The organism is Fervidicola ferrireducens (assembly GCF_001562425.1).
In the GTDB taxonomy this organism is placed as follows: Bacteria; Bacillota; Thermosediminibacteria; order Thermosediminibacterales; family Thermosediminibacteraceae; genus Fervidicola; species Fervidicola ferrireducens.
Map to the genome: position 1 here is coordinate 1 of NZ_LOED01000017.1, position 50,425 is coordinate 50,425.

The 50,425-nt window shown below is 48.2% G+C and carries 47 protein-coding genes, 6 tRNA genes, 1 other RNA gene and 3 pseudogenes; 8 read left to right on the plus strand and 49 right to left on the minus strand.

Annotation, left to right across the window (positions count from 1 at the left end; all coding sequences use genetic code 11):
• Window positions 1–136: 136 nt before the first annotated feature.
• The 4 genes from AN618_RS07160 to AN618_RS07175 all read right to left on the minus strand — a co-directional run bounded on the left by AN618_RS07160 (window position 137) and on the right by AN618_RS07175 (window position 4,526).
• Window positions 137–367, minus strand: a complete 231-nt coding sequence (locus AN618_RS07160) for a hypothetical protein (RefSeq protein WP_066353519.1) — start codon at window positions 365–367, stop codon at window positions 137–139.
• 84 nt (window positions 368–451) lie between these two features.
• Window positions 452–2,533 (minus strand): elongation factor G, encoded by a 2,082-nt coding sequence (fusA, locus tag AN618_RS07165; protein ID WP_066353520.1) that lies wholly within the window; start codon window positions 2,531–2,533, stop codon window positions 452–454.
• A gap of 168 nt (window positions 2,534–2,701) precedes the next feature.
• Complete coding sequence (gene guaB / locus AN618_RS07170; protein ID WP_066353521.1) at window positions 2,702–4,162, minus strand: IMP dehydrogenase; 1,461 nt, start codon at window positions 4,160–4,162, stop codon at window positions 2,702–2,704.
• Between the two features lie 76 nt (window positions 4,163–4,238).
• Entirely contained in the window at window positions 4,239–4,526 is a 288-nt protein-coding gene (locus AN618_RS07175; RefSeq protein WP_066353522.1) for a DUF503 domain-containing protein, read from the minus strand.
• Between the two features lie 268 nt (window positions 4,527–4,794).
• On the opposite strand from AN618_RS07175, the gene AN618_RS07180 reads away from it, so the two are divergent.
• Window positions 4,795–5,097, plus strand: coding sequence for a TMEM165/GDT1 family protein (locus AN618_RS07180; protein WP_066353523.1), 303 nt, complete (start codon window positions 4,795–4,797; stop codon window positions 5,095–5,097).
• Window positions 5,098–5,136: 39 nt separating this feature from the next.
• On the opposite strand, the gene AN618_RS12680 is transcribed toward AN618_RS07180, so the two are convergent.
• From AN618_RS12680 to AN618_RS07245, 12 genes are all read right to left on the minus strand, one after another.
• A complete protein-coding gene (locus AN618_RS12680) occupies window positions 5,137–9,612 on the minus strand; it encodes an LAGLIDADG family homing endonuclease (RefSeq protein ID WP_083515116.1) in 4,476 nt (1,491 codons plus the stop codon).
• Window positions 9,613–9,739: 127 nt separating this feature from the next.
• Window positions 9,740–10,153: a Fur family transcriptional regulator gene (locus AN618_RS07195; protein WP_066353526.1), complete on the minus strand. Its 414-nt coding sequence runs from the start codon at window positions 10,151–10,153 to the stop codon at window positions 9,740–9,742.
• 6 nt (window positions 10,154–10,159) lie between these two features.
• Window positions 10,160–10,285 carry an RCKP-type rubredoxin-like domain-containing protein gene (locus tag AN618_RS07200; RefSeq protein ID WP_066353528.1) on the minus strand — a complete coding sequence of 42 codons (126 nt, stop codon included), beginning with the start codon at window positions 10,283–10,285 and terminating at the stop codon, window positions 10,160–10,162.
• 335 nt (window positions 10,286–10,620) lie between these two features.
• The gene (locus AN618_RS07205; RefSeq protein WP_066353529.1) at window positions 10,621–11,520 is read right to left on the minus strand and encodes a patatin-like phospholipase family protein; all 900 of its coding nucleotides are present in this window, start codon (window positions 11,518–11,520) and stop codon (window positions 10,621–10,623) included.
• A gap of 94 nt (window positions 11,521–11,614) precedes the next feature.
• Window positions 11,615–12,562, minus strand: a complete 948-nt coding sequence (locus AN618_RS07210; RefSeq protein WP_187694898.1) for a thiamine pyrophosphate-dependent enzyme — start codon at window positions 12,560–12,562, stop codon at window positions 11,615–11,617.
• A gap of 8 nt (window positions 12,563–12,570) precedes the next feature.
• Complete coding sequence (porA, locus tag AN618_RS07215) at window positions 12,571–13,752, minus strand: pyruvate ferredoxin oxidoreductase (protein ID WP_066353531.1); 1,182 nt, start codon at window positions 13,750–13,752, stop codon at window positions 12,571–12,573.
• Window positions 13,742–14,119, minus strand: coding sequence for a 4Fe-4S binding protein (locus AN618_RS07220; protein ID WP_083515109.1), 378 nt, complete (start codon window positions 14,117–14,119; stop codon window positions 13,742–13,744). The genes porA and AN618_RS07220 overlap by 11 nt, the downstream gene beginning before the upstream one ends.
• The gene (locus AN618_RS07225) at window positions 14,116–14,694 is read right to left on the minus strand and encodes a 2-oxoacid:acceptor oxidoreductase subunit gamma family protein (protein WP_066353532.1); all 579 of its coding nucleotides are present in this window, start codon (window positions 14,692–14,694) and stop codon (window positions 14,116–14,118) included. Before AN618_RS07225 ends, AN618_RS07220 begins: the two co-directional genes overlap by 4 nt.
• Window positions 14,695–14,898: 204 nt before the next feature.
• Window positions 14,899–16,242 carry an acetyl-CoA carboxylase biotin carboxylase subunit gene (accC, locus tag AN618_RS07230; RefSeq protein WP_066353534.1) on the minus strand — a complete coding sequence of 448 codons (1,344 nt, stop codon included), beginning with the start codon at window positions 16,240–16,242 and terminating at the stop codon, window positions 14,899–14,901.
• Window positions 16,243–16,248: 6 nt separating this feature from the next.
• Entirely contained in the window at window positions 16,249–18,075 is a 1,827-nt protein-coding gene (gene accB / locus AN618_RS07235; RefSeq protein WP_066353535.1) for an acetyl-CoA carboxylase biotin carboxyl carrier protein, read from the minus strand.
• A gap of 173 nt (window positions 18,076–18,248) precedes the next feature.
• Entirely contained in the window at window positions 18,249–18,527 is a 279-nt protein-coding gene (locus AN618_RS07240; RefSeq protein WP_245628444.1) for a pro-sigmaK processing inhibitor BofA family protein, read from the minus strand.
• Between the two features lie 27 nt (window positions 18,528–18,554).
• Window positions 18,555–18,935 (minus strand): DUF2508 family protein, encoded by a 381-nt coding sequence (locus tag AN618_RS07245; RefSeq protein ID WP_187694899.1) that lies wholly within the window; start codon window positions 18,933–18,935, stop codon window positions 18,555–18,557.
• Between the two features lie 81 nt (window positions 18,936–19,016).
• Here AN618_RS07245 and AN618_RS07250 point away from each other — a divergent pair, with 81 nt between their 5' ends.
• The 3 genes from AN618_RS07250 to AN618_RS07260 all read left to right on the plus strand — a co-directional run bounded on the left by AN618_RS07250 (window position 19,017) and on the right by AN618_RS07260 (window position 21,390).
• A complete protein-coding gene (locus AN618_RS07250) occupies window positions 19,017–19,604 on the plus strand; it encodes a LysE family transporter (protein WP_066353540.1) in 588 nt (195 codons plus the stop codon).
• A gap of 133 nt (window positions 19,605–19,737) precedes the next feature.
• Window positions 19,738–20,157 carry an IS200/IS605 family transposase gene (gene tnpA, locus AN618_RS07255; RefSeq protein WP_066353542.1) on the plus strand — a complete coding sequence of 140 codons (420 nt, stop codon included), beginning with the start codon at window positions 19,738–19,740 and terminating at the stop codon, window positions 20,155–20,157.
• Entirely contained in the window at window positions 20,158–21,390 is a 1,233-nt protein-coding gene (locus AN618_RS07260) for an RNA-guided endonuclease InsQ/TnpB family protein (protein ID WP_066353544.1), read from the plus strand.
• A gap of 57 nt (window positions 21,391–21,447) precedes the next feature.
• Here the strand turns inward: AN618_RS07260 and recR are convergent, their stop codons facing one another.
• From recR to AN618_RS07365, 22 genes and pseudogenes are all read right to left on the minus strand, one after another.
• The gene (gene recR / locus AN618_RS07265) at window positions 21,448–22,044 is read right to left on the minus strand and encodes a recombination mediator RecR (protein WP_066353546.1); all 597 of its coding nucleotides are present in this window, start codon (window positions 22,042–22,044) and stop codon (window positions 21,448–21,450) included.
• Between the two features lie 12 nt (window positions 22,045–22,056).
• Window positions 22,057–22,386 (minus strand): YbaB/EbfC family nucleoid-associated protein, encoded by a 330-nt coding sequence (locus AN618_RS07270; protein WP_083515111.1) that lies wholly within the window; start codon window positions 22,384–22,386, stop codon window positions 22,057–22,059.
• 20 nt (window positions 22,387–22,406) lie between these two features.
• Window positions 22,407–24,224 carry a DNA polymerase III subunit gamma/tau gene (gene dnaX, locus AN618_RS07275; RefSeq protein ID WP_066353547.1) on the minus strand — a complete coding sequence of 606 codons (1,818 nt, stop codon included), beginning with the start codon at window positions 24,222–24,224 and terminating at the stop codon, window positions 22,407–22,409.
• Window positions 24,225–24,299: 75 nt separating this feature from the next.
• Window positions 24,300–24,564, minus strand: an RNA gene (ffs, locus tag AN618_RS07280) — signal recognition particle sRNA large type.
• Between the two features lie 133 nt (window positions 24,565–24,697).
• Window positions 24,698–25,108: an arsenate reductase ArsC gene (locus tag AN618_RS07285; RefSeq protein WP_066353548.1), complete on the minus strand. Its 411-nt coding sequence runs from the start codon at window positions 25,106–25,108 to the stop codon at window positions 24,698–24,700.
• 31 nt (window positions 25,109–25,139) lie between these two features.
• Window positions 25,140–25,718: a Uma2 family endonuclease gene (locus tag AN618_RS07290; RefSeq protein WP_066353549.1), complete on the minus strand. Its 579-nt coding sequence runs from the start codon at window positions 25,716–25,718 to the stop codon at window positions 25,140–25,142.
• 127 nt (window positions 25,719–25,845) lie between these two features.
• Window positions 25,846–26,172, minus strand: a complete 327-nt coding sequence (locus AN618_RS07295) for a PTS lactose/cellobiose transporter subunit IIA (RefSeq protein WP_066353582.1) — start codon at window positions 26,170–26,172, stop codon at window positions 25,846–25,848.
• Window positions 26,173–26,252: 80 nt separating this feature from the next.
• Window positions 26,253–27,656 carry a glycoside hydrolase family 1 protein gene (locus tag AN618_RS07300; RefSeq protein WP_066353552.1) on the minus strand — a complete coding sequence of 468 codons (1,404 nt, stop codon included), beginning with the start codon at window positions 27,654–27,656 and terminating at the stop codon, window positions 26,253–26,255.
• A gap of 16 nt (window positions 27,657–27,672) precedes the next feature.
• Window positions 27,673–28,965 carry a PTS sugar transporter subunit IIC gene (locus tag AN618_RS07305; protein WP_066353553.1) on the minus strand — a complete coding sequence of 431 codons (1,293 nt, stop codon included), beginning with the start codon at window positions 28,963–28,965 and terminating at the stop codon, window positions 27,673–27,675.
• Window positions 28,966–28,997: 32 nt separating this feature from the next.
• Window positions 28,998–29,306, minus strand: coding sequence for a PTS sugar transporter subunit IIB (locus AN618_RS07310; protein WP_066353583.1), 309 nt, complete (start codon window positions 29,304–29,306; stop codon window positions 28,998–29,000).
• A 166-nt stretch (window positions 29,307–29,472) separates the two neighbouring features.
• A pseudogene (locus AN618_RS13995) lies at window positions 29,473–32,177 on the minus strand (sigma-54-dependent transcriptional regulator).
• A 123-nt stretch (window positions 32,178–32,300) separates the two neighbouring features.
• A pseudogene (locus AN618_RS14000) lies at window positions 32,301–32,411 on the minus strand (Uma2 family endonuclease); the annotation flags it as partial.
• Complete coding sequence (locus AN618_RS07320; RefSeq protein ID WP_066353555.1) at window positions 32,395–32,727, minus strand: cupin domain-containing protein; 333 nt, start codon at window positions 32,725–32,727, stop codon at window positions 32,395–32,397. The gene AN618_RS07320 and the pseudogene AN618_RS14000, both read right to left, overlap by 17 nt.
• 175 nt (window positions 32,728–32,902) lie before the next feature.
• The gene (locus AN618_RS07325; RefSeq protein ID WP_066353584.1) at window positions 32,903–33,331 is read right to left on the minus strand and encodes an NUDIX domain-containing protein; all 429 of its coding nucleotides are present in this window, start codon (window positions 33,329–33,331) and stop codon (window positions 32,903–32,905) included.
• 119 nt (window positions 33,332–33,450) lie between these two features.
• A complete protein-coding gene (locus AN618_RS07330; protein ID WP_066353557.1) occupies window positions 33,451–34,053 on the minus strand; it encodes a DedA family protein in 603 nt (200 codons plus the stop codon).
• A 165-nt stretch (window positions 34,054–34,218) separates the two neighbouring features.
• Window positions 34,219–34,313 (minus strand) — tRNA-Ser (locus AN618_RS07335).
• A gap of 42 nt (window positions 34,314–34,355) precedes the next feature.
• Window positions 34,356–34,446 (minus strand) — tRNA-Ser (locus AN618_RS07340).
• Window positions 34,447–34,452: 6 nt separating this feature from the next.
• Window positions 34,453–34,911 (minus strand): tRNA adenosine(34) deaminase TadA, encoded by a 459-nt coding sequence (gene tadA / locus AN618_RS07345; protein WP_083515112.1) that lies wholly within the window; start codon window positions 34,909–34,911, stop codon window positions 34,453–34,455.
• A gap of 23 nt (window positions 34,912–34,934) precedes the next feature.
• Window positions 34,935–35,011: transfer RNA gene (locus AN618_RS07350), tRNA-Arg, on the minus strand.
• Between the two features lie 17 nt (window positions 35,012–35,028).
• Window positions 35,029–35,105: transfer RNA gene (locus AN618_RS07355), tRNA-Arg, on the minus strand.
• A gap of 5 nt (window positions 35,106–35,110) precedes the next feature.
• Window positions 35,111–35,206, minus strand: a tRNA-Ser gene (locus AN618_RS07360).
• Between the two features lie 10 nt (window positions 35,207–35,216).
• Window positions 35,217–35,303, minus strand: a tRNA-Ser gene (locus tag AN618_RS07365).
• 99 nt (window positions 35,304–35,402) lie between these two features.
• On the opposite strand from AN618_RS07365, the gene AN618_RS07370 reads away from it, so the two are divergent.
• Both AN618_RS07370 and AN618_RS07375 read left to right on the plus strand, forming a co-directional pair.
• The gene (locus AN618_RS07370; protein ID WP_066353559.1) at window positions 35,403–36,050 is read left to right on the plus strand and encodes an MFS transporter; all 648 of its coding nucleotides are present in this window, start codon (window positions 35,403–35,405) and stop codon (window positions 36,048–36,050) included.
• 5 nt (window positions 36,051–36,055) lie between these two features.
• Complete coding sequence (locus AN618_RS07375; protein WP_187694900.1) at window positions 36,056–36,595, plus strand: MFS transporter; 540 nt, start codon at window positions 36,056–36,058, stop codon at window positions 36,593–36,595.
• A gap of 3 nt (window positions 36,596–36,598) precedes the next feature.
• Here the strand turns inward: AN618_RS07375 and AN618_RS07380 are convergent, their stop codons facing one another.
• The 11 genes from AN618_RS07380 to AN618_RS07430 form a co-directional block, all read right to left on the minus strand.
• Window positions 36,599–37,024, minus strand: a complete 426-nt coding sequence (locus AN618_RS07380) for a hypothetical protein (RefSeq protein WP_066353561.1) — start codon at window positions 37,022–37,024, stop codon at window positions 36,599–36,601.
• Window positions 37,025–37,056: 32 nt separating this feature from the next.
• Window positions 37,057–38,298: a glycerol-3-phosphate acyltransferase gene (locus AN618_RS07385; RefSeq protein ID WP_066353562.1), complete on the minus strand. Its 1,242-nt coding sequence runs from the start codon at window positions 38,296–38,298 to the stop codon at window positions 37,057–37,059.
• 64 nt (window positions 38,299–38,362) lie between these two features.
• On the minus strand, window positions 38,363–39,640 hold the full coding sequence (locus tag AN618_RS07390) for an ABC transporter permease (protein WP_157081665.1): 1,278 nt from the start codon (window positions 39,638–39,640) through the stop codon (window positions 38,363–38,365).
• Window positions 39,641–39,709: 69 nt separating this feature from the next.
• Window positions 39,710–41,434, minus strand: coding sequence for an efflux RND transporter periplasmic adaptor subunit (locus AN618_RS07395; protein WP_066353563.1), 1,725 nt, complete (start codon window positions 41,432–41,434; stop codon window positions 39,710–39,712).
• Window positions 41,435–41,459: 25 nt separating this feature from the next.
• Window positions 41,460–42,146 (minus strand): ABC transporter ATP-binding protein, encoded by a 687-nt coding sequence (locus AN618_RS07400; protein WP_066353565.1) that lies wholly within the window; start codon window positions 42,144–42,146, stop codon window positions 41,460–41,462.
• 115 nt (window positions 42,147–42,261) lie between these two features.
• Complete coding sequence (locus AN618_RS07405; protein ID WP_066353566.1) at window positions 42,262–42,879, minus strand: TetR/AcrR family transcriptional regulator; 618 nt, start codon at window positions 42,877–42,879, stop codon at window positions 42,262–42,264.
• 19 nt (window positions 42,880–42,898) lie between these two features.
• A complete protein-coding gene (locus tag AN618_RS07410) occupies window positions 42,899–44,149 on the minus strand; it encodes a TolC family protein (protein WP_245628449.1) in 1,251 nt (416 codons plus the stop codon).
• Between the two features lie 27 nt (window positions 44,150–44,176).
• The gene (locus tag AN618_RS07415; protein WP_066353568.1) at window positions 44,177–47,266 is read right to left on the minus strand and encodes an efflux RND transporter permease subunit; all 3,090 of its coding nucleotides are present in this window, start codon (window positions 47,264–47,266) and stop codon (window positions 44,177–44,179) included.
• Window positions 47,263–48,513: an efflux RND transporter periplasmic adaptor subunit gene (locus AN618_RS07420; RefSeq protein ID WP_066353569.1), complete on the minus strand. Its 1,251-nt coding sequence runs from the start codon at window positions 48,511–48,513 to the stop codon at window positions 47,263–47,265. Before AN618_RS07420 ends, AN618_RS07415 begins: the two co-directional genes overlap by 4 nt.
• A 138-nt stretch (window positions 48,514–48,651) precedes the next feature.
• Window positions 48,652–48,945: a HEPN domain-containing protein gene (locus AN618_RS07425; RefSeq protein ID WP_083515115.1), complete on the minus strand. Its 294-nt coding sequence runs from the start codon at window positions 48,943–48,945 to the stop codon at window positions 48,652–48,654.
• Window positions 48,942–49,397 (minus strand): nucleotidyltransferase domain-containing protein, encoded by a 456-nt coding sequence (locus AN618_RS07430; protein WP_066353571.1) that lies wholly within the window; start codon window positions 49,395–49,397, stop codon window positions 48,942–48,944. Before AN618_RS07430 ends, AN618_RS07425 begins: the two co-directional genes overlap by 4 nt.
• Before the next feature lie 224 nt (window positions 49,398–49,621).
• Here AN618_RS07430 and AN618_RS07435 point away from each other — a divergent pair, with 224 nt between their 5' ends.
• Both AN618_RS07435 and AN618_RS13565 read left to right on the plus strand, forming a co-directional pair.
• On the plus strand, window positions 49,622–50,269 hold the full coding sequence (locus AN618_RS07435) for an IS607 family transposase (RefSeq protein WP_066353573.1): 648 nt from the start codon (window positions 49,622–49,624) through the stop codon (window positions 50,267–50,269).
• Window positions 50,238–50,425: pseudogene (locus AN618_RS13565) on the plus strand (IS200/IS605 family accessory protein TnpB-related protein); the annotation flags it as partial. The gene AN618_RS07435 and the pseudogene AN618_RS13565, both read left to right, overlap by 32 nt.

Here is a 50,425-nt window from a genome sequence, read left to right on the forward strand (position 1 = left end):
AGCCCCCATATTTTTGATTCTTTAAGGTGACATTTTCATACGATATTTAACCGCATTTTTGCCCATTTTTAGGTGACATTTTTAAAAGATATTGACAGAGATAAAATCGGAGGGATAAACTCCCTCCTTATAAATTTTATTCCTTTTTTCTCTTTTTTTTGCTAAGTTCCTCAGAAATTTCAAGCAGCGTATTCATCCGCTCCTCCTGCTCTTCAGACGAAGTCCATCCCATGAGGCTGGGAATTATCTCGCCGTACATCGTGTCATCCGCCAGCTCATCTTCGATGATGTCATCGGTTTTCTTTCTGTACAAGGCGTCTAATCTTCCCTCCGTATGGCCAAGACGCTTATTCGGTTTTTTTTCCACTTCGGCCCCTCCTTTTTGCTGTTTATTTTAAGTTTTCCCCGCCAGCTTTTTAAAATTCAACCAAGGAAGGGGCCTTGCTTTTAATCACTCTTCTTCCGCATGCTTTTTACCCGATTCGGCAATGACCTTTTCGGCTATCGGCCCTGGCACTTCTTCATAGTGGCTAAAAACGGCCGAGAACCATCCCCTGCCCTGGGTCATGGACCTCAAATCCGTGGCGTAGCGGAATATCTCGGCAAGCGGCACCTGCGCTTTTATATGCTGCATGCCATCCTTCAGCTCCATGCCCATTATACGCCCCCGGCGTTTGTTGAGGTCTCCAATTATATCGCCCATGTAATGTTCGGGCACCACCACTTCCATCTCGTAGATGGGTTCTAGGAGCACCGGCTTTGCCTGAGTTATCCCCTTTTTGAACGCCATGGAGGCGGCTATCTTGAAGGCGAGTTCCGATGAATCCACCGGATGGAAAGACCCGTCGTACAGCACCGCCTTAAAGCCCACCACCGGGTAACCGGCTAAAACGCCTTCTTTCATGGCTTCCCTTATCCCCTTTTCAACGGCGGGGATATACTGTTTGGGAACGGCACCGCCGAAAATCTTTTCTTCAAACTCGAACCCGTCTTCGGAATTTATAGGCGAAAATTCTATCCAAACATGGCCGTACTGGCCTCTGCCGCCCGTCTGCTTTTTGTACTTGCCTTCTACCTTGGCTGTGCCCCTTATCGTCTCCCTGTAGGGGACTTTTGGCACGCTTAGCACTACTTCCGAGCCGAATTTGCTGGAAAGCTTTGCCGCCAGCACCTCCAGGTGGATTTCTCCCATGCCTGAGACGAGAAGCTGCCCGGTTTCGTTGTTCTTTTCTACCTTAAAGGTCAAATCCTCTTCGGTCAGCCTTGCCAGGCCCGAAGAAATCCTTTCTTCGTCCCCCTTCGACTTCGGTTCTACTGCAAAGGATATTACTGGCTTCGGAAAATCTATTCCTTTAAGGAGGATCGGGTGGTCTTTATCGCACAAAGTGTCGTTGGTGCAGGTGCTTTGCAATTTTGCCACGGCCACTATGTCGCCCGCCACCGCGATTTGGACGTTTTCCTGCTTTTTTCCCTTCATAAAGTATAAGTGGCCGATTTTTTCGGCGACGCCCCGGTTCGCATTGTAAACCACAGTATCGGGCTTTATCGTGCCCGAACACACTTTAAAAAGGCTGAGCCTTCCCACGAACGGGTCAGCCATGGTCTTAAAAACAATCGCGCTGAAAGGCTCATCGCTAGAGCATCCTCGCTTCTCTTCTTCCCCGCTTTTCGGATTTTTGCCTATCTCCGGCATTCCCTCCGCCGCCGAAGGCAGGTAATCGCATATTGCATCCAACAAGAAATTTATTCCCTTATTTGTAAGCGAAGAACCGCAAAGGATCGGATATATATGGCCCGCCTTTGCACCCGCCTTCAGCCCGCGCTCTATTTCCTCATCGGTCAATTCTTCTCCATCTAAGTACTTGGCAAGCAGGTCGTCATCAGATTCCGCGGCGGCTTCCACTATCATCAGACGGTAGTTTTCCACATCGTCCTTCAGCTCCTCGGGCACTGGAATTTCTTTCGCACCTTTTCCGTCAAATTCATAGGCTTTTTTGCGGATTACATCCACCAGTCCCCTGAAACTCGCCTCCTGTCCTATGGGCAATTGGATGGGCACGGCTTTCTGCCCGAATGTCTCCTGAATTTTTTCAACCACTTTGTAAAAATTGGCGTTTTCACGGTCTATCTTGTTTACGAAAAACATCCGGGGCAAGCCCCGTTCATCGATGAGCTTAAACATCTGCTCGGTGCCGACTTCCACTCCCGATACTGCGCATACGACCAAAACTGCTCCATCCACCACCCTGAGGGCGCTCTTAACCTCTCCCACAAAGTCAAAATAACCCGGAGTGTCCAAGATATTTATCTTGAAACCCTTCCACTCCAGCGGGGCTAAAGCCAGCGAAATGGAAATCTTCCTTTTTATTTCTTCCGGATCATAATCCAATGTGGTATTGCCGTCATCTATTTTACCGAGGCGGTCTATGGCTCCCGCAGTAAACAGCATTGCTTCAGCAAGCGAGGTCTTTCCTGCACCGCTGTGCGAGAAAAGGCCTATGTTTTTTATTCTGTCGCTGCTATAATTTTTCAACCCGATCTCCTCCTTTTTCGACTTGCACAAATAATTTTATTATTTACTATTGTTATTCTACCTTAATTTACTTTTTTCCTGCTAAATTTCATATTTTCTTTTCTTTGTCTTATGATAAAATATTTTGAAATGTGCCGATTAAAAAAAAGAACCGGTTTTGACCGGTTCTTAGAACTGGGTATAATTCGGAGCTTCTTTTGTAATGTAAACATCGTGGGGATGGCTTTCCCTGAGGCCTGCAGAGGTGATCTTTATGAACTTCGCCTTCTTTAGCTCTTCGATGTTTCTCGCGCCGCAGTAACCCATCCCAGCTCTCAGGCCCCCGACCAGCTGGAAGACAATCTCCGAAAGCGGCCCACGGTAAGGCACGCGTCCTTCCACTCCTTCCGGCACGAGTTTTTTTGCATCTTCCTGGAAGTATCGGTCTTTGCTTCCCTCTTCCATAGCGCCGAGGGAACCCATTCCCCTGTAAACTTTAAAGCTGCGCCCTTTGTATATCTCGATCTCACCGGGGCTTTCTTCCGTACCGGCGAAAAGTCCGCCGATCATCACCGAGTCCGCGCCGGCCGCGATGGCCTTTACGATGTCACCCGAATACTTGATGCCGCCATCGGCTATTATCGGCACGCCGTACTTCTGTGCTTCCCTTGCACAGTCGTAGATGGCGGTAATCTGCGGTACACCTGTTCCCGCCACGACCCTTGTAGTGCATATAGATCCTGGCCCCATACCGACCTTGACCGCATCTGCTCCGGCTTTAATAAGGTCGCGCGTGCCTTCGGCTGTAGCTACATTTCCCGCAATAACGTCTAGGTCAGGGAACTTCTCCTTTATGGCTTGCACAGCTTTAATCACATTCTCTGAATGGCCATGGGCCGTATCCACCACCACCACGTCAACTTTCGCTTCGACCAAAGCCTTAACCCTGTCCATCATATCCTTGCCGACTCCCACCGCGGCACCTACCAGCAGCCTGCCGTTTTTGTCCTTTGCAGCGTTTGGATATTTTATTGCTTTTTCGATGTCTTTTATAGTAATCAGACCCTTTAAATTAAAATGTTCGTCGACCAGGGGCAATTTCTCTATCTTGTGCTTTTTCAAAATCAACTTTGCCTCTTCGAGGGTGGTGCCCACCGGAGCCGTGACGAGATTTTCTTTGGTCATTACGTCCCTTATCTTTTTCGTCATGTCGTCCTCGAAGCGAATATCCCTGTTGGTGATTATGCCCACCAGTTTTCCGTTCTCCGTAATGGGAACGCCCGATATGCGGTATCTGGCCATGAGTTCCATGGCTTCTCCGATGGTGTTGTCCGGCGAAAGATAAAACGGATCTACTATGACGCCGTGCTCGGACCTCTTCACCTTGTCCACTTCGAGGGCTTGCTTTTCTATGGGCATATTTTTATGAATTATCCCTATGCCGCCTTCTCTGGCGAGGGCAATGGCAAGCCTCGCCTCCGTAACCGTATCCATTGCGGCGCTTACGATGGGGATATTTAACCTTATGTTGTTAGTAAGCCGCGTACTTACATCTACATCTTTAGGCAGCACCGAAGACTTAGCAGGAAGCACAAGAACGTCGTCAAAACTAAGGCCTTCCTTTTCGAACTTATCCTCTAATTTATCCAAAAAACCGCCCCCTGTACTTGTTTATTTTTATGTGAAAGTTTATCAAAATTCGCCACAGGTGTCAACAGTTCGGTTTTTAAAAGTGCTGCACTTCCCTTTCTATCTCCTCCACTGAAAACCTCCCGTCGCCGTTCATAAAGTTTAGGATATGGTCCATCTGGCTTTCTACGTGCTCTGTGCTATTTGAAACGCAAGCCATGCCTATTACAGCCCACTGAAGGTCGTTTTGCTTCCCCACCTCCGCTACCGACACGTTGAACCTGTTTTTCAATCTCTCTATAACGCTCTTTACGACCTGCCTCTTTTCTTTCAAACTGAAAGCATCTCCGAGAAAAATTTCCACCGTCATAATCCCCACTACCATTTCGCACCCCTCCTACTTATCCACATTATTCACATCATTTTTCCACAGTTTGTGGAAAACGTGTTGTCTTTCTTAAACCTTTTTGCTATAATTTTATTGGCAAATAAAGGGGAGTAGTTCGGGCATCCAAGCCTTCGAAAGCTCAACATGCTGGCGTAAACCGCCTGGGCTTTCGCCGTTTTCGGGAACGAGACCTTTATTCCGTCATTTTGCGGAATAGAGGTCTTAATTTTTTGGAATATATAAAAAGCCGGGAGGTAATCTAGATATGGACCTGAAACTTTTCTTCATGGCCTTTTGGCTGCTTTTTTTAGCGGAGCTCGGTGATAAAACCCAGCTTACCGTGTTCACCCTTGTGACCCAGTATAACAAACCCATACCGATATTTCTAGGGGCATCTTTGGCGCTGGTCGTGGTGACCTTTCTTGGTGCGGTGTTCGGCCATGCGGTCACCAGGTATGTACCTGCAGTATACATGAAAGTCATAGCCGGGGTGCTTTTCGTAGGCATAGGAGCGTTTCTCCTGGTGGAAGGACTGCCCCAATTGTTGCAGCAGCTGGGGAGGGGATGAAAATAAAGTCCCGGGTTTGACCCGGGACTTTCGTATTTCCTAATTGCATTTTGAATAGCCGCAGGACCTGCAAACCACACATCCTCCGTCGTGCTCCAGCACGGTGTTGCACTCGGGGCAAACGGCTTTCGTCTCTTTCTCCGGGCTTTTCTCGTTTAAAGAAGCGTCCAGAGTCATCGCCGTATCGGAAGATGCATATATTTTCTTTAAGTATTCCACGCTGTTACCTCCCTCGCCGCAGCTTTCCCCGATATGCCGTTCTATAGCCCTTGCTATGGCATCCGGGCACGACAGCACCTTGATGTCCTTATTGTTTGCCATCTGCCTCAGTGTCGAGTGGCAGCGGATGCCCTTCAGCTGCTCCACTATGGACCTTACATCTATGCCGGAACGCAGTGCCAGCGATATAAGGCGGCTCGTGGCTTCCGACTGGGACGGACATCCGCCGGCCCTTCCTAGGTTCGTGAACACTTCGCATATTCCGTGTTCATCGGAATTTACCGTTATATATAGATTACCGCATCCTATCTTGACCTTTTCGGTGCTACCGTAGGTTATGCTGGGCCTTGGCCTTGGTTTTATCCTTTGCGGCACCGCTTCGCAGGAACAGGTACTTTCAGTGAGATCCTTGCTCTGCCCGGTGCCCTTTTTGAGCACCTGTTCCTCGCGGCTCCCGTCTCTGTAAACCGTTACTCCCTTGCAGCCCAGCTCGTAGGCGAGGAGATATACCTTTTTGACATCTTCGCGGGTAGCGCTGTTTGGAAAGTTCACTGTCTTGGATACCGCATTGTCGGTGTACTTTTGGAAGGCTGCCTGTATCCTCACGTGCCATTCTGGCGATACTTCGTGCGCCGTCACAAAAACGCGTTTAATGTCTTCCGGTATCCCCGGGATACCTTTAAGCGAACCTTTCTCGAGAACCTCCTCCATAAGCTCCTTGCTGTAAAGTCCTCTCTTTTTCATCTCCTCTTCGAAAAGCGGATAAACTTCGATAAGACGCTGCCTGTCGAGGACGTTCCGCTCGAAAGCCAGGGCAAATACCGGCTCTATGCCGCTGGAGCAGCCGGCAATGATGCTGATGGACCCGGTGGGGGCAATGGTGGTCACCGTCGCGTTCCTTACCGGCTTTGCTCCCGGAACGTCGTAGACGCTTCCTGCAAAATTCGGGAAGGCTCCCCTTATTTCCGCAAGCTCCTCCGAGGCTTTCCGCGCTTCCTTCTGTATAAAGCCCATCACATCTTCTGCCACTTTCAAGGCTTCTTCGGAATCGTAAGGGATGCCAAGTTTTATAAGCATGTCGGCAAATCCCATTACCCCAAGGCCAATCTTGCGGTTGGCTTTGGTCATTTTTTCTATTTCCGGAAGCGGATACTTGTTTACGTCAATCACGTCGTCCAGGAAGCGGACGGCCGTATGCACGGCCTGTTTCAGCCCTTCGTAGTCTATTTTGTCGTCTTTGACAAACTTCATCAGGTTTATAGATCCCAAATTGCAATTGTGGACTATCATCCCCTCGGCTATGAGGGAATGAGTTACAGGCTCCGAAACATCATAAACGTATGCCCGACCCGCTGGAGTCACCGACTTGACCCGGCTTCGTCTGGAATCACGATATTTTCTCTTTCTGTTTTTTATCCACTTAAGTAATCTCTCCTGTTTGGCGGGATTCATAGGGAATCCAATAAGTTCGGCGAAACGCGTCAGACTTTCGTTAGTAATTATAACGTAGCTCCATTCACGCCCGTCCTTATGATGGTAAGTCTCGACGCGGGACTTGATGCCCAGGCCAAGTAGCAGCAGCTGAACGTCGCCGGCGAGCTCCCTCGACGCCGTTGTGAGAGAAACCTTAGCACGCCTGGCATCAACGGTGCCTTCTGCTCCGAATAGCCCTTTTAAGAACTCGATCTGAACTTCTTTACAGGCCATCATCACCGAATCCGGAACCCGCTTATTTTTTGACAAGGCAAATTCTAACCCACACCCAACAAGGAATTCACGAACTCCCGCGTTGGTACATGCCACTGTCAGCGTGCCATTGGCGGCACGGCTTCCTGCCGGAATTCTTCCATTCGACATGGGACTAATCAAACGAGCGCTGAGTTCCTGAAATACCGGCAAAAGCTCGGCTTCAGCCTTATCGTCGTCGGGTCCGAATATGAGCCCGCTCGACTTTTCCGTATGCCATCCATCGCCAACCATCCAGCCCAACATCCGGTAGAACTTTCTTGCCTGTACATCGATTTCTTTCTCGGGAAACACCCCATCCGGCAGATATACATAATCCTTTTCGGTGAGCAAGCCGGCCGGGACCCACCCGCGCTGGGTCAGTACTTTGTGGTCCGGGGTAACCTGCAGCCGCTGTCCGTTGTGAAGCTCGACAGTCACTATATCCCTCTCACCGATGGGAATGACGGTAGCCGGCCGGAGGATAAGCCCGGTTTCGTTCGTAAAGAGCCCGTCGGTATAGACCGAAACCTGCTCGCCCCTGCTCTGTCTCATATAGGCTTCTTCTACGGTCTCCCAACCTTTATCCGTCATAATTCGGGTACCTGCGGCAAAACAGGATTCGTACGGCAAGAGGGGTTGCTCGCCGCAATCTAATGAGATGAAGCCGTTGGTGATCCAGGTAAACGTCTCGGGCTCCGTAACATCAAAAACCTCTTCCCGTCCTATGAATTTTATTGACTCTATTTCATCCTCAAATACTGCCGGGAGTTCGACATCATCGATTTTACAAAGCTTACCGGAGCGCCTTTCAAAAAATTTCAATGTTTTTTCAGTCGAACAAAACCCTATCTCACTCATGAAGCGGCTGCTGAGAGAAGGTGAAATGCGAATTTCGTAGTATTCTCCAAAGGTATAGGCACGCACCTGACCGGAGCTGTCGCAATAAGTACCGAACCCCACCGCCCTATCTCGGACCTGCTGCCTTATCTTGGCCATTATCCCGAAACCCTGAAGTAAAAGCTGGATTTCCTGCAGTAGTTCCCTGGAGGCGGAAGTGGCCCTTATACCCCCGTCAGCATCTATTGAACCCGAGCAAGAAAAGAAAGCAGACAGAAAAGCGGCGACAACGGATTTTTGAGCCTGAAAGATGGCTTTCGGCACCCTACGATAACGGGAACGGCCCGGTATAGCCCCAAAAGCCTTCCACACCCGCCTGATGCTCTTCGGCAGCTCCAGAATCGTAGTTTTCCCCCGCGTTCTTATCCGGTACTGAATATGCCACGAATCAAGAATATCTCTGGTCCGCTGTAACAGTTCCGCCTCGTTCTGACCGAAATACAGGGCACTCGAACTGCTGTAGTATCCGCTGCCCGCTAACATACCGAGGAGGAATCCGTACTCCTCATCAAACTCGAGAGGCAACAGCCAACCGGTCCGCTGTCTGAGATTAATTACTTCGAACGCCTCCGGTAATAACCTGTTCTCGGGGAAAGCAAAGCCGCTCTGTAACCTCACCCTATCTCCGGGCTTCAGCTCTTCTACAGACACCCATTCTCCATCGGAAGTCTGGAGTTTGTGGTCTTTTGTCGCCTTTAGGCGATATCCTCCCTTAGTAACAACCTCGAAAATGTCCTGGATTCCGTTATTATATACAGCCGTAATGGGCTTGAGTCCTTCAGGAGTTACTATTCTGTCGCCTATTTTGAGTTCAGCAGCCGGAACAAGGCCGCGTTCGGTAGCCACCAACGTATCACCGGTTACGCACGGGTTTGTGCTTTCTATCTGGCCCACGTGGGGGGTCGGATTTTTGGCGTTTATCCGGTCTATGAAAATCACGCCGGGCTCACCGTTTTTCCAGGCCATCTCGACTATTAGGTCGAAGACTTCCCTTGCCTTCAGCCTACCCGTGACCCTGCCACTGTTGGGGTCCACCAGCTCGTAAGTGTCGTCGTTTTTTAAGGCCTCCATGAACTTATCGGTAACGGCAACACTTATGTTAAAATTGGTAAGTTCCCTGTCGTCCTCCTTGCAGCGGATGAACTCCAGAATATCGGGGTGGTCCACCCTGAGGATGCCCATGTTAGCTCCTCTGCGCCGGCCTCCTTGTTTTACCGCTTCTGTAGCTGCATTGAATACTTTCATGAAGGATACCGGCCCCGATGCTTCCCCGCCTGTCGAACGAACCAGCGCACCTTTGGGCCTAAGCCGGGAAAAAGACATCCCCGTTCCTCCACCGCTTTTATGGATGAGAGCCGCATTTTTAATGGCATCGAAGATGCCTTCCATGGAATCTTCCACAGGCAGCACAAAGCATGCCGAAAGCTGTCCCAGCTCCCTTCCCGCATTCATGAGGGTCGGAGAATTGGGAAGAAATTTCAGTTCCGCCATGATATCGTAAAATTTTTCGGCCCAGTATTCTGGGTCGCCCCCGTAGTTTTTCTCAGCTTCGGCTACCGCCCTCGCTACCCTTTCTATCATATCCTCGGGAGTTTCCACTATATTCCCTTCTTCGTCTTTTGCAAGATACCGCTTTTCCAGCACCACCTTGGCGTTATCTGAAAGGTTCATTTTCTTGCGCTTCACCTTTTCACCTCACTTTATTAAAACCCTGTACAAGTTCATTATAGACATAAGGGGGACATTTTTTCAAAAATAAAAATCAATAAAAAAAGCGGCTTTTGACCGCCCTAAAATTTTAATCGTTCTTTTTGCTGCATTCCCCACATAATCCGTAAAACTCCATCCTATGGTAGAAGACCTCCCACCCGTTTTTTTCGGACACTTCTTCGTCGATTTTTCGGTTCACAGCAAGGCCTTCCACATCGAAAACCTGACCGCATTTGAGGCATACAAAATGATAGTGATTTTCGGGATTTCCGTCATATCTGCTGCATTTTTCACCACAGTTCAATTCCATTATCTTACCCATTTCCTTAAGCACCGACAGATTTCTGTATACGGTCCCAAGGCTGATGTTCGGTATTTTTTTCCTCACCTTCTCGTATATCCAATCGGCGGTAGGGTGGGTTTTGGTGCTTTTAAGAACTTCCAGGATAATTGCCCTTTGCCTGCTATTTCTCAAAGGCCTCTTTCTCTCTTTTCCCTGCATTTTACGCTATTTTTCCTCCTTAGAACTTTCAACCTTCACAAAAGTATCTTTAGCCTCGCACTGGGGACACTTTCTGGGCTTGCAGCGGCCTTCTTTTTCATGTCCGCAAGCAGTACACTTCCACACGGCCATGCTCCGCACCTCCCTCTTATACTAGTAATTATTATTATTTTCGCCACAACAAAAATATATAATAAGTCTTACACAAAGTCAATAATAGGACGGTTCCTTTCCATTTTTATTTTTTCCCATTTTTGATCGGCCCAATTAGTTGACTAAATAAAATTATCGTTGTATAATAGATTACAGTGATACTTGTATACAATTATGCATGTAGGGGGTGTCTTCGATGAAACCCGGCGAAAAAGTGAAATTTTTTGTGGACGACATGGAGGATGTCGAGAGGATAATGGAGGAATTCCTGGAGGACCTGCTGTTCGATTCGGCATACATGGAGCACTGATTTTTCAAGCCTGTAAATACTCTATTACTTCCTTTAAACTCCGCTTTGCAAATTCCTCCCCGAATTTTATGAGCTCGGGAATCATGTAAAAGTCATCGTACCCCACGCCCTGCACCGCCGGGTAAAGGTAAAGGGCGGGGTATTCCTTCCGGACGCAATAATTGATTTCGGTGCCCATTATGTCCACGGAAGCCATAAGCACATCTATTATGGACTCCACCTTTCGCTTTCCTTTGCTCTTCCCCAAATCCACGGCTACGACTTTCGCGGCCCCCTGGTGGAAGGCCACGTCTACCGGCACGTTATTTTTGACGCCTCCGTCTATTAGTTTCCTACCCTTTATTCTTTTGGGCACAAAGACGCCGGGAAGAGAGATGCTGGCTCTGACTGCGCTGGAGACCGGAACGTCGCTTATAAAAACCGTGTTCCTCAATCCCTCTCGAGGGATATTTTTTTCGGGGCAGAACACCACCGTCTCGCCGCTTTCCACGTCAACGCTGACTACCGAAAGCGGAATCTTAAGTTCGTCAAAGGTTTTCCCCGTAAAAAGGTCATCCAGCCAACCTTCGATTTTGTCTCCTTTAAAAAGTCCATCGGGCCACTTCGCCAAGGCGGATGGCCGGCGCAGCCAGAAACGGTAAAGCAGGACCAATATTGCAGCCAGCGGAAAGGCCGGGTCCAGGGCTTTCCACGGCTTCATGCATTTTACTTCCCTTGCAAACCAATCTATATTCACGCCACAGGCGTAAAACGCCGCCGCAATACTGCCAGCGCTGGTTCCCGCCACGATTTCCGGATAAATCCCGTTTTCCTGGAAGGCCTTTAATATCCCGAGGTGTACGGCTCCCCTGAATCCCCCTCCGCTCAAAACCAGTCCGAACCGGTATTTAGGAGACGCTACCACTTTCCCCACCCTTTCGAAAAACTTTTCTAATAATATGTATATTTTTCGTGCTAATAAAAAACCCCCCGCGGATAAGATCCCGCGGGGGATTTTTTTACCTTGGAGGAAGTTCCGGAGTTTCCCCGCAGCGCTCGAGGAGCGCCAGCCATCTGCTGTCCACTTCTTCCTGGATGGCCTTGATGAGGTGTTCGTTGCCGGGCTTGAAAAGATGCCTGAACCTGCCCTGGGGTTTGAGGAACTCCTCTATCGGCACGTATTTTTTGGGCTTGTAATTCAGCTTCCACTTGCCGTTTTCCACTTCGAAAAGCGGCCAGAACCTGGTTTCCACCGCAAGTTTCGTTATTTCCACAATGTCGGGGGTATTGTAGCGCCATCCGCGCGGGCACGGCGAAAGCACGTTGATGAAAGCCGGGCCTTCCACTTCCAGTGCTTTTTTGGCCTTCTTATGGACATCCTGCCAGTTGTTTATCGCCGTCTGGGCGACATAGGGGATGTTGTGGGCCGCCATTATGGCCGTCAGGTCCTTCCTTGGCTGCTGTTTGCCGGGAATCACTTTGCCCGCCGGGCTCGTGGTGGTGTCGGCTCCAGTCGGCGTGGCGCTGGAGCGCTGGATGCCGGTATTCATGTAGGCCTCGTTGTCCAAACACACGTAAACTATATTGTGGCCTCTTTCCATGGCACCCGAGAGCGATTGAAGCCCTATGTCGTAAGTTCCGCCGTCGCCGCCGAATGCTATGAATTTAAAATCTTCCTTCACCTTGCCTTTTTTCTTTAAAGCCCTGTATGCGGCTTCCACTCCGCTGATGGTCGCCCCTGCGTTTTCAAAGGCATTGTGGATAAAAGAGCATTTCCACGCGGTATAGGGATATATGGTGCTGGCCACCTCCAGGCAGCCCGTCGCGCAGCCCACAACCACGTTAGAGCCTTCCGCCGCGTTCAGTATCATCCTCACCGTTATGCCGTGGCCGCAACCGGCGCATAGCCTGTGGCCTCCGACGAATCTTTCTTCAACCTTGGAAAGTTCCTTCAAAGTCGCCATCACGACACCTCCTATTCTCTCAGACCCAGGTATTTTACAGTCTCGTCGACCCTGCCGGTCTTCCTGATGTTCTCAAGGTCCTCGAAAACCTGCTGAACATGCTCGAGCCTCAGATCCCTGCCGCCGAGTCCGTATATGTAGTTTACCACCTTTATGTCATTCTTCAGGTCGTAAAGGGTGTTCCGGATATCGGCAAACATGGGACCTCCGCAAGTAGAAAAGGTTTCGGCCCTGTCCATAACGGCTACGGCTTTGACGCCTTTTAAGGCTTCGCGGATTTCCTCCTGCGGGAAGGGTCTATAGACTCTGGGCTTTAAAACTCCAGCTTTAATGCCCTTAGCCCTGAGCTCGTCTGCCACTCCCTTTGCAGTTCCTGCCGCAGAATTGAGCACAACTACCGCCACATCGGCATCTTCCAATTTATACGACTCGATGAGACCGTATTCCCTTCCGGAAATTTTCGCAAATTCTTTGCCCACTTCTTTTATTACTTCCTTTGCCGCCTTCATGGCTTCAACCTGCTGGCGTTTGTGTTCGAAGTAAAAGTCGTACATGTCAAAGTTACCCATCGAAATGGGGTTTTGCGCATCCAGCAGGTAATCTTCGGGTACATAAGTACCGACGAAATTCTTCACGGTCTCGTCGTCTAATACCTCCAGCACGTCCATGGCGTGGCTGGTGATGAAGCCGTCCATGTTAACCATTACAGGGAGGCGCACATCGGGGTGCTCTGCTATGCGCACCGCCTGAATCATGTTGTCGTAAGCTTCCTGGGCGTTCTCGGAAAAGAGCTGTATTACGCCAGAATCCCTGAGTCCCATGGCATCGCTGTGGTCGCAGTGGATGTTTATGGGACCGCTCAACGCGCGGTTTACCACGGGGAACACTATGGGCAGCCTCAAGGAAGCGGCGATATAAACCACCTCGAACATCAGCGCAAGGCCCTGGCTGGAAGTAGCGGTCATGGCCCTGGCTCCGCCGGCTGCCGCACCGATGGCGGCGCTCATGGCGCTGTGTTCGCTTTCAACGGCCACGAACTCGGTGTCAACTTCCCCGTTGGCTACGAAGGATGAAAAGATCTGGACTATTTCGGTCTGGGGAGTAATCGGATACGCAGCCACTACGTCGGGGTTTATTTGTTTCATTGCCTGAGCTACCGCTTCATTTCCGGTAAGCGCCACCTTAGTTTTCATCCTTGTTCGCCTCCTTCACCTTTTCTATTTCATCCTCGGAGACCATATCTATCGCATTGACGGGACACACCTTGGCACAGATGCCGCATCCCTTGCAGTGCTTGTAGTCGAAGGTCTCGAACTTGCCGTCCTTTGCAATGACGGAAGCATCGGGGCAGTATCTCCAGCAGAAAAGGCAGTGTATGCAGCGCTCCTTATTCCATACGGGTCTTATGGATCTCCAGTCGCCGGTCTCGTAAGTATTGGCATTGCCCGGTTCGTATATGTTGCCCGCCCGGGTCAGCTCGTGCCACTTCATATCGGGACGCACCGCTTTCGTCCTGGTGCCCGAACCGAAATTCCTGTTAAAGGGATTGTACGGCGTCATTCTCCCTTCACCTCCTGGTAAGCCCTCTCGATAGCCTTTAAGTTGCCCTCTATCACTTCGGGCTTTGACTTGAACTTCTTTGCCAGCTGTTCTCTCATGCAAGCCATGAACTCATCGAAGGGGATTATGCCCGTGGCCTTGATAAAAGCCCCCATCATGGGAGTGTTGGGAATAGGCCTTCCTATCGTTTCAAGCGATATCTGGTTGGCATCCACGGTGTAGATTTTGCCGCCCTTGACACCCAGCATCTTCCGCACTTCGGCCGGTGTCTTGGTGGTATTGATGATGTAAATGCCGTCTTCAGGCACCCCATCGGTTATGTTGGCCTTGCCTATCAATGTGGGGTCGAGCACCATTACGATATCGGGGTTAACCACGTTGGAGTGGATGTAAATGGGCTCATCACTTATCCTGTTAAAAGCCTGGATAGGAGCCCCCATCCTCTCGGGGCCATACTCGGGAAAGCCCTGGACGTACTTTCCCATTTCGGCTACCGATTCGGCCAGCATGAGAGCCGCCGTCTTTGCACCCTGGCCGCCCCTGGCATGCCAGCGGATCTCCAGCACCTTTGCCATGAAATTTCCTCCCTTCGGATTTTTTTCCTGTTATAAAACAACAATTGCATATATGTACTGTAATAGTACATATATGACTTCTAGTTATAACAGAACCTCAAGACCTTAATTTTGTAGCTCCTCATCAAATGATACAGTAAACTCTATTAAAGTATAACAGAGTGGGAATTTGTAGTCAAGCGAATTTTCTTAACAATTCCAGAATTACCCAAGAAGCCTTCTCTGAATAAAATTGGTGTATATCTCGCCTCTCTGGAAAAAGGCGTTGTCCATTATTTTGAGATGGAACGGGATGTTGGTGGGGATCCCATCGACCTGCATCTCCATAAGAGCCCTTTTCATCCGCGAAATGGCTTCCTGCCGTGTCGGCGCCCACGCTATCACCTTTGCTATCATAGAATCATAGTACGGCGAAACTTCACAGCCCGTATAGATGGCACTGTCAACCCTTATGCCGAATCCACCGGGTGCGTGATAAAATTCGACCTTCCCGGGAGTCGGGACGAAGTTGCGCAAAGGGTCTTCGGCATTTATGCGGCACTCGATGGCATGGCCGCAAAGTTTTATATCTTCCTGTTTGAACTTTAGCTTTTCTCCCGCCGCTATTAGTATTTGCTGTTTTATGAGGTCTATCCCCGTTACCATCTCGGTTACCCCGTGTTCTACCTGAATCCTCGTATTCATCTCTATAAAATAATAGTTACCGTTTCTGTCCAGGAGGAATTCAACGGTGCCGGCACTGTAATAACCCACCTGCCTGGCGGCCTTAACGGCATCGCTTCCCATCCTTTCCCTCAATTCGGGGGAAATGGCCGGCGACGGCGCCTCTTCCAGTATTTTCTGGTGGCGCCTTTGAATGGAGCAATCCCGTTCGTAAAGGTGAATAACATTGCCGTGTACATCGCCCAAAATCTGGATTTCTACGTGCCGGGGCTCCTCGATGTATTTCTCCAGGTAAATCTGTGGATTTCCAAAGGCGGCTTCCGCTTCCTGCCTGGCAAGGGCCACGGATTTCCTGAGTTCTTCAGGATTTTGGGCGAGCCGCATGCCCCTACCCCCTCCCCCAGCAGTAGCTTTTATTATAACCGGATATCCTATTTTGCTTGCCACCGAAAGGGCATGGTCTTCATCCTCAATAACCCCGCCGGAGCCGGGCACCACCGGGATTCCGGCTTTTTCCATTTCCGCTTTGGCGGAGGCTTTGTCACCCATGATTTGTACGGAATGGGACGACGGCCCTATAAAGGTAATGCCGCAGGTGGAACACATCTCGGCAAAATAGGCGTTTTCCGCCAGGAATCCGTACCCCGGATGGATGGCATCGGCCTTTTTGGTCTTGGCAGCCGCTATTATGTTTTGTATGTTGAGGTAGCTCTGGGCAGCGGAAGGAGGCCCAATGCACACGCTTTCATCGGCTAGCTTTACGTGCAGGCTGTCCCTGTCGGCCTCCGAATATACCGCCACCGTTTTTATGCCCAATTCCTTACAGGCCCGTATTATCCTTACGGCTATCTCTCCGCGGTTTGCTATGAGTACCTTTTCGAACATAGACATCTACTCCCTTTCCAGCCTGAAGAGGACCTGACCGTATTCCACCGGGTGGCCGTTTTCGACCAGAATCTCCACTACCCTCCCGGCGACGTCGGAAGTTATCTCGTTCATAAGCTTCATGGCTTCTATGATGCAGAGGGTCTGCCCGGGTTTCACCCTGCTTCCCACCTCCACAAAGGGCGGTGCATCCGGAGCCGGCGCCCGGTAAAAAGTACCTACCATAGGCGATTTTATTTCGACCATTCTGTCGCTTTTTTCAGGCTTTGGCACGGCTTTGGCCTTATCTTCGATGTTTTCCTCTTTTCTTGCACCCCGCTGAAGTGCCCCTCTTTTTATATTGAGTTTTACCCCTTCGCTTTCAATGCTGAGTTCCGTTATGCCGGTCTCTTCGAGAGTTTTGATTAGTTCCGTAATTTTTTTGAGGTCCATACCCTCTTCCTCAACCTCCTTATCTTTTTCTTCTACAGCCTTTTGGCGGCTGCCTCCCGGCACCAGCTTCCCTTCCTTTCTCTTTTCCAGGAACTTTTTTGCAACCTGCGGGAAAAGGGCGTAAGATATAACATCTTCCTCGCTTCGAGCAAGGTCTCCCGCCTCCCTCCTCGCCCTTTCCATAAGAGGTTCAAGATAATCGGCTGGTCTTCGACTAATCGGCTCTTCATCCCCGATTATCTTTCTTTTCACATTTTCATCCATGCCGGCCGGAGGCTTTCCGTAAAAGCCTTTCACGTAATTTTTCACTTCTTCGGGGACTATCCTGTACCTTTCGCCCAGGAGCACGTTTAGTACCGCCTGAATTCCCACTATCTGACTCGTGGGAGTAACCAGCGGAGGATATCCGAGCTCCGCCCTTACCCTAGGTATCTCCTCCAACACCTCTTTCAGGCGGTGTTCGGCCTTTTGTTCCTTAAGCTGGCTTACCAGGTTGGAAATCATCCCTCCGGGAACCTGATGCTCGAAAACCCCCATGTCGGTAAGCCGGGTCACGCCGCGCTCAAAGCCCAGCTTGCGGCGAAGCTCCTCAAAATATTCTGCTATTTCAAACAAGAGGTGCATGTCGAGGCCAGTATCCCACTCGGTCCCCGAAAGGGATCTTACTAAGGTTTCCACCGGGGGCAGCGAGGAGCCAAAGGCAAGAGGCGTGCTTGCGGTATCCACCGCGTCCACACCCGCCCTTACGGCTTCAAGGTAAGCGCCCAAGGCCAGCCCTCCGATATAGTGGCTGTGAAGTTGAATCGGCACATTCAACCTTTCCTTGAAGAGTTTAACGAGCTCGTATGCTTCAAAGGGTGAGAGAAGCCCTGCCATGTCCTTTATGCAGATGGAATCCACACCCATTTTTTCAAGCTCCAGCGCCACATCGAGGTAATGGTCGATTGTGTGCACGGGACTTATGGTGTAGACCACCGTCCCCTGAACGTGAGCTCCTTCCCTTTTTGCGATTTTTATGGGGAATTCCATATTCCTCAGGTCATTTAGCGCATCGAAGATTCGAATGATGTCTATTCCGTTTTCCACGGCCTTTCCTATGAAGGCCTCCACCACATCGTCGGGATAGTGTCTGTATCCCACCAGCGACTGGCCCCTCAGGAGCATCTGAAGGGGGGTATTTTTGACGTACTTTTTAATGGTTCTCAGGCGCTCCCAGGGGTCCTCATCGAGATACCGAAGGCACACATCGAAAGTAGCGCCTCCCCATACTTCCAGGGAGTGATACCCCACGCTGTCTACTTTTTCAAGTATGGGAAGCATGTCACTTAAAGTCATCCTCGTCGCCCACAGGCTCTGATGTCCGTCTCTCAAAGTTACATCGGTAATTTTGACCTTCCCCACAACATTATCCCCCCAAATTTATTGAATCGGAATTTTCTTGAATAATGTATAAAATTATTTTTGTAATTATACATGAATACCGAATGATTGTCAATTATAATGTAAATTTTATTCGGAAAAAATAAAAACCCTTCGAATCAACCGAAGGGTTTTGGCCGGATGTCATGCGGTACTTACAGGAGACTCTTAAGCGCAATCAAAAGCAACACGCCGGGAACCCCTAGAAACCCGACAACCAAAGCATTGACCGGATTTAAAGCTATGTGAAGCCCCACGTAATTCCCTATGAAGTTCAGAAGGACCAGTATTAGCCCGCCCACTACGGCGTTGTAAATGAGCCTTAGCACCAGCCTTATTGGTCCCAGCAACATCCTGCCTATGGCGTAGAGCATCAAGAGCCCAAACGCATAGGCCAGAATCGCTCCTATGTCGATTTGATTCACAACTTTCACCCCTCCGGGCTTTTTTGTACATACTTATTACTGCTTCCCGGAGGTTATGCCCTGTTCACGCGCTTTTTTCAAAAGGTAAATGAACTTTCTCCTTGCCGCCTCCATGGTGTATATGGCATGGTCCACCAGGTCCGGGTCCGTCACGCTCTGGAAGTATTTTTCAGCTGACAAGAGCTCCATGTGGGCTTTTTTAACTTCGTCGCTCAGAGAAAACTCCTGGGGCTTTACGGTGCCATCCTGGTCTTCCAGCAGAAAAGACGAAAGTTCCGAAAAAAACCTGGCTATATCCTCTTTCTTCAAAGCAACCACCTCTTTTGAAATTTTAACCAGTTTTACAGGTTTTATTCCGGTGGTTGCTAAGAAAGAGGGATTATCTCCAGCATCATCGATGACAGTATAATAAATCATTTAAAATTAAAAGATTAAAAGGAAACCGGAAAAATCCGGCGAATATTATATTCTCGATTATTTTTTCAGGAGGTCATTACAATGCCAAATTTCATCGCTTTTCTGTCCTACGCCCTGATCAACACCTTTACTCCGGGGCCGAACAACATCCTATCGATGACTTTCGCGACAAATATGGGATTCAAAAAAACCTTCAGGTTCATTTTGGGAGTAGCCATCGGGTTTACGGTGGTAATGATGCTGTGCAACTACTTTAACCTCTTCCTTTTTTACGCCGTACCTCTTGCGGGGGAAATCATGAAAATTTTCGGCGCAATATACATAATTTATCTTGCGGTGAAGATATTAAAAAGCAATCCGGATGAAAATAATTCCATTATGGAAAAAAGCAGCTCCTTTGCCGCCGGTCTCTTGTTGCAGTTTTTCAATCCGAAAGTCATACTATATGGAATAACCGTAACTTCGAGTTTTATAACGCCCTACTACAAATCGAGCCTGGTGATTATCATGTTTTCCCTGTTCCTTGCCTTTCTGAGCTTCCTTTCGACCTGCTCGTGGGCCCTATTTGGTGCTGCCTTCCAAAGATTTTTAAAAAGATACAAAAACGCCTTCAATGCGTTGATGGCACTCCTTTTGCTATACTCGGCCTTTTCAATTTTGGCTTCCTGAAATTAAAAAACACCGCTTTTAGAAAACCAGGGGAGCGCGAGGGGGCAGTAATCCCCCTCAATTTATTGAGGGTATACACGGACCCCATCGCTCTAACCTTTACAAGTGTTTCGCGGTACGTTATCATAATGGTATGAAGAAAGAAGCTTGGAAATCAACCGGAACAGCAGTTTACAACATCAACTACCATTTTGTATGGTCAACTAAGTACCGCCGAAAGGTATTGTTCCCACCAGTAGACGAAACCCTGAAGGGAGCAATTACTGCTCTCTGCAAGGAACATGGCTACGAGTTGCTGGCCCTGGAGGTCATGCCCGACCACGTACACGCTTTTCTTTCCGCCCCTCCCAAAATAGCTCCGGCAGTAATCGCCAAGGTGCTGAAAGGCTCCACAGCACGGACGCTTTTTGTGAAGCATCCGGAACTCAAGAAGAAACTCGGGGGCGGCCACCTATGGAACCCAAGCTACTATGTGGGCACAGCTGGACAGGTCTCGAGCGAGACCATTAGGCGGTATATCGAAGCCCAAAAAACAGAGGAAGGAGGTGAATAGGTGCCTTTAATCACCCTCAAGGCTCAGGTCCACGCAGATCCTCAGACCGAAGCTGTTCTAAAAGACGCCATGTTCTGCGCCACCAAGATCTACAACGGCCTTCTGTGGCACCTGCGGAAAGAGTACAAAGAAACCGGGAAAGTAAATATTTCTCGAAAGAACCTCAACCGCATCTTGAAAGAGCTACCCAGGGCCAAAGGGTACTACTCGATGTCAATCCAGCTCACCCGTGATGAGGTACGGGAAGCGTATAAGTCTTTCTTTGCTCTTAAGAAGAAGGGTCTCACGCAGCACGAGGCTCCCGGCTTCCGGCGAAAGAACTGTCTTTCCCCGCTCAAGTACGTCCAAAGCGGGTTCATGGTAGATGGAGATAGAGTTACTCTGAGCCTGGGCACCAGCCGGGAAGATGGTGTAAAACAGGTGTCTTTCCGCATATCTCATCGTCCTGATATTGAATACGAACGGGTGCGGGAGCTTTCCATCGCCTACGACAAGGTGTCCGGGCGAATAGAAGCCCGCCTGGTGGTGGAAGTTAAGGCCCGTGAGAACAATGGGACGGGGAAAGCGGCGGTAGATCTCGGGGAGACGGTCCTCATGGCCTGTGCTTTTGACGATGGTGCGGTAATGCTTTGCTCCGGTAGGCTGATCAAAGCCATAAGGCGCTACTGGCAGAAGGTAAGGGCCAATCTTAAACAAAATTCACGCAGGTGGAGAGAGACAGCACACCGGGAGAAGAAGCAGGTTGAACAACTACTGCATGCAGCCACATCTCACCTTATTGCGGAGTGCGTGCAGCGGGGCGTGAAAGAAATAGCTATAGGGAACCTTAACGGAATCCGGGAAAGCATTGCCTATGGAGACCGGCTGAACCAGCGGCTACACGCCTGGCCGTACCGAAAGTTGATTAATATGCTTAAATACAAAGGGGCAATGGCGGGAATTTTGGTACGGGATAACGTAGATGAGAAGAGTACGTCCATTACTTGTCACGCCTGCGGGAATGTTATGGCTTCCAACAGGAGGTATCGGGGTTTGTATATATGTTCCTGCGGCTGGAGGGCGCAGGCGGACGTAAACGGTGCCCTGAACATCTACGAGAGAGTATATCAGGTATCTCCCGTGAAGGGGAGTAGTGGCCGAGTGGCGCGGCCCGCGGTCGTGTCATACCACTTGGGATGGCACGGCGTCGCTGAACCGAAGCGCAGGGATAAAACCCTGTGTGCATCCGCTTGAGGATGCCCCTCAATTTATTGAGGGGAGGACGTCACGCTGTGATCCTAAAAGCGGTGTCTACATCTCCCTGCGGCCCTCCAAGGCCTTCGCCAGGGTTATCTCGTCGGCGTAATCCAGGTCCCCACCCACCGGGATGCCGTGGGCTATGCGCGTAACTTTGAGCCCCAGGGGTTTTAAAAGCCTTGCGATGTAAAGGGCCGTGGCCTCGCCTTCCACGTCGGGATTGGTGGCGATTATGACTTCCTTCACGCCAGAGGAAACTCTAGCAAGAAGCTCCTTTATCCTTATATCATCGGGACCTATACCCTCAAGGGGCGATATGACGCCGTGCAGCACATGATACAGCCCTTTGTAGTCCCTCGTTTTTTCCACCGCTACCACGTCCTTGGGCTCTTCCACCACCATTATGGTGGTTCTATCCCTATGCGGGGCGCTGCATATGCTGCACGGGTCCACGTCGGTAAAGTTCCCGCACACGGAACAGTACACTATGGATTCTTTTGCATCGGCTATAGCCTGGACGAGATTTGTAACCCTCTCTTTCGGCATTTTCAAAATGTAAAAAGTAAGCCGCTGGGCCGTCTTCGGCCCTATGCCTGGCAGGCGCGAAAGTTCATCTATAAGCCGGGCTATGGGCTGTGCGTAATATGCCATATCGATCCTTCCTTAAAAAAGCCCCGGTATGTTGAGGCCTCCGGTGAGTTTCTCCATTTCACTTGCCACCATTTCCTCGGCTTTCTGCAGGGCTTCGTTGACGGCGGCAAGGATGAGGTCTTCCAGCATTTCCACATCCTCGGGGTCCACGGCTTCCGGCTGAATCTTTATTTCCACAAGTTCTTTTTTACCGTTGGCCACTGCCCTTACCGCGCCACCGCCGGCCGTCGCTTCCACCGTCCTTTCTTTTAGTTCTTCCTGGAGTTTTGCCATCTCTTCCTGCATCTTCTGGACCTGCTTCATGAGCTTGTTTATATTCCCCATACCGCCGAAATTTTTCATAAAATCAACCTCCATTCCGGTTATTCATCTTCTATTTCCACCAGGTCCTCGCCGAAAAGTTCAACGGCGCTCCTGATGAATTCCTCATCGGAGACATCTTCGTCCTTCGATGCGGCTACTTCATTTTTTTTTAAGCCTTTTATTACGACTTCCAATCCGGTAACACTTTTAATTCCTTCTTCTATCAATTTTTTCTGCATCTCAATAAGGGTCTTATGCCCCTCGAACCCTTCGAAAGAAAGGAAAAGAGCACCATTTTTCATATCGCAAGGTTCAACTCGGCATTCCTTCATGACGTTGACCAGGGCCATCTTCCCGGATTTTTCAAGTTCTTCCAATACGTCCCGCCATTTTGTTTTAAGTTCCTCGAGAGTCCCATCCTTTTTTCGCTTTCCACCGCCCGGGCTTTGCCGGACTTCCTCCCCCGGCGCACCTTCGGATACTTCCGGTTTGCCTTCGAGCCTTGCAGCCTCTTCGCCTAATTTTTCCGGCTTTTCCGGTCCGTCCTTCATATCCTCCTCTTCTACGCTCTTTTCCTCCACCTCATCCCTCAACGGTTCACCTGCCATATTTCCTTTTTCGCCGCCATTTTCCTTCACTTTCGCCAGGTTTTCATCCTTTTTTGCGCGTTTTTTTTCTTCCTGTACCGAAAGTGCCGGGCTTTCTAGAAGCTCTTTTAACCTTCTTTCCAGCTCTTCAACCCTCTGTTCCAAAACCTTCACTTTCGCAGCTTCGCCTGCATCCCCCGTCCACAGCTCCGGCATGGCAAGCTTTACCATGGCGGCTTCCAGCACGGTCCTGGGTTGGGATGCCCACCGCACATCGCCAGCAGCTTTTTTTAAAAGGTCCAATGAATTTAGAATTTCTTCCGTGGAATAAATCTTCGCCAAAGCCTCCAGCCTGCCGTATTCCTCATCGGTCACGTCGACGAGTTCCCGGTTTGCCCCCACCGATACCATAAGCATATTCCTGTAAAGGACCATAAGGTCGTCGGCAAAGCGCACGAGGTCCTTACCAGTGTTTACCACTTCTTCAATTACATCCAGAATCCTGCCAGGATTTCTGCTCTTTGCGGCTCTCGCTATTTCCATCAAGAGGTCATCGCCCACCGCCCCAAAAAGCGAAAGCGCATCCTCAAAGGTAAGCCTGTTTCCGCCAAAAGAAAGGGCCTTGTCAAGCAGGCTCAAGGCATCGCGCATGGACCCTTGTGAATTCCTCGCAACAAGTAAAAGGGCCCTTTCTTCCGCATCGACCCCGTTTTCTTCGGTTATCCTCTTTAGATGAGGGAGCATTTCCCGGGCCTGAACCCTTTTAAAATCGAACCTCATGCAGCGGGACAAAATCGTGGCCGGAAGCCTGTTTGGCTCAGTGGTGGCGAGAATGAAAACCACGTGGCGCGGCGGTTCTTCGAGGGTCTTCAAAAGGGCATTGAAAGCCTCGGTGGTAAGCATGTGCACCTCGTCGATAATGTACACCCTGTAGCGCCCTTCCGACGGAGGAAAATTCACCCTCTCCCTCAGGGCCCTGATGTCATCGATACCCCTATTGGAAGCTGCATCCATTTCGATAACATCCATCATAGAGCCTTCATTGATAGCAATGCAATTTTTGCACTTGTTGCACGGGGTGTCGGTAGGGCCATGCTCGCAATTTAAAGCTTTTGCCAGAACTCTGGCGGTGCTGGTTTTGCCCGTGCCTCTCATACCGCAAAAAAGGTAGGCATGTCCTATTTTCCCCGATTTAACCTGGTTTTTTAAAGTCCTGACAATGGCTTCCTGGCCCACGATTTCATCGAAATTCCTAGGCCTGTACTTCCTGTAAAGGGCCACGTATGCCATGGGATATCCCCCGCGACAATAATTTTCCAGATACTTCAAAAGCCGCCGAAGCTATCCGGCGGCTTGAAATTTTGGCCGTGCACCCTCCGTCGATTTTTCCCTCCGGGCGATACCGAGACAGTTAACTCCGACTAGGCAACCCCGCGGCACATGGAAGGGCTTCCTTACCGTTGCTTCCTTCCGGACCTGGCGGGGTTCGGAAGTTTCCATTGCGCGGGACCCGGTCTTCTTCGCCACTTATCCCGGCCGGACCCCACAGGGAAGAAACCTCGGGAGGGAATTCGACCCCACTACAGCGGATTGTGGGTGCAGGGCACCGCTACCTCCCCGTCTAGCACGGCCAAATTTTTCTGCAGGTATTCTGCAAAGTTTATTATACTATCTTTATAAAAAAATAGCAAGGCAAATCACTTTTACAACTTTTTGAAAGAAGCTCCAATTCCACCCCAAAGTAAGCTTTGCAGGTAAACTACCTATACTGCAATTTCACCAATTTTAATCCTTCTTGCTAAATCCTTCACCTTTTCTTCGATCGCCCTTGCAGTCCTTTCGAATTCCTCCTCGCCCTTGCCCGTCGGGTCTTCCAACCCCCAGTCCTCCACATGCTTTGCCGGAAGATAAGGACAGTTCACGTTGCAGCCCATTTTTACCACGATATCAATTTTCGGAAGTTCGTTTAATAACTTAGGGTACTGTTTTTTTTCCATGTCCACTCCATAAAGTTTTTTAATGATTTTTACCGCATCCGGATTAATCTGCGATTTAATTTCCGTTCCGGCGGAATAAGCTTCGAAAACATCCGATGCAAAAAGCTTAGCTATAGCTTCCGCCATCTGGGACCTGCACGAATTGTGAACGCAGACAAAGGCTACTTTGGGTTTCATTTCTCCACCCTTTCGTTAATCAGTTTAAACTTTATTTTTCGAAAACATCTTTTAATTCTATAACTAGATCCCCAAAGAGCGATACTTTAATCTTATCTTCCACGCTGTAGACATCCGGCCTGCCGTACCTTTTATTTTCTTGCAACGTAAATACACTTACTATCTTATTTTCAGGTTCGACGATCCAATATTCCTTTACTCCGTGCCTTTCATACAAATTAAATTTCTCCATTTTATCCTTTCGGGCGGTAGAGGGGGAAGTAACCTCCACGATCAAATCGGGCGCTCCCTTGCATCCCTGGTCATCCAGCTTTGCTTTATCGCAAACAATCACTATATCCGGTTCCACTACATTTTTTATGGCTTTATCACTCTGTTCACCTTCCTCGGGTAACCTAACTCCAAAAGGAGCATAATAAACCTCGCAATCCTTGTCTTTCAGATAATTGAAAAACTGAGCATATATAGCACCCGATATTTTTTGATGCAATCTTGACGGTGGGGCCATCATATAAATATGTCCGTCAATTATTTCCATCCTTTCCGTATCAGGCCAGTTTAGATAATCTTCATAAGTGTAGACCTTCTCTTCCTTTCGGGGTAGTGGCATCGCTTAACACTCTCCCCTGCAATTTTAAAGATTAATTTAATTATACACTTCGCTCTTTCCTATTTTCAACTAAATAAGGTAGATGAAATACCATCTGCCTTATTTCCAGAATTGGGGCAAATAGGCTTTATTCACCAATTCTGCCCCCTTTGAAAACTATTTGGTACAAACCTATCATCTCTTCTACTAAGTCTTTCGCCAACATGGCATTCATTAAATGGTCCTGGGCATGTATCAAAAGCAGAGAAATCTCTTGTTTTTCTCCCTGCACTTCTTTTTGTATCAACTCTGTCTGGACGTGATGGGCTTCGATGATTTCTTCTCCCGCTTTACTAATACAATTTTTAGCCTTATCAAAATCTCCGTTTCTTGCATGTTTTAAGGCCTCAAAACAATAACTACGCGCATTGCCCGCATGAGATATTATAGTAAAGACTATCTGTTCAGGGCTCATCTTGCATCCTCCTATTTCCCAGCAAAATATTTTAGGCAGCCGGTCCATTGATTTAACCGGCTGCTTTTTATTTTTCAAAATCACAACTCTTCCCCGTTGATCGCTATGACGTTTTTATACCAGTAAAAACTCTTCTTCTTAATTCTTCTCAAGTCTTTCAAATCGAACTCATCCCTGTTTACATATATAAAGCCATATCTTTTGCTTATCCCCTGATGGGTGCTAACGAGGTCTATAGCCGACCATGGGCAATATCCTATCAGATTTACTCCTTCGGATATGGCAATTTTCGCCTGCTCTATATGCTTGCGCAAGTATTCGATGCGGTAGTCATCGTTCACAACATCGCCTTCTTCGAGTTTGTCGTAAGCCCCCAGCCCGTTTTCAGTCACCAAAAGCGGCAGGTTATACCTATCGTGCAATTCCCTCAAGGTAATTCTAAAACCTAACGGATCAATCTCCCACCCAAATTGCGTCTTCTCAAGATGGGGATTTGCCACTCCTTTATAAAAACCGGGTTCTCCAATAACTATCTGCTGATCTCCGGTGGAATTACTAGAGGAAGTTCCGTCATCCCATGCCACCGTCGCCGTGGAGTAGTAATTGAATGCTATGAAATCCGGTTTCGCTTCTTTTATAATATTCATATCGCCTTCTTCGATATCCGGCACGCAGTTTTCTCTTTCCATATAACTCCATGCTACACTGTTATAGCGCCCGAACACCGGCAGGTCCAAGTAAAGCCAATTCCTGATCGATGAAAAGTTCTGCGCTGCCAGGACATCTTCCGGTTTCGAAGAAGCCGGATAAACGTATGCGATGTTCGGAGCCGGTCCGATTTTTGCTCCCGGACACATTTCATGACACAGCTTTATAGCTTTTGCTTGCGCCAAAAACATGTGGTGGTTCTGCTGGTATAGTTCCTTTTTCGGATTATCAGATTTAGCCTCAATCATCCCCAAAACTGCTCCGTACATCACCACCATATTTTGCTCGTTAATCGTCAACCAATACTTAACCCGGTCGCCGAAATATTTAAAGAGCGTTCTGGCATAATTTTCGTATGCTTCGATAGTTTCGCGGTTTGCCCATCCTCCCTTTTTCTGTAACTCATAGGGCAAATCAAAGTGGTATATCGTCACGATAGGTTCTATATTGTGTGCTTTCAATTCATTTATAAGTTTATCATAAAATTCAATTCCTTTCTCGTTCAACCGTCCAGCACCTTCAGGAAATATTCGAGTCCAGGATATGGAAAAACGGTATGCCTTAAGTCCCATCTCGGCAAATAATGCAACGTCTTCCTTATACCTGTGATAATGATCACTAGCCACTTTAAAGTCGGTAACTCCTTCGGGAGTTTTCCCCACATCTATAACTGACAATCCCTTTCCATCCTCATTCCATGCCCCTTCCACCTGGTATGCCGAAGTGGAAGCACCCCACAAAAAATCTTTGGGAAACGAAATTGTTTTGCGTTCCATTACAGAAGACCTCCTTCTATTCCCGTTCAGATGCCGGCTTCACTTCCTCTTCATAGGCGTTATTGTCAGCTATCTTAAAGAACGGATAATATATAAGGGCCGATACCAATACCAATACCACTTGCAGTGCAGCAATCCTCCAACTTCCTTGGAGTATTCCAGAAACAATAATAGGAGTTCCCAAAGGCATCATGGCACCCATGAGGGGCGGCACTATTCCAATTGCCGTAGCAATATATGCAATTACAGAAATGACAATAGGTGTCAAAATAAAGGGGATTGCCATAAGAGGATTCAATATTATTGGAGTACCGAAGATTATAGGTTCATTTATGCCGCAAATTCCCGCTGCTATTGCGAGCTTTCCTAAGGTCTTAAAGCGCTGACTTTTCGCTTTAAAAAGCATCAGCAAATTCAAGCCTAAGGTAGCACCAGAACCACCTAACAATGTATAGCACATCAGGAAAGCAAATCCCGGAACATTTTGCATTGGAAGCCCTGCATTAAAAGCTTCTAAGTTTTTCAAGTCCAAAGCCATCCAAATCGGCATCATAACTGATATGGCAACCAACATGCCGTGCAGACCAACCAGCCACAAAAGATGTGCCACGAACATGACTAAAATAAAAGCCCATATTGTTCCGCCCAAACCCTGTAGCGGAGTCTGGATAAAGGTATAAATAACCTTATGTATGCTACCGTAAGCAGTGTTATCGAAAATAAGTTTTATAACCAACACCAAAGCACTGATGATAAAACCTGGAATAAGCCCGGCAAACGACTTTGTAATCGTAGGTGGAACCCCTTCGGGCATCTTTATTACAAGACCCTTTTGCACCAAATACGCATAAAGTCTGCCGACAAAAATCCCGAGCAATATAGCAACAAACAGCCCTGTAGCCCCTAACCACTCGAAAGAAATGTAATTCGTAACACTTCCATCTTTTTCTATGGAGGCTAGCGGTGTGAGAATCAAAAAAGAAATTATTCCAAACAGTCCAGCAGCAGGACTATCTACATCAAATTTCTTAGAAATATTCGTAGCAACCAGAAAAACTGCCAGCAGCGAAATTATATCTGTTGTAAAGTTTATCAAAACCGAAAGATAGTTGCTGACTCCTGACGATGTCACAAAAGACTGGTAGTCGCTAATAGGCAAGTTTTTAAGCAGTGTCGCTATAGCTCCAACTAAAATTACTGGCATCAATGATGTAAGGCCTTCCATTATAGAACCCAAATATTTGTTGTTTGAAAAACTAGTGGCAACAGGCATAATCTTTTTTTGCAGTTCCTCTAAATTAAATTTCATTGAAAATTCCTCCCTTCTAATCATAATAAAACCTATTTTTCACCGATTAACTTTAACGCGAAATCTAAAACTTTCTCCCCGTTCATCATTCCATAGTCCATAGGATCGATAACTTCTATAGGGAATTTGTCACCATACTTTTTCTTGAACTCGTCCTTTTTGTAACGTATTTGCGGTCCCAACAATAAAACATCGACGTTTTCTATTTCTTTGTCTATACTCTCCCCAGAAGTAGCAGCTATTTCAACTTCTATACCCCTTTCTTTAGCAGCTTTCTGCATCTTGGTTACCAGCAAACTAGTAGACATCCCCGCACCGCATACAAGTAAGATTCTCTTCATAAACTCTATCTCCCCCTTTTCTTTTTCCAATTTTTTTGAAATAAATACTTCGCAAAATCTATGCCAAAGAGAAAAAATGATTTCTACAGGCAAAAAAAAAGAACTTTTTCAAAACTGTATCTATGTGTATCTTTTATTTTTAAATAAATACTGATATGTGTATCGTTTAAAGCGAGTAAACCAACTTCATTATCATCACACATTCTCCATCGGGGATCTCAATATCAAATTCCTCTTCAAAGAAGGTCACAGCCTTTTTAATCAAATCGAACTCATCAGGATAGTGTTTTATGAAATCATCGAAATTCTTTATCAAGGGTAACTCTCTTCTCCTAAGTATTCGTTCGATAGCACAAGCTATATGAATTATCAATCCTATCGTGATATCCTTGTTTAATTCCACGCCGGCATTCATCAGTGTGACAAAGAACTTTTTGAATGAAAATATATATCTTTCCGAATCTATTCCCAAATTTTCTTTGATAACATCCCGCATATTATCGATTGTTTCTAATTGACTCAGCGCATCTATTTTACCCTGCAACCTATGTATATTTCTTCTATCAAAAATCTCCGAAGTAGATATATATACAAAAGATTCGTCTTCAGGATCTACAGCACTAACAACAGCTAAAACATTTTTCTCCTCTCGAATTCTAGTCAGTTTTCTTCTAAAATCCCTTTTATTTTCAATCTTCAAAGGAATTACATCAATTCCCTTTTCCCTTAGATGAAGTTCTTTTTCCAGGAAATTTTTTAACTTAACCGCAGTGCCCTCGCCGGTTATGCAGGCGGTAACAATTACGTTCTTTTCTAGAGCTCTATCAAAATTCACGTTATCCCTATAAATTCTTCCAACATACGGACTCAAATTAACTACCGCATCGTATACCTCTTCCAGCGAAGCCTTGAGCAAAGCCTTCCGGGCCGCTTCCAAAACCATGGGAGTGGATACCATTTCGACCGTCTTTACAGTTATCCCGGTCCTCTCGTATATCATGTCCCCGAAAAGAGCAAGGGACCCCATGTCAACCAAAAGCAGAACTCCCTTACCTTTGTTGATCCTCCTCACAATATTCGTCAGATTATCGAGCGCCACCTCCGGCTTTTGATCGAGGGGCATATTGTATCCCACAACAATGTCTTCTCCCAAAAGCCTGTTGGAAACATCCGCAATGGAGGTGGCAGCCGCTTCTCCGTGCATTGCTACCACGATGCCCACTCTTTCGTCTTTTTCCATTACCTCTTCTTCAAGACACAAAAACATCGCAACAAAGCCAACTTCGTCTTCGGGAACCTTTATCTTAAATTGATCCTGAATCCTTTTTCTCAAAAAATTTGCTACTTCGAATTCCCTTTCGTACACCTTTTTTATATTTTCCAGCTGGTTATTTACGATATCCTTGCCGCTTTTGATCCTTTCTATGGAGCTCGCCACATGCATGGAAAGGCCTACAGCGTCTTTTCACCGAAAGACCTCCCCAGCTTTTCCCCGGCATAATTTAAAAAATCGCTCACTATATCGACTATCCTTTTATCCACAACCTTATACAATTCCTCCAAATTGTTCTTGTCGAGATTCAGCATGTATTTTTTCAAGTAAGTTTCTATGTCGATGCTCATTATGAGCTTTATATCGCTTTCGCTCAACCCTTTCTGCTCCAGTGCCCTTCTCTTTTCTTCCAGCGCTTCATATAAATTGAATATCTGCCTTTCCTGGTGGACGACGGGCGATAAAGCTGTAGCAGAAAACTTAATAACATCCCCGGTAACAAACCTATCTATATCATCCTTGGCCTCTCTGTACCTCAAAAGTCCTCTTCTCACGTAATCGGGCAAATCCTCGGTGTGGACACACAGCCTCTCGTCCCTTTTCATCATGTAACCTAGGTAAGCCTTTGCTATAGAAAGTTTTATATCGCTCTTCAACTGCCCTATATTGCCGGGACACTCGTAAAGCAGCAGCGCCTTGAGCGCATTCGAAGTAATGCTTATATCCGTCTTAACAACGGCCGCCTCTTCCTTGAAGAAACTCTTGATAAGCTCGAACCTTTCCTCCACCGTCCTTTCTGCCAAGTTCGGTAGTTTTATTATCATCGGAATTCGCCTTATAAAAGTTTTCAAAAGCACTGACTCAATACTTTCCGTCGTGGCGCATATTATCAAAACATCGGCCCTGTGCTGGCTTTCGGTCTCCCCCAACCGCCTGTAAAGTCCCTTGTCCATCAGGTAAAACAGCATCTCCTGACCCTCAGGAGGGAGCCTGTGAACTTCGTCGAGAAAAAGAATGCCTCCGTCCGCTTTTTCCACAAGACCCGCCCTGTCCCTATCAGCACCGGTATAAGCGCCTTTTTTTACCCCGAAAAGGTGTGCCATCAAAAGCTGGGGGTTGTTAGCGTAATCGGCACAGTTAAAAACGACGAAAGGGGCGTTGTTTTTTATCCTGCCAACTTCCTTTGCGAAATTGTACATGACCTCCGCGAACATGGACTTTCCCGTTCCCGTTTCTCCGAGCAATAGCGTATGAAGTCCGGACGGCGGATAAATAATGGCGGCCTTTGCCTGCTGTACGGCATTTTTAAGGCTCAAGTTAGCCCCTATTATTCCGTCGAAGGCATCCTTTTCCGTGACGAATTCTCCGGCAGATGCCAAATCTACCCCCTCTATCTTGTACAGGACCGGCTTTCCCTCAACCTTTTCCACCTTCCCCTCTCTGTAAAGGGCATTCAAATCGCTGGAGGCATTGGTCCGCTGTATACCGAGGGCATGGGCGATTTCCGTTGCTGAAACTCCGATTACCTCTCCCCTTTCGGCAAACTGCCTTTGACAAAGTTCCTTAAGACAGCTATAAACCTTATCAATCCTCTTCACCGTATCCCCCCTCAATGCCATTTTATCACAAGAAACGATGATAATACACATTGATACACAAAAATAAAACGCCGCTTTTTATAAAAATAAAAGCGGCATCATACCACTAATAAGGCTTAATTTTCAAAAAACGTCCGTCAAATCTATTATAAGATCGTCAAAAATCGAAACCTTTACTTTATCTCCCACACTGTACATATCAGGCCTGCCGTATCTTTTATTCTCCTGCAAAGTGACATCCTCCCCCTAATGAATTAGGGGGCATCCTCCCGATTAAACTCGGGGGCATTCTGGCGTGATTTTTGTAAAAGAAATATATTTCTTCGCCTGTTTGATGATCACGATAGCCCTCAACGGCGAATTGCCACCCGTAAGCTGTAGTCGCCCAGTGAGGCTCGTAATACCCTCCTGGTGTAATTTTAACTTTCATTGCTGCAATAGGATTACCGTGTAAGGCGACATAAAATAATCGGATCGCACCCGTAAAAGAATATTTTATTGCGCACTTTATCCTCCTCACAGTTCTACGTGTTTTTAATCTTTTTTCCACTCGATAGTACGCCTAAGGCTCCATTGAAACATCGAAAAGGGTTTTCTTCCAGCACTATCCCGATCATACCATACATGCTTTGCCCGAACAGCTCATCGGCGATTGCTTTCACCAAACATCAAGCCCACTAATTCAGCATTCAATGAGATGCCCCAATAATCCATCAGGCTGGATGTTACTTAAACACTTTCGTTAAAAGAATTTTTCTTATATCATCGTGAAGCGTTTCATACTTTGGGTTGTCCAGGTCCTCTTTGGTAATCCAGGCATACTCGGAATGTTCATCGTTAAGTTTTAAAGAAGAAATATCATCGTTTTTGGGTTTGACAAGGTATGTAAACACAACCCGGTATATATCCTCATCCCCGCTTTTACTTTTTATATTTCTAACCGATAGCTCTTCCAACAATTCCACATCTAAATTGATTTCCTCTTTTGCCTCCCTGTACATGCCCTGAATGGGAATTTCATCGTATTTTATTTTTCCAGCGGGAACGTTCCAGACATTCGGAGCGACCTTGCAATGGGGAGCCCGTTTGGTAAGAAGAACTTTGCCTTCATGAAGTAAAATAATTTCCACGGAAATTCGGTAATTAGGATACATAAAATCTCCTCCAGATTTTATATATTTCATGCACATAACTCATTTCTCCATATCTTAGCAAAATTCCTTTTTGTTTATCATAAACAAAAAAAGCCTATTTTCGGCTTCCTTAATTCCATTCAAATTTTTAATTTTTTCTTAAGCAAAACGAACCCCAATATCAAAAAAATCAGCGCACCGGTAGTCAGTGAATAATAATCCAGGTACAAGACAATCTTTCCCCATGCATTCCCGGCGAGCCTTCCCAGAAAAACCAGCACCGTGTTCCAGATAAACGTGCCTATTACGGTAAAACACAAAAAAATAGTTATTTTCATCTTTGCCATGCCTGCAGGGATTGAGATTATGCTTCTCATGAGAGGTATAAGTCTGCAAATCAAAACAGCTTTGCTGCCGTGTCTATTAAACCATTGCAGGGCTTTTCTTAAATCTTCTTTTTTAAAACGAAACACCTTAAAAAATCCTTTGTTAAAAAAGCTTTCTAGCCTACTCATTGTCAGCTTTCGGCCTATCATGTACAAAAAAAACGCTCCAGCCACCGCACCTAAAGTAGCGGATACAATAACCCCCCATACGCTCAATTTCGTATAAATAGTCATAAAACCACCAAAAAGCAGAATTACTTCAGAAGGTATGGGCGGGAAAATATTTTCTATGGTGATTAGCAAAAAGATGCCGACATAACCATAATTGTTGATAGTATTTATGACAAATTCCTTCATTTATACTTTCCTCCGCTGTTTATCACTTTATTTCGCCTTCTCATACAATCATTCAATCATTCTTCTATCATAAAAACGCACGAGTCTTCACCTTTATTTAAAGACCACATCCCTATCTTACGTAGTAGTAATCTTGGAATGTGGTCATGTGGACAAAAATAAAAATGGCGGAGAGAGCGGGATTCGAACCCGCGAGACGGGCTAAACACCCGTCTACTCGATTTCCAGTCGAGCGCCTTCGACCACTCAGCCATCTCTCCGCACGGTCTACCAATAGTTAAATATTTTATTTTTTTTTTATATGGCGGAGAGAGTGAGATTCGAACTCACGAGGCGGGGTTGCCGCCTACTCGCTTTCGAGGCGAGCGCCTTCGACCACTCGGCCATCTCTCCGCCAGATTATAATCTCTTTTTCCTGAAAAATTCCTTCAGCAAGGAGCTGCATTCCTCAGCCAGCACCCCGGGTACGACTTCAGGATGGTGGTTGAACCTTTCCACTCCAAAGAGGTCCACCACGCTGCCCGCGGCACCAGCTTTCGGGTCCCATGCACCGAAGACCACCCTGTCGAGCCTCGCAAGTATTATCGCTCCGGCGCACATGGGACATGGCTCCAATGTGACGTAAAGGCTGCATCCGATGAGTCTCCATAAACCCACCGCTTCGCAGGCCTGTCTTATCGCCAAAACTTCCGCATGAGCGGTGGCGTCCTGAGTGATTTCCCTCATGTTGTGGGCCCTGGCGATAACGCGGCCATCCTTTACGACAACCGCTCCTATGGGAACTTCGTCCATCTCAAAGGCCCTTTGCGCTTCCTTCAGCGCCTCGCGCATGAAGTATTCATGGCTTACTTCCTGCATTATCCTTCCCTTTAAAAGTACAATGGTGCGCCCGGGAGGACTCGAACCCCCGGCACGCGGTTTAGGAAACCGCTGCTCTTTCCTCCTGAGCTACGGGCGCATATTAGAAAAAATATATGGTGCGCCTGGCAGGAGTCGAACCCACAACCTTCTGATCCGTAGTCAGACGCTCTATCCAGTTGAGCTACAGGCGCACGCATGGCGGAGAGAGCGGGATTCGAACCCGCGATACGGATTTTAGGTCCGTATAGTCGCTTAGCAGGCGACCGCCTTCGACCTTCTCGGCCATCTCTCCCCGGTACTTCTGGCAGAGGGGGAGGGATTCGAACCCCCGGCCCTTTTGGGGCACTGGTTTTCAAGACCAGCTCCTTAAACCACTCGGACACCCCTCCGCTCTTTCGCGGCAATTCAAAGTATAGCACATAAAATGCTCATTGTCAACCGCAACGAATTACAATATATGTTATAATATAGTTCGGGAGGAATTTAAAATGAACCTTTCTTTTTTTTCAGCAGAAGGCCGCAACCTTTTTCTCATTTCCGCGGGCGTTTTTATCGCTCAAATAGTGTTTTCTTCCATAACTCCTTTTCTTCCGTCCCTTTTAATTGAGATGGGACTGAAGTCCAATATACCGCTGTGGTCGAGCCTTATCTTTGCCGCCAATTCATTGACCAGCGGCATCATGGCCCCTATATGGGGTGCTATATCGGACCGCTACGGCAAAAAACCCATGATGGCTCGGGCGGGCCTGGGCATGGGAGTCGTGTACTTATTGACAGCATTTTCCAAAAACCACATTCAACTCCTTCTGCTTCGCGCTTTGAACGGGATATTTGCCGGTTATATACCGGCGGCAATCACCTTCGTAGCTTCCACCAGCAGGCCTGAAAAACTGAGTCAAAACATCGGACTTGTAAATGCCGCATCGGCCGTCGGTGCAATAAGCGGACCTCTAATAGGCGGTCTCCTGGCGAAAATTTTTGGCATCAGGGGAAGTCTAATAGTTACCGCTTTTCTTCTTATCATAGCCGGGATTCTGCCTTACGCTACGGGAGTAAAGGAACCACGCGGCGAGGCGAATCGCGCTCCATTCGGGAGAGTATCGCCGAACCTCTTAAAAACCGGCAGCTTTTTTTGATCTTCATGACAGGCTTTTTGATACAGGCGGCGCTAATGGCAATACTTCCTACATTAAACCTCGTCATTCGAAATCTCTCGCCGGAAAATGCCGAATTTTATACGGGGCTCGTTTTTTCGATTATCGGAATATCCACCGCCATAGCATCGCCTTTTATCGGCAGAATCACGAGTATCCCCCTAACTACATTATACAGGCTGATGATACTCGGCGGTTCTCTGCTCACCGCTCTTCAGGGGTTTGCCAGTTCCGTTATATCGCTATTAACGTTGAGGTTTATCTTTGGATTTTTCAATGCGGGCATGACCATAGTGGGCAACGTGCTTATAGCAAAATCGGGTGATAGCAAAAACCAGGGAAGCTCCTTCGGGGTATACAACGGCATAATCTCCATAGGCCTCGTATTTGGGTCAACATTAGGCGGCGTCATGAGCAATCGCTTCGGACTTGCCTATTCGTTTTTTTCAAGTGCCTTTCTATTACTTGCTTCATTCTTTCTTTCGTTTCTAATAAGAGAACCGGAAAAGGAGAAAAGCGAAATCTGACCGTTATAATTCTTCCTTACCCTCTCTCTTCCACGAAATAACATTTAATTCGACGCCGTCTTCGGTTTCCGAAACTTCCACCACCACCGAAAGGATCTCCTTTGCCCGGCCGGCCAACCCCCGGGAAATTATTTTCAGCCTGCCGGGGCTTAATTTTTGAACAGAAACTTCGAAATACCCGTCTCCCAAACTCTCGCTCCCTGCAGGTTTGTAGTTCGGGTCCTTTTTTAGAGCCGCAAGGGTTTTTTGAACTCCCGCCTCGGCAAGATAATACGATATCGTGGCATCCCTGAAATAAGACGTTTTTTTCAGCTCCGACGACATCATATCAATGACCATTACACCTATTAAAAAAAGCAATGAAGCCGCAAAAATGACGTTAACAAGGGCAAAACCCGGGTATCCATTTTTTGATAAAGCTTTATTCATCCTGTCAACCTCCGCCGCGATTTTGCCCGGCTTCAATCGCCGTTGTGATTTTCCTCGATTTTCTCCGTTTTCATCAATTCCGCCAGGAATATCATTTGGTCCACCGTAACGAACTTGTAACCGCGATTCTTCAATTCATCGATTACAACCGGAAGAGCTTTTACGGTATTGGTTCTGTCGCCCCCTTTGAAACCCACCAAGTCCCCGCTGTCGTGAAACAGGATTATAGAACCGGGCTTTACTTGCTTTACCACATTGGAAACTATGCTAGCAGGCGGCAGCTCCGCCCAGTCCATAGTAGATACATCCCAGAGCACCACAGTATATCGCTCATCCTTCAAAAACTTTCTGGCATAGGCGGTATATAGGCCCCTCGGCGGCCTGAACAGCGTTGTCCTCACACCGGTGGCTTTTTTTATAGCCTCCTCTCCTTTTTTAATCTCCTCCCGCGTTGCTGCGGTGGTAAGCGGAATAAGACTCCGGTGGGAATAGGTGTGATTTCCAATAGAATGTCCTTCCTTCACTATTCTCCTTGCGATTTCAGGGTACTGCTCAGCGTTCTTCCCTATGAGGAAAAAAGTGGCGGGGACGTCCTTTTCCTTTAATATATCCAGTATTTCAGGAGTATAGATCGGGTCCGGCCCATCGTCAAAGGTGATGGCCACGTACTTAAAGTGCTCTGGCCCTCTTCTGATTATATCCCTTTGCACGCCAAAACCCTTGTAAACGTATTTGTTGAAGTAAAAAAGAAGTATTAAAAAGATCAAAAGGGAGGCAAATGCCACTCTGGTTAAACTCTCGGGCTTCAGGCGCTTTTCCAGGGCCGGCGGCCAAAATTGCACGGCAAGAATTCCAAATATAAGGAACGATATTATTATGAACGAGTCGCTCTTAAAGAATTTAAATGAAAGCAAGGGAATTAGAAAAGAAGAAGCAAATACGGCGCTGTCGTAATCGTTGAATAAAAACTTCAAAAGCAGAAAGAAAAAAAACACGAAAAGCCCTAAATATGGCGACATATAGGTGATTACTCCCAGGGCCACGGCTTCGGAAGTATCGCCTTCGCCCTTGTTAAAAAGAGGCTTTGCGTGGCCCACCAGTAATCCGCTCGATGCCAGAAGGTAGGACATTCCCGAATCCAAATATGTACCGGCAAGTTTCATGGCAAAATAACCTTTAGAAAAATCAAGGGTTAAACCTGCCGTGCGGTCTTTAATAACAAAAAAACTGCCAATTAAATACGAAACTATCCCGAAAAGCCAGAGCTGCGCCATTACGAATCACCCCTGTATTTTATATATAACATAAAATTCCCTTTTTGGCGCATGCCCTGCCTTTTTATCTCCTCAGGGCCTCCACCGGCGGAACGGAAGCCGCCGTCCATGCCGGATATACCCCGAAGATCAGGCCGCAGCCCAAAGCCACGAACACCGCAACCCTTACAGCCTCTGCGCTTATCACCGCGTTAAAGCCGTACCGGTTGAAAAGATTCACGCCCCAGATTCCGAGGGCCGTACCTGTCGCCGCACCCATCCCGCTCAGGTAAAAGGCTTCCATCAAAAACTGCAAGAGCAGGTCAAACTTTTTTGCACCGAGGGCCCTCCTCACTCCTATTTCCGCGGTCCTTTCGGTGACCGCCACCAGCATTATGTTCATTATGCCGAGCCCTCCAACCAGGAGGGACACCGCCGCTATTCCTCCTAAGAGCAGGGTCATTACGCGGTTCGCCTTGTCCGCTTCTTCCACAAGTGTGTTTAGATTAGTGATTGTTATTATATCCTTGCCCAGCTCCAGGGCGGGCTTTTCTTCTTTACTTTGGTCTTCCGGCTGCGGAGCCGGCAATGTCTCCACCGGCTTTTCTGCGCCTTCTTTCCCGGGCATTTGCTGCTGTTCACCGTCGCCCGGCTTCGGTGCGGTTGCGTCAAACCCCAATTTCCTCCTGTAGATCCTCCCCAGCTGGGCTATGGCAAGGTCCGCAGCTTTCGCCGATTCGGCCTTGACCCACAATTCGTCTACCGTCTTTTTCCCCGCTATCTTCAAAGCGGTGGTGTAAGGTATCACCACCTTGTCGTCAATGCCCTCCGCTTGGCCGGGACCCTTTTTTTCCAGAACTCCCACAATCCTGTAAGTCTGTCCGTTTAACGTCAATGTCTGGCCCACGGGACTTCTCCCGCCCAAAAGCCCTGCTCCGATATTGTATCCCAATACAGCAACGGGAGAGCGCTGCTCCACGTGCCATTTCGTGAAAAAGCGGCCGGACACCAGCCTGTGGTCGCGAAGCTCGGGAAAATCGCTGGATACTCCGATTATCTCCACCTGGCCCCTTGCCCTGCGCCAGCGCATGACGGCATTTGTCCGAACCACCGGTGAAGCGTACTTCAAACCTGAAACCCTTTCCAAAAGCTCCTCAGCTTCTTCCGGCATAAACTCGGCTTTCGCGTCGTGCGCCTTTATTACGATGACGTTGGAGCCCAGGCTCTCAAACTGCTTTACTACGGCAAGGCGAGCCCCTTCTCCTATGCCCATGAGGCTTACGACCGAAGCAACCCCTATCGCCACTCCTAGAACGGTAAGCCCGGACCGAAGAGGGTTTATGACCACTCCCTGCCACGCCATCTGGGCTGCGAAAAAGAACCTCACCCAGAAGGACCGCCACGATTTAAACAGGCTCACTTTTATTCCCCCTCAGTTCCCTTTGTCGCCGGAGCTTGCGCCGTCACCCTGGCCTTCGCCGCTTCCTTGCTTGTTCGTTCCGGGAAGAATCTCGTTTGATTTAATACGCTGTCCCGGAAGTATATCTGCACTGCTTCCGGTGACCACCAGCTGCCCTTCCTCAAGGCCGCTCTTTATTTGGGCATAACGGTCGTTCATAAGGCCCAGTTCGACGCGGACCACCTTCGTAGTTCCATCGGGCTGCAGAACTTCCACCGAAGGCTGTCCGTCTTCTTCGAATACCGCCTCCACCGGGACGAGCAGCACATCTTTTGCGCTTCCCGCCTCTATGTACGCTCTCGCCTGCATCCCGGGCCGAAGCTCCGGGCTTCCCTTTACGCTAATTAATACCTCAAACCTGGTGATGCCGCTCATGTCCTTGCCCATGGTGGCAACATGCAATACCTTGCCATCGAAAGTCTTTCCCGGCAGGGCGTCTACAGTCACCTTCACCGGCGAGCCCTGTTTTACCAAAAGCACGTCAACGTCGTCCACCTGGGACCAAATCTGCATGTCCTCCACGTTGTACACGCTGCCCAACCATTCGCCCATCTGCACCGTCCTGCCAGGTTGGGCGTTGATATCCGCAACTATACCGTCCATAGGAGCCCTTATCTCCAAAAGTTCCATCTGGCCGTAAAGCCGTCTCAATTTATCCTCAAGCTCCATGACCTTTTCCAGCTCTTCCTCCAGCATGTCCCTTACGTCGGAACCGGCCAGGGATATTATGGCATCGCCTTTTTTCACTTTATTTCTGTCTTTTACGTATACTTTCGTCACCCTGGCTTCGACGGTGCTGGTAATGGTCTCTTCCACGGAATAACCTTCCACCTTGGAAGGGAATCTCAACCAAAGCACTCCGGGGTCATCGGGTTTTGTCACGTTTTCCGGTGCAACGCCTATGTAAACCGACATATCCGGCATCACGAGCCCGGGATTGTCACCCTCGATGGTCATATAGTAGACGTACTGGTAAAGGGGCTCGGCCCCATCGCCCTCACCTGTCCCGGAAACCGGTTCGGGGACCGGCTCTGAGTTTATATCCGTTATCCTGCCTTCTATAACCCCTTCGAACTGGTTGAACCTCAAAAAAGCCTTCGTACAGCCTTTTGCTATCTCGTATTCACCCGGATTAAGCTTCGCGATTACCTTAAACTTCGAATCGTCGACTATCCTCGCAACCACTTCCCCTTGCTTCAATTCAGCCCCTTCTTTGACGGTTAGGCCTATTACCCTTCCGTCCACCGGTGCCTTCAACGTAATGCCCTCCGCCGGATTCATCCGGTAAATCTCTTCGGGCTTAAGCCCCACCTTGTCTGCAAGGGATTCTTTGGCCGCCTTGAGCTGCTGCTCTAAAGACTCTATCTCTGCCTGAATGTTAGGCGCTCTGAGCCTTACGAGGAGCTGTCCCGCCTTTACTTCATCTCCCTCTTTTACCAGCACCTCCTCAATTATATAACTTGCTGGGCCCTGTCCGTCCATGCTGTACGGCACCATTATCCCGCCACCGCGGCTGGGGTTTAGCGGGCCAGAAGTTTCCACTCCTACACTTATGTCTCCCCGTATCACCTTAGCCGTGGCGTAAAGCGGGCCTGTAGTTTTTTCTTCCGGAGGAGGCATAAGGCTCTTGAAAGCGTAAAATCCGCCCGCCGCCACTGCAGCTACGACGATAATCACCGCTAGAATCTTTTTGTACACAAAAATTACCCCCTCTACACTAAAATCATCCTATAAACTCTTCTTCCTTTATCCTGCCGTCGAGGAGCCTGACTATGCGGCGTCCGTAGCGGGCCATATCCCTGTCGTGGGTGACCATTACTACAGTTATGCCCCTTTCCGTATTGAGCTTCTGAAAAAGCTCCATTATGGCCCGGCCCGTCCTGGAATCCAGGGAACCCGTCGGCTCGTCCGCAAGGACCAAAAGCGGCTCCTGTACAAGAGCCCTCGCTATCGCGACCCTCTGCTGCTCACCCCCTGAAAGTTCCGAAGGCCTGTGGTGAATTCTGTCGGAAAGTCCAACGGCATCGAGGGCTTCCTTAGCTCGCCTTTTTCTCTCGGCGGATCCGATGCCCCTATATATCAAGGGAAGTTCCACATTCCCCAAGGCATCAAGCCCTTGAAGCAGGTGAAAATTCTGGAAGACAAACCCTATGTACCTGTTTCTTATTTCGGAGAGCTTATCGTCGGACACTCTGTCGACCTTCATCCCATCTAAAAAGTATTCTCCGGCACTGGGCCTGTCAAGACACCCTATTACGTTTAAGAGCGTGGACTTTCCTGAGCCCGAAGGACCCATTATCGAAACGAATTCGCCCCTTTTTACCGAAAGGTTTATATCGGAGAGGGCTTTTACGGCACCCTTTCCGCTCCTGTATTCTTTGGAAATGCCCTTTAATTCTAAAAGCTCCAACGTCTCACCCCTCCCTTTTAATAAAATAAAATAAAATAAAATAAAAAACCCCCCCGCTTAAAATCCTATCAGATGCGAGAGGTAAAATCAACTAAATTCTGACTTTGATTTATTATCAATCAGTTTCGACGCATCTTTTCGAAATTCCGTTTAGGACCACATCGATTATAACTTTCTTTAACTCATCTGGTTTTTTGCCGTCGCCATCCAAAGCACCGGAAAAGAGCACCAGTCGGCTCGATTCTATAAGCATCATGGCCGGAATCCTCGGAGAAATATCTCTGAGTTTTCCCGATTTCATTCCTTCCCTCAGAATATCCTCTATCACTTTCGAAGCTTCGTTTCTCACTTTAACCATCCACTGGTAGAGCTTCTCATCCATTTCCCAGTGGTCCCTCACCAGGAGTTCGAAAAAACCCGACGACTCGTGAAGGATATTTATCAAAAGCCCCAAGGCGTTTTCCAATTTTTCCTTGTAATCCTTCCCCTTCCGTGCCGCAACTTTGAACTCGTCCAGAAATTTTGAAGTGAAGTACTTTATTACCTCAACAAAAAGATGCTTTTTGCTTTTAAAATATTCGTATACCGTCCCTTTCCCAATTCCGGCCGACCTTGCTATTTCCTCCATCCTCGCCCTGTGAAAGCCCTTCTTAGAAAAAATTTCTCCCGCGGCCTTTATTATTTCCTCATACCTTTCCCTCTTGCGGTCTGAAGCCAGGGCGTCTTTCGACAAAACTTTCACCTCCATCTTGTCACTTGCTTATGCTCATGTATATTACGTTGTCAAGATACAGGGCCGCCAGGTTGTACGCGTATATTGCTCCCGCCTTTTGAAGCCTTACCTGCTTTACGGCTTCTTCCGCCTGGGAAAGGTCCACGCTCCGAATAAGGCCGGCCTCGTAGCTCAGCTTTGCAATGCGGTAGCTTTCCTCTGCCATCTCGAGCGATTTTTCCAAAATGGGAAGGTTCGCCGATACCGCTGTATAATCCAGGTACGCTTTTCTTACCTCCTGTTCTATTTTGCTCTCTACGTCCTGGTAGTTGAGTTCGGCCTGCTTCAAGGCGTATTCTTTTTCCTTGTAATGGAAGGTATTTGAAGGATAAACCTTTTTGGTCATATCAAAATCCAGCCTTGCCAGTTCCAGCTGCTCCCTAGCCTGCACGAGGTCTATTCTATTTTCGCGGGCTTTTGCAAGGAGCTGCTCCAGTTCAACGTTTTTCTCCACGGCCTTGAACTCCGAGCTTTCGGAAAGCTCTATTTGTCTTGCCATATCCAGTTTCAAGAGCTTTTTCAGGTCTATATACGCCTTTTCCATCTCCACCTCGGCCTTTTTGAGTTCCGCCTCCGCCGTCGATACCTTTACCTGAGCATCGAGCAGATCCTTTTTTGTCGCAGAACCGTTTTCGTAAAGGGCTTTGGCTATTCTTTCCATCTCTTTGGCCCTTTCGAGGCTCTCCCTGGCTATTTCCACCTTATCCCGGGCAGAAAGGGCGGCATAATACGCCGCCTCCACCCCGAAGCGGATGTTCCTTTTGGCCGCCTCCACGCCTAGCTGTGCAAGTTTCAATTCCATATCGGCGGCCTTTTTGCCGAGTTCCATGGAGTATTCATATTCAAAGTCGCCCGGCATCGGGATATTCGGATATCCCATTTCTGTAAAACCTTCCGTTGAAGAGTTTCCCGAAATATTTCCTTCTTGTGTAGATCCTTCTGGAGCGGTAATCTGCGTTTCCTGTTCTCTGATTTTCCTCATTAGATCTTTAAATTCCTCCGCTGCCTCTTCAGCTTTCCTTTCCCTATATTCTATCTGCTCCTTTTTCAGGCTCGCCTTTTCCACCGCCAGCTCAGAAAGCCCGATAGCCGGGTTGTTCTTTAGGGCAATCTCCACCGCTTCTTGCAAAGTGAGCTTCAGGGGTTCTTCGGCACTCGTGCCTCCCGCCCCTGAAGATGCGGCCAAGAGGGAAAGGGCGAAGATTGCCGCGACTACCAAGAGCCTTTTCATCTTCTTCAAAACATCCGACCTCCCCGGTTAATTTTTCCTGGATGCCGGTCGCATCCTGCCGAAAATTTTCCCAAAATCCTCAAATACGGTATAGAGCACGGGCACGACTATCAGGGTGAGAGCCGTCGACACCGTAAGTCCTCCCATAATGACGGTCGCAAGCGCCGCCCGCAGCTCACCGCCTTCACCCAGTCCCAGCGAAAGTGGGAAGAGCCCGAGTATCGTGGTCAGAGTCGTCATGAGTATGGGCCTAAGCCTTATCGGTCCCGCCTTCAATATAGCCTCTTCTCTAGAAAGTCCGCGCTCCCTCAACTGGTTTATGAAATCTATGAGCACTATGCCGTTGTTAACCACTATTCCCGCCAGGGTGATTATTCCTATAAAGGATGCTATGTTGAAGCTTCTTCCGGTCAAGACCAGCGAAAACACGACACCTATTATGCCGAGGGGGAGCGTAAACATTATGACGAAGGGCTGGAGCAGTGATTCGAACTGCGATGCCATCACCATGTACACCAGGAGTATCGCCAGAACAAAGGCAAGGGCCAGTCCGCCGAAGGATTCCATCATCTGCTCCTGCTCCCCGCCCATTTCGATGGAGTAACCTTCCGGCAGCTGCAACCCTTTAAGTTTTTGCTGTATTTCTCTGTTAACATCCCCCGAAAACCTGCCGACGACGCTGGCCGTTACCTTTACCGTCCTTGACTGGTCCTCCCTGTTTATCGAAACCGGCCCCTCTTCTTTCTCCACGGTTGCTATGCTGGAAAGGGGCAGCATCATCCCCGACGGCGTCGGAATCGCAAGGCTTTTTAATTTTTCGATGTCATCTACCAGGTCTTCCCTGGCCATAACCTTCACATCTATCTCTTCCCCGCCGGTCCTCAGCCTCGTCGCCACCGTACCCTGCACCGCCGACTTTACGTAATTTGCCACGTAGGCAGAATTAAGCCCGTAAAGCGAGGCCACATCCCGATTTACCCTTATGTTTATCTCTGGCCTCTGCTCGGCGAGGCTGCTCTTTACTTCCCTCGTCCCTTGAACAGATTTTACTATCTCTTCAACCTGTTTCGATATTTCCTTGAGTTTTGCCATATCATCTCCCTTGATCTTTATAGACACCGCCTCCGACGCTTCACCCAGGAACATCATTCCCGCCAGAGACTCTACGCTTATCTTTACCCCGGGAATCTTCGCCGTCCTGTTTCTTATTTCCTCCGTAATTTCCTCGCTATTCCTCTTCCTCTCAGAAAGAGGCTTTAATCTTATCATTACTGATGCTTCGTTGTCCTTTTCTTCTCCCGATTGGGAAAAGCCTGCAATGGTCAGTATGCTTTGTATTTCAGGTATGTCTTTTACTTTAGAGACCAGCTCGTCTACTGTGCCTTCAAGCACCTCTTTCCTCGTGCCGTCAGGCATCTCGACAGTTATCATCACCATGCCCATGTCGAATTTGGGCAAGAACTCGGTTCCAACTAAAGGTGCGAGAGCCAGGCTTAAAACGAAAAATACCGCGGCGATCCCAATTACAGCTTTCCGGTGACTGAGAGCCCATTTTAAAGCTTTCTTGTAAAATTCGAGGAGCTGGCCGAAAGCCCTGTCGAATCTTTCGCCAACCGCTGAAATAAAGTTCACTCTCCTCGATGTGCCTTTCCCTACCATCAATTTAGAGCATAACAGCGGTGTAAGCGTAAGCGACACTGCGAGCGAGGCGAGGAGCGAAAAGGTAACCGTCAGCGCCAGTTCCTTGAAAAGCTGGGCAGCTATACCCTGAACATATACGACCGGCAGGAAAACCACAACCGTAGTAAGGGTGGATGCTATGACAGCCCTAGTGACCTCGTTCGCACCGGAGATAGCTGCTTCTACGTTCCCTTCGCCTTCCTCCCGGTGCCTGAATATATTGTCGAGTACTACTATGGAGTTGTCGACAAGCATGCCCACGCCGAGTGCAAGGCCGCCTAATGATAGGAGGTTCAATGTCAGGTTCCCGAAGTACATCAATATAAATGTCGTTATTATAGATATCGGCATCGATATGCCGATGACGAGAGTAGTCCTCAGGTCGCGGAGAAAAAGATACAGGATAGCTACCGCCAGGATGCCGCCGGTGACGGCGTTGCTCACCACATTTCCGATAGACTTATTTATGAAATTGGCCTGATTAAATACTACGCTGTACTCCGACCCGGAAGGAAGCTCTTTTTTAAGCTCTTCAAGCTCCTTCGTGACTTTGTCTGCCACCTGCACGGTGTTGTAACCACTTTGTTTGTATAGTACAAGGACGACGCTGGGTTTGCCGTTGAGTTTCGATAGAACATCGGTCTCATTGGCATATTCAACCTGTGCTATACTCGAAAGTGGTATGGTGCTTCCCGTCGCCGTAGTTATGGGAAGATTTTTGATAGCCGAGATATCCGCAAATTCCGAGTTTATCCTTACCAGGTACTCCCTCTTTCCATACGAAATACTTCCTCCAGGGAGGTTTAGGTTCTCAAGCTGCAGGGCCTGGACTATGGAATTCATGCTCGTGCCGTATCGCACGAGCTTTTCCGGGTCCACCACCACGTGAATCTCCTTCGTGGTCCCGCCGAAGACCTGGACCATGCCGACCCCTTCGAGCTGCAGGAGCCTGTTTTTTATCTTGTCCTCCGCTATTTTTTTAAGCTCCTCCAGATCACTTCCTCCAGCCACAGCTATCTCCATCAGCGGGATCTGGGATGCATCGTATTTGTATATTTGCGGCGATTTCACTTCCGACGGAAGCATGTCTTTTATGAGGTCTATCTTCTCCCTTACTTCAAGCACTGCAAAGTCCATGTCGGTGCCCCAGTTGAACTCTACAGTTATATTGGATACACCTTCAAGTGAAGAAGATTTTATGCTTTTAACGTTGCTAACTGTGGATATAACCTGTTCTAAAGGCTTGGTCACAAGGTTTTCAACCTCTTGCGGCCCCGCACCCTCGTACTTAGTAATTATCATTATTGTAGGAAAGCTGATGTTTGGCAAAAGGTCGGTGCCGAGCCTGTCGAGAGACACGGCCCCCAGCACCAACACCATAATGATAATCATCACCATCGTGACGGGGTGTTTTATGGAAAGCTTTGCGAGGCTCATTTCGCTTCCTCCTTGCCTACCACTTCAACGGGCGAGCCGTCTTCCAGATATTCCTGCCCTTCTACTACCACCGTTGAACCTTCCTTTAGCCCTTTTTCTATTATCGTATACCCTTCTACCGTGGGGCCCACCACTACCTCATTGGCTTTTGCGGTATTTTGCTCCACCGTGAAAACTATATCTTTATCATCCTTTCTTAAAACGCACTCTTCGGGAACCGCCAGCACCTTGTCGTAGGTCAAAACAGCAATTTTTGCCCGTGCAAACATCCCCGGTTTCAAGTCCGCGGGCGGATTTTCAAGCCTCAATTCCACAGGGTACAGGCCTGTCTTTAGATCCTTATAAGGGCTTGTGCTCGTGACGGTAGCCTTCAAAACAGCATTTATCGAATCCACTGCTACCTCGGCAGTACTGCCTATTTTTACCGAATTTATAACATCTTCTGTCACGTTTATCTTGACGAAAAAGCTTCCTGTATCTCCCACAACCGCGACAATAGCCCCAGGGCTCAAAAGCTGCCCCACCCGCACGTCTACGTTTCCAACCGTACCATCCACGGGGGATGTTATGAGTGTGTTGTCGAGGGCGTTTTGTGCCGCGGAAAGCGCCGCCCTTGCCTGCTCCATCTGAGACTTTGCCGCAGCTAAGGTTTCGGGGATAGTGCTCGTTTTAGTCAGTTCAAGCTGTTCTTTAGCCGACTCGTACTGTTCCTTCGTCACATTGTACTGAAGCTGTATCGCCTCGAAGTCCTTTTTGGAAACCGCCCCCTCTTCGTAGAGCTTCTTCATCCGCTCGTAGTTCTGCGAGACGTTTTTATAGTTTTCCTCGGCCTGCCTTACCGAAGACTCCAGTTTTTTCAGTTCCTGGTCGAGTTGGGCTTTGGTCCTGTTGTAGCCGGCTTCAGCCGCATTGTAAGCGGCCCTTGCCTGCTGGACCTGCGAAATTACATCTTCTTCATCAAGCTTCACCAACACTTGCCCTGCCCTTACCTTTTCGCCGGGCTTTACCAATACTTCTTTTACCCTCCCGGCCATTTTGGCAGTCACGACCACCTGGCCTTTCGCTTCAACGGAGCCAGTGAAGAAGCGGTATTCCGAAAGGTCCCTGGCAGAAAGACTTTCCACTCTTACCGGAACGGCCTTTTTTTCTTCCGCCGATTCACCGGCCTTTCTGCCGCAACCTCCAACCAGCAATACCGCGATGATACAAATAAGGACAAGAAATACTGTAAATTTCTTATTCAGCACCGTACCACCCTCTCCCCAAAATTGACCGACCGGTCGGTCTACATAGGATAATGTTACCACACGTTATGTCCACTTTCAATCACTAATAGCTATGCTTCCAACAAAAATACCGCTTTTAAGTCGAAAAAAAGCCTAGACCTAAAATTCCCTTTCTTTTCTGAGCCATTTGGAAATGGATGCAAGCTCGTCAACTTTATCAGCCACTTCTTTTGGCAGTTTATCCTTATATTCAATTAAAAGGTAACCTACATCATGCTGTTTTGGCGGTTCCACGCCGATCTTCCTTAAAATCCCTTTTAGCGCAAGCTCCACCGCTTCCTGCGCCTCTCTTACAATATCAGAATAAGCTTTTTCTTCAAAAAGGAACTTTATCATTTTCAATCGAACTTTTGCCTTTTCCAAGTAACTTTCCGCAAGTGTTACGTTTGTCATATTTCAAACACCTCTCCGTGCTTGTAATCCGGTTTCAAAACCCAATGCCATCGCTCCCCTGTCACCACTTTTTTTGCTCCCATTTCCTTGAGTTTCGAAGAAAATTCCTGCAAAAACCGGGTAAAAAAGCCTTCCCTGTCAAAAAGTATCAATGCGTCATCTATCATATCGAGGAAAAGGAGACTCCCTGCCATAACTTCTTCAGGCGTCTTAATAACGGGGGAAAGCGATGTGTAAATCCCGATATTCCTCAAGCTATACATCCATGGGTTCAAAAGTTCTTCTACCTCTGCGAAACGCTCCATGCGCCTCAGCCTCCCGGATGGAAGGTTTTCTGCCACGATTAAAATGTCTATGTCCGATTCCGGGCTGGGCGTGCCCCTCGCCACGGAGCCAAATACCGCCAGTGTTACAAGGTCCTCTCCGTAGACTTCAAGACAAGCTTTGAGCACTCTTTCGAGTGTTTTTTAAAACTTTCGATAAGCATATTCCCGCCTTCCTTACGTTCCTGTTTTTATGTTACCACTATTATATCAGCCATAAGCTTGCAAATAAAGGAGTATCGTCAAAAAATTCATTATTGGAAAGTTTGAAAATGGTACATAGGAGGTTTGCAGCAGCTTCAAGAAACCCCACTGTAGTTGACTTTACTTAACTATTTTGCTACCATAAAAGCATGGAACTCTTATCCATTGGAGAAGCAGCGAAGAGATTAGGCGTACACCCGAACAGGCTTCGGGCGTGGGAAAAACAGGGATTGATCAAGCCCGTGCGGCTGCCCAGCGGCCAGCGGAGATACCCGGTGGAGGAAATCAACCGCATTTTAGGAACGGGAGGGATAAAGGCAGAGCCGGACGCGGTTGCCCTCTACGCCAGGGTGTCTACGAAGAAACAGGCTGATGCTGGAAATCTTGAGCGTCAGATGGAGAGGTTGCGGGCATACGCGCAGGAGAAGGGTTACCGTGTGGTGGCGGAGTATTCGGATGTGGCTTCGGGTTTAAACCAGAACCGGCGGGGTCTTGAGCGTATGCTGAAAGCGGCCGAAAGGGGCGAGTTCAAGAAATTGCTCATCGAATACCCCGACAGGCTGGCAAGATTCGGGTATACCTATTTGGAACGCCATCTTAAGTACTGCGGTGTGGAGATAGAAATCACTTCGCAAAAGGAGCCCGAGGATGCACATACGGAATTGGTCCAAGACTTGTTAGCCATAGTGACTTCATTTTCAGCCCGGCTGTATGGCGCAAGAGGTGGCAGAAAAGTCCAGCAGGGCTTTTGGGAGCTGATAAGGGATGCCGAAGAAACACAAGAAGGACAAATTTAGCATGACAGTTTGCGGGGAGTTCTTTCCGGAGATTTACCCAGCCTTCCGCTCACAGAAATGGAGCCGTGGTGAGGAAGATCCTCTTGTGACGGAGATGCGCCTTTTCTGTGCTTGCATGCGTTGGGCCTTCAACCGGCTACTGGAGGGTGCATCCCG

Excerpts from the sequence above, each read along its gene's own strand:
- AN618_RS07175 (WP_066353522.1), bottom strand. The coding sequence starts at position 4,526 with ATGGTAGTGGGGATTATGACGGTGGAAATTTTTCTCGGAGATGCTTTC.
- AN618_RS07180 (WP_066353523.1), top strand. The coding sequence starts at position 4,795 with ATGGACCTGAAACTTTTCTTCATGGCCTTTTGGCTGCTTTTTTTAGCG.
- AN618_RS12680 (WP_083515116.1), bottom strand. The coding sequence starts at position 9,612 with ATGAACCTTTCAGATAACGCCAAGGTGGTGCTGGAAAAGCGGTATCTT.
- AN618_RS07195 (WP_066353526.1), bottom strand. The coding sequence starts at position 10,153 with ATGCAGGGAAAAGAGAGAAAGAGGCCTTTGAGAAATAGCAGGCAAAGG.
- AN618_RS07200 (WP_066353528.1), bottom strand. The coding sequence starts at position 10,285 with ATGGCCGTGTGGAAGTGTACTGCTTGCGGACATGAAAAAGAAGGCCGC.
- porA (WP_066353531.1), bottom strand. The coding sequence starts at position 13,752 with ATGAAAACTAAGGTGGCGCTTACCGGAAATGAAGCGGTAGCTCAGGCA.
- AN618_RS07220 (WP_083515109.1), bottom strand. The coding sequence starts at position 14,119 with ATGACGCCGTACAATCCCTTTAACAGGAATTTCGGTTCGGGCACCAGG.
- AN618_RS07225 (WP_066353532.1), bottom strand. The coding sequence starts at position 14,694 with ATGGCAAAGGTGCTGGAGATCCGCTGGCATGCCAGGGGCGGCCAGGGT.
- accC (WP_066353534.1), bottom strand. The coding sequence starts at position 16,242 with ATGTTCGAAAAGGTACTCATAGCAAACCGCGGAGAGATAGCCGTAAGG.
- AN618_RS07245 (WP_187694899.1), bottom strand. The coding sequence starts at position 18,935 with ATGATTTATTATACTGTCATCGATGATGCTGGAGATAATCCCTCTTTC.
- AN618_RS07250 (WP_066353540.1), top strand. The coding sequence starts at position 19,017 with ATGCCAAATTTCATCGCTTTTCTGTCCTACGCCCTGATCAACACCTTT.
- tnpA (WP_066353542.1), top strand. The coding sequence starts at position 19,738 with ATGAAGAAAGAAGCTTGGAAATCAACCGGAACAGCAGTTTACAACATC.
- recR (WP_066353546.1), bottom strand. The coding sequence starts at position 22,044 with ATGGCATATTACGCACAGCCCATAGCCCGGCTTATAGATGAACTTTCG.
- AN618_RS07270 (WP_083515111.1), bottom strand. The coding sequence starts at position 22,386 with ATGAAAAATTTCGGCGGTATGGGGAATATAAACAAGCTCATGAAGCAG.
- dnaX (WP_066353547.1), bottom strand. The coding sequence starts at position 24,224 with ATGGCATACGTGGCCCTTTACAGGAAGTACAGGCCTAGGAATTTCGAT.
- AN618_RS07285 (WP_066353548.1), bottom strand. The coding sequence starts at position 25,108 with ATGAAACCCAAAGTAGCCTTTGTCTGCGTTCACAATTCGTGCAGGTCC.
- AN618_RS07290 (WP_066353549.1), bottom strand. The coding sequence starts at position 25,718 with ATGCCACTACCCCGAAAGGAAGAGAAGGTCTACACTTATGAAGATTAT.
- AN618_RS07295 (WP_066353582.1), bottom strand. The coding sequence starts at position 26,172 with ATGAGCCCTGAACAGATAGTCTTTACTATAATATCTCATGCGGGCAAT.
- AN618_RS07300 (WP_066353552.1), bottom strand. The coding sequence starts at position 27,656 with ATGGAACGCAAAACAATTTCGTTTCCCAAAGATTTTTTGTGGGGTGCT.
- AN618_RS07305 (WP_066353553.1), bottom strand. The coding sequence starts at position 28,965 with ATGAAATTTAATTTAGAGGAACTGCAAAAAAAGATTATGCCTGTTGCC.
- AN618_RS07310 (WP_066353583.1), bottom strand. The coding sequence starts at position 29,306 with ATGAAGAGAATCTTACTTGTATGCGGTGCGGGGATGTCTACTAGTTTG.
- AN618_RS07325 (WP_066353584.1), bottom strand. The coding sequence starts at position 33,331 with ATGTATCCTAATTACCGAATTTCCGTGGAAATTATTTTACTTCATGAA.
- AN618_RS07330 (WP_066353557.1), bottom strand. The coding sequence starts at position 34,053 with ATGAAGGAATTTGTCATAAATACTATCAACAATTATGGTTATGTCGGC.
- tadA (WP_083515112.1), bottom strand. The coding sequence starts at position 34,911 with ATGCAGGAAGTAAGCCATGAATACTTCATGCGCGAGGCGCTGAAGGAA.
- AN618_RS07370 (WP_066353559.1), top strand. The coding sequence starts at position 35,403 with ATGAACCTTTCTTTTTTTTCAGCAGAAGGCCGCAACCTTTTTCTCATT.
- AN618_RS07375 (WP_187694900.1), top strand. The coding sequence starts at position 36,056 with ATGACAGGCTTTTTGATACAGGCGGCGCTAATGGCAATACTTCCTACA.
- AN618_RS07380 (WP_066353561.1), bottom strand. The coding sequence starts at position 37,024 with ATGAATAAAGCTTTATCAAAAAATGGATACCCGGGTTTTGCCCTTGTT.
- AN618_RS07385 (WP_066353562.1), bottom strand. The coding sequence starts at position 38,298 with ATGGCGCAGCTCTGGCTTTTCGGGATAGTTTCGTATTTAATTGGCAGT.
- AN618_RS07390 (WP_157081665.1), bottom strand. The coding sequence starts at position 39,640 with ATGGCGTGGCAGGGAGTGGTCATAAACCCTCTTCGGTCCGGGCTTACC.
- AN618_RS07410 (WP_245628449.1), bottom strand. The coding sequence starts at position 44,149 with ATGAAAAGGCTCTTGGTAGTCGCGGCAATCTTCGCCCTTTCCCTCTTG.
- AN618_RS07415 (WP_066353568.1), bottom strand. The coding sequence starts at position 47,266 with ATGAGCCTCGCAAAGCTTTCCATAAAACACCCCGTCACGATGGTGATG.
- AN618_RS07425 (WP_083515115.1), bottom strand. The coding sequence starts at position 48,945 with ATGACAAACGTAACACTTGCGGAAAGTTACTTGGAAAAGGCAAAAGTT.
- AN618_RS07435 (WP_066353573.1), top strand. The coding sequence starts at position 49,622 with ATGGAACTCTTATCCATTGGAGAAGCAGCGAAGAGATTAGGCGTACAC.